Origin of the sequence: Pantoea vagans (assembly GCF_004792415.1) — a bacterium.
GTDB lineage: Bacteria > Pseudomonadota > Gammaproteobacteria > Enterobacterales > Enterobacteriaceae > Pantoea > Pantoea vagans.
The window spans coordinates 57,672-115,342 of the sequence record NZ_CP038854.1; the positions used below are offsets into that span (position 1 = coordinate 57,672).

Here is a 57,671-nt window from a genome sequence, read left to right on the forward strand (position 1 = left end):
TAAACTCGCGCCATGGGTGTTTATCTGAAAGTTCTTCTTTGGATTTATGCTCCTACACCGCGTCATATCGCCAGTAAATGGAATGTACTCGCTTCTGACCCCGGTTCTGCTCATCACTCAATGTTTAAGAGCAGAAATGTTTCATGGCAGGGTAAGCCGTTTTCAACATTTCCCACTGGCAGTGACGGTATCTGGTACTTCTGAATACAGAGATAGCTATGTCCAGTTCCTATCAGTCCGAGATCCCCAAAGCCCGCGTTAATATCCAGCTCAGCGTCCACACCGGTGGCGCGCAGAAAAAAGTCGAACTGCCGCTCAAGATGGTCGTGGCTGGTGACTACAGCAACGGCAGAGAACAGCGTCCGCTTTCCGAACGTGAAAAGATCAACGTCAATAAAAACAATTTCGACAGTGTACTTGCCGATTTTGCGCCTGCCATCAGCCTGTCGGTGGCCAACACCCTGGCGGGAGACGGCTCCGAAGAGGGTGTCAGCCTCCGTTTCCGCGAGATGAAAGATTTCGAACCGGAGCAGGTCGCCCGTCAGATCCCTCAGCTTAAAGCGATGCTGGCCATGCGCAGCCTGCTGCGCGACCTCAAGGCTAACCTGCTCGACAACATCACCTTCCGTAAAGAGCTGGAAAAAATCCTGCTCGACCCAGCGCTCAGCGCTGAGCTCAGAGCCGAACTGGCCTCTCTGACCCCTGAACAGCCGTAACGGCCGCAAAAATTTAACGGATTAACTGAGGAATGCTGATGTCTGTACAAAATCACACTGCCACGGGTGGTGAAAGCGTGGTGCTGGACCGCCCCGAAGCTGGCGGCGTTTATGCGTCGCTGTTTGAGAAAATCAATCTGAGCCCGGTTTCATCTCTGAGCGCGCTGGAGAACTGGCAGGACAGCCAGGCAATGTCCGACGCTAGCGCTGACGAGCGTCTCACCGCGGGTATGAAAGTGTTTCTGGAGTGCCTGAGCCACGCGGGCGCGAAGGTCGAAAAGCTGGATAAGACGCTGATCGACCATCATATTGCGGAGCTTGACTATCAAATCAGTCGCCAGTTGGACGCGGTGATGCACCACCAGACGTTTCAGCAGGTGGAGTCGCTGTGGCGTGGCCTGAAGTCGCTGGTCGACAAAACCGATTTTCGGCAGAACGTCAAAATCGAGTTGCTGGATCTCTCCAAGGATGACCTGCGACAGGATTTCGAGGATGCACCGGAGATCATCCAGAGTGGTCTCTACAAACATACCTACATTGATGAATATGACACTCCCGGAGGCGAGCCGGTTGCTGCGCTGATCTCTTCTTATGAGTTTGACGCCTCTGCACAGGATGTGGCGCTGCTGCGCAACATTGCAAAAGTCTCTGCGGCTGCTCATATGCCGTTTATTGGCTCAGCAGGCCCGAAATTCTTCCTTAAAGAGACCATGGAAGAGGTGGCCGCAATCAAAGACATCGGCAACTACTTTGACCGTGCTGAATACATCAAATGGAAGTCGTTCCGCGAAACCGATGACTCACGCTATATCGGTCTGGTCATGCCGCGCGTGCTGGGCCGCCTGCCGTATGGTCCTGACACCGTTCCGGTACGCAGTTTTAATTATGTTGAAGAGGTAAAAGGCCCGGATCACGATAAATACCTGTGGACCAGCGCCTCGTTTGCTTTTGCCGCCAACATGGTGCGCAGCTTTATCAATAACGGCTGGTGTGTGCAGATTCGCGGCCCGCAGGCGGGCGGTGCGGTGCAGGATTTGCCAATCCACCTCTATGACCTGGGAACCGGCAATCAGGTGAAAATCCCGAGTGAGGTGATGATCCCGGAAACCCGCGAGTTCGAATTTGCCAATCTGGGTTTCATCCCGCTCTCTTATTACAAGAATCGGGATTACGCCTGTTTCTTCTCGGCAAACTCTACCCAGAAACCGACGCTGTATGACACCGCAGATGCCACAGCAAACAGCCGCATCAATGCGCGCCTGCCATACATTTTCCTGCTGTCGCGCATTGCTCACTATCTGAAGCTTATCCAGCGCGAAAACATCGGTACCACGAAGGACCGTCGCCTGCTGGAACTGGAGCTGAACACCTGGGTGCGGAGTCTGGTCACGGAGATGACCGATCCCGGTGATGAGCTGCAGGCGTCGCACCCGCTGCGCGATGCAAAAGTCATGGTTGAGGATATTGAAGATAACCCGGGCTTCTTCCGCGTGCGGCTCTATGCGGTACCGCATTTCCAGGTAGAAGGCATGGACGTCAATCTGTCACTGGTTTCTCAGATGCCGAAGGCGAAATCGTAACTCAGGCAGGAAGCCGATGAAAACGGAACAACCGCTTTGGGGTCGGGGCGTGATGGTCTCGCCCCAGCATTTTCAACAGCAGGCTGCTTATGCAGCCTGGTCTGCTGAGTCTATTGCACAGCTAAGCCTTAATCATCCCTGGGGAGTGATTAAGGCGACGTTTGAACCTGAGATGCTCAGGCTCGGGCGTCTGCAGGCTCATCACCTGCATCTCCGGTTTCAGGATGGTGTGCTGATCGATACTGATAATGCTGACAGCTTGCCCGCTGCACTGTCACTGCAGGATCGGACGGGCATCACAGGCGTCGTTCTGGCATTGCCGCTGTTACGCGCCAACGGCGGTAATTGTCTGAGCCCCGATGAAGTCGCCGATCGTCCGGTGCGCTTTCGTCAGCGCTGGCATGACGTTCGTAACGCATTTGGTGAAGATAGCCGTCAGATAGCGGTCATGCAGCCGGAATTGTCGCTGCGCTTTGCCGATCAGGACAACAGTGACTATCTCACCTGCCCGGTTGCACGTCTGCTGCAGGACTCGCAGGGTAACTGGATGCTGGATGAAACCTTTCTGCCTCCGTTACTGAGAGTTGAAAGCAGCCGCTGGCTGTTGACGCAGCTTGAGCAGTTAATGATCCAGCTTCGCGCCCGACTTTTTCGTCTGATGGCTATGCGTCGTGAAAGCAATGAAAGAATGGCCGATTTTGCCGTGGCAGATGTCTCTCTGTTCTGGTTACTCAACGCGCTGAACAGTGCAGAACCTGTGCTCGGCCAGTTTCTGCGTTTTCCACAAAGCCCGGCAGAACGCCTTTATCCTGAACTGGCACGGCTGGCTGGCTCTCTTCTGACCTTCTCTCTGGAACATCAGGTCAGCGCCATTCCGGTTTATCAGCATGCGCAGCTGAACGCCGTTTTTCCACCGCTGTTCGATCTGCTGACCGAGCTGCTGGAAGCGAGTCTGCCGTCCCGCGTAGTGCCTGTTGAACTCACCCATGATAAGCGGCTACGCCAGTGGCAGGCCCGGCTGCAGGATCCTCGTCTGCGTGAAGGGGCGGACTATTACCTCTCTGTACGCTCGCCAATTCCTGCTGCACAGCTTCAGGAGCAGTTCCCGCTGCAGTGCAAAGTCGGCAGTCCCGAATTTGTAACCAGTCTGGTGAACACCTCACGCCAGGGTATCCCACTCCGGGCGCTTCGTCATGTTCCGGCGGCAATCCCATTGCGACTTGAAAACCAGTACTTCTCGCTCGACCTGTCCCATCCGGCGGCGCAGGAGATGCTGGAGAGCGGCAGTTGCATGTTTTATACCCCAGGCATGCTAGGCGAACCCGAGCTTGAACTTTATGCGGTACTGCGAACATGAGTAACCAAAACAAACACGGCGCTGCCGCCGCTATCGATATCGATGCTTTGCTGCAGAACACCTGGCTGCAGGTTATCAGCCTGCGCCATGGTCCACAGTTTCAGGAGGGCGAAGGGCGAGCGTTATGGGATCGCTGCGTAACGGATGTTGAACGGGTACAGCAGGCATTAAAAGCAGCCATGCTGGATGAGGAAAACTGCCGGCATATTCTCACCGCCCAATGCGCATTGCTTGATGAAGCCGTGAAAGGTCGCGGAGTACAGGATGATGCCTGTGTTCAGTGGTACGACATCCCATTGCAGGGGCATTTTCTCGGCACCATGGATGCCGGTGACACCCTGTGTGAACGGATGCAGCGCGTGCTGCACGAACCTGCACCGAACCGCGCTGTGCTGACCTGTTTTCATCGCGTCATGATGCTGGGCTTTCTCGGACATTTTCGCGCAGTAAATGATGCCGAGCGTCAGAAGCTGGTGAAGGCACTTAGCGATCAGGTTCCTCCGTTCAGTACACCGCAGGCAACGCCGATTCTGGCGGAAAGTACGGCGGGTCCTGCACTTTTTGGCTGGCTATCTTCCTGGCCCGCACGCATCGCTCTGAGTGCTATCGTGGTGGTAGCGCTGTGGTGGGGATTAAACAGCTGGCTGGATCAACTGCTGGTGACGCTGCTGCCTGGAGTAACGAAATGAGTCGTGCGCAACAGCGACTTCTGGCGTTGTGGGCAGCACTGCTGAGTGGGCTGGTCTGTCTCTGCTTTCTGTCTTTGTCGTGGCAGATATCGGGACTTATTTTGCTGGCAGTCTGGGGAATCATTGCAGCAGTATGGACTGGATACCGCGTCACTCGCCATTCGGCGCGGGAAGTTGTTCCCGATTTTGGAAATTTACCGGAAACGACGTGGCGGCAGCCAGTCGTGCTGGTCTGCGGCGATCTGTCACAGCCGTGGCCAGAACAATCACAGGTTCTGACAGTCGCTCAGGGATGCTGGATCCGGGTAGAAGATCATCAGGATCTCGATCAGGTTGCGCGACAATTGCTGCTGCTGCGCCCGGACTGGGGGCGACAGCTTTCGGTGATGATCAGCGTCTGTCCGCAGAAGCATACGGAAAATGAAGCACTGACCAGTCGTCTGATGTCTTTACGCTGGCAAATCAGCCAGCTGCGCAAACTCTCTGGTCACTCTGTTCCTGTCGTGCTGATGGGTATTGCCGGCAGCGCGATCCTGGATGATATGCTCTGGCAGGCCGCTATGCCAGGCGAGAGTATCAGCGTCTGGCGTGAGTCTGCCGCACCTGACGCTGTTGCCAGTTGGGTCACGACAGGTGGCGCGATGGCGATGCAGCAGCAGGTGCTGATGAACAGTCTGATGATCTGGTTTCATCACCACGTCAGAGCGATCTTTACAGATGACAACCCGGACATTCCCGCGGTTCTGCCTGTGGCGATGTTGTGGGGCATTGGGCCCCGGCTATCTGATGGGCTTGCCTCATCCCTCTGGACCGACTGGCTGATCCGCCACACCGGTATGCAACGTGTTGCAGGCTGGCAGCCGGTGAACATCGACACTGCGGCCATCTCACCCCTGCCTGATTTCATTCTGCCTCTGTTGCCGCAAGGTCGGGGTCTGACACCCCGGGATCGCGCGTGGTGCTGTGCACTTGGCTTGTTCACCCTGGCCGCCGTGGCGGCTCTGCTGTGTAGCGGCTGGAACAACCGACAACTGCTGCAGCGTCTGAGCTTCGATATCGATCACTATGATCGCATCTCAATGGATAACTACGCGCCGAAAGCCGATGCCCTTCAGGTTCTTCGTCAGGATGCTGCACAGCTTGATGAATGGGCGCGCAATGGTGAACCCGTCCGGATGAGTCTGGGACTTTATCACGGCCATCGTCTGCGTCTGCCGGTGCTGGAGGCTATCCGTTCTTATATTCCACCGCCTCCGCCACCTGAACCCAAAAAGGTCGTTATACCGAAAATAGTCCGCCTCGACAGCCTGTCGCTGTTTGACTCCGGCAAAGCTGAGCTTAAGGCGGGCTCTACCAAAGTGCTGGTCAATGCACTGGTGGACATTAAAGCCCGGCCCGGCTGGCTGATTGTGGTCGCTGGTCACACCGACATCACCGGTAATGCGCAGCGCAACCAGCTGCTCTCACGCGAGCGCGCCGCGGCAGTCCGGGACTGGATGCGCGACACCGGTGACGTGCCGGAGAGCTGTTTTGCAGTGCAGGGTTATGGCGATAGCCGCCCTGTAGCGTCTAACGACACGCCGGAAGGCCGGGCACAGAACCGGCGTGTCGAAATCAGTCTGGTACCGCAGGCTGATGCCTGCCGTATGCCAGGTGCAGTACCCGCGTCACAGGATGACAGTGACGTTTCAACTCAATAAAAGGAGAAGTTCAACATGGCAATTCCGGTATATCTGTGGCTGAAAGACGATGGCGGTGCGGACATCAAAGGTTCCGTTGATGTTAAAGACCGCGAAGGCAGCATCGAAGTCGTGGCACAGGAGCACAAGCTCTACATCCCGACCGACAACAACACCGGCAAGCTGACCGGTACCCGCATTCACACCCCGTTCCTGTTCACCAAAGAGATCGACTCCTCAAGTCCGTATCTCTACAAGGCGGTGACCACTGGCCAGACCCTGAAATCGGCCGAATTTAAGTGGTACAGAATCAACGACGCGGGCCAGGAAGTGGAGTACTTCAACACCAAACTGGAAAACGTGAAGCTTGTGAAGGTTGCGCCAAAGATGCACGACATCAAGGATGCCTCTTTCGAGAAGCATAATCACCTTGAGCAGATTGAGCTGCGTTACGAAAAAATCACCTGGACCTACAAAGACGGCAACATCATTCATTCCGATTCGTGGAACGAACGCACCACCGCGTAATTGCCCGTCATATTTCGCGTTGCTGGTGCGTTGGTTCAGTTCACTTTTTCCGATCACACAGATATCTGTGCTGACGGGGATCCACGAGCCTGCCAGCCTCCAGTAACCCGAATTATTCAGGGCCATCTCTCTGTGCGGACAGGGCTTCCTGTCCGCAGTTTTCCTGAGTGCCTGCCCGTCGGGTACTCAGTAAAACACCTCACAACCGAGAAATCTGACCTGATGCGCTTAGGCTCCTCTTAAGGAAAGCGAGGGGCGGTAGCGTGCCTGAAGGTCTCTGAAAGCGAGTTTTGAACATGGAAAATCCGGCCATCCTGTTACGTCGTCTCAATCCTTACTGTGCCCGCGCTCTGGAAGGCGCGGCCTCCCTGTGTCAGACCCGCGCGCATGCAGAAATCCTGCCCGAACACTGGCTGCTCAAACTGCTGGAGCAGGGCGAGGGTGATCTTACGGTGCTGGCGCGCCGCTATGAGTGGGACATGGATGCCCTGTGGCAGGCGTTGCTGAGCTGGCTGGATAATCTGCCACGTTCGGTACGCAGTCGTCCTCAGCTCTCTGAAAGTATACAGAGCCTGATGCAGGCAGCCTGGATGCGGGCATCGCTGGCCGGTGAGCAGCAGATCCGCAGCATCCATCTACTGATGGCGCTGACAGAGAAGCCTGCGCTTGCGCGCTGTGATGGTCTGTGGCCGCTGCTGACACTGGGTCAGAGCCAGCTCGAACGTCTGCGCCCGCTGCTGGATACACAGTCAGATGAACGTCCCGAAGTCCAGCAGGAAGCGGCGCTGACACAGATGCACGGCGGTGACGTCGAATTTATCGGGCGACCAGCTGAATCAGCGGTAACAGAAATAAAACCGGGCGAACTTACTCCCGCGCTGCAGAGTGCGCTGGATAAGTTCACGCTGGACGTCACGGCAAAAGCGCGTGAAGGCCGTATCGATCCGGTGTTTGGCCGCGACACGGAAATCCGCCAGATGGTGAACATCCTTTCACGTCGTCGCAAGAACAACCCGATCCTGGTAGGTGAGCCGGGTGTGGGAAAAACTGCGCTGGTGGAAGGGCTGGCGCTGCGCATCGCCGAAGGCAACGTTCCGGCATCGCTGAGAACCGTCAGCCTGCGTACTCTGGATCTTGGCCTGCTGCAGGCGGGTGCGGGTGTGAAGGGGGAATTTGAGCAGCGTCTGAAAAATGTCATTGATGCGGTGCAGCAGTCTCCTGAGCCGGTACTGCTGTTTATCGACGAGGCACACACGATCATAGGCGCAGGCAACCAGGCGGGTGGGGCAGATGCGGCTAATCTGCTGAAGCCCGCGCTGGCACGCGGTGAATTGCGCACCATTGCCGCGACAACCTGGAGTGAATACAAACAATATTTTGAACGCGATGCTGCGCTGGAGCGTCGCTTCCAGGTGGTGAAAGTAGACGAGCCTGACGACGACACGGCTTGCCTGATGCTGCGTGGCTTAAAATCCCGCTATGCCGAACACCACGGCGTGCATATTACCGACGAGGCGGTGCGTGCGGCGGTAACGCTGTCACGGCGTTACCTGACGGGTCGTCAGTTGCCTGACAAAGCGGTCGACCTGCTCGACACCGCTGGGGCGCGGGTTCGTATGAGTCTGGACACGGTGCCGGAGGTCATTACCCGGCTGAAGGCGCAACGTACATCACTTAAGCTCGAAGAACAGGCGCTGCTGGGAGATGCCGTCGCCGGGGGGGATGACCAGACTCAGCGACTCGACGCTATTGAACAGCGACTGATCGACCTTGATGCGGATATCGCCAGCCAGGAACAGCGCTTTGCCGCAGAGAAAGTGCTGGCGGAACGACTGATGGCCTGCCGCCAGAACCCAGCTACAGAGGGCCATGCGGATATTCGTGATCTGCAGCAGCAGCTGGAAAAATTGCAGCAAGGCGAGGCACTCATTCAGATCGACGTCGATGCCCGCACCGTCGCTGGCGTGATTGCTGACTGGACCGGTGTACCACTCTCTTCACTAATGAAGGATGAGCAGGCGGAACTGCTTAATCTCGATGGCGAGATTGGTCGACGCGTAGTCGGTCAGGCACTGGCACTGAACGCTATTGCGCAACGTCTGCGCGCCGCTAAAACCGGACTGACTTCTGAGAATGGCCCGCAGGGAGTATTCCTGCTCACCGGCCCAAGTGGCACCGGTAAGACTGAAACCGCTCTTACGCTGGCCGACGTGCTATACGGCGGTGAAAAGTCACTCATCACCATCAATTTCTCGGAATATCAGGAGCCGCACACGGTGTCCCAGCTTAAAGGTTCGCCACCGGGATACGTAGGCTACGGCCAGGGCGGCATCCTGACAGAGGCGGTACGTAAGCGTCCTTACAGTGTAGTATTGCTGGATGAGGTAGAGAAGGCGCACCGCGACGTGATGAACCTGTTCTATCAGGTGTTTGACCGGGGGTTTATGCGTGATGGTGAGGGACGTGAAATCGACTTCCGCAACACGGTAATTCTGATGACGTCAAACCTCGGCAGCGACCACATCATGCAACTTCTTGATGAACAGCCAGACGCCACCGAAGCCGACCTGCAGACATTACTGCGCCCGCTTCTTCGCGATCATTTCCAGCCAGCACTGCTGGCACGCTTTCAGACCATCATTTATCGCCCGCTAAGTGAACCTGCGATGCGCACTATCGTACAGATGAAGCTGGCGCAGGTAAGCCAGCGTCTGCAACGTCACTACGGACTGACCACGCACACGGAAGAGAGCCTCTATGACGCACTGACGTCCGCCTGTCTGTTGCCGGATACCGGAGCGCGCAACGTTGACAGCCTGCTGAACCAGCAGATTTTACCCGTGCTGAGCCAGCAGTTGCTGATTCACATGGCGGCGAAGCAGAAGCCGGAGTTCCTGACATTAGGCTGGAGTGATGAAGAGGGAATAACGCTTGCGTTCGGCGGCGCGACAGGAGAGCCATCATGAGTACCGAGTTTGTCAGCAGATTCACCCACAACCATCACCTGCTGGCGGTGAAAGCGTGCGCATCTGAGCTGGATGTGCTGGCCTTTGAGGGGCACGAGTCCCTGAGCGAGCCGTTCCGCTATCGGGTGGAGTTCACCAGTTCAGATCACGGTATCAGCAAAGAGATGATGCTGCTCAGACCCGCATCACTGGCGCTGCAGGCCCCGGTGGATCAGGGCTTCGGCATCAAAATTCAGCAGCCGGTAAGGGTGATTCAGGGGGTGGTGAGCGGATTCGAACGGCTGAGCACCTCGAAGGACGAGACCCGCTATGCCCTGACGCTGCAGCCGCGGCTGGCGCTGCTCAGCCGCTCGCACCAGAACGCCATCTATCAGGACATGTCGGTGCCGCAGATCGTGGAAAAAGTCCTGCGCGAGCGCCACGGCCTGCGCGGTCAGGACTTTCTGTTCTCGCTGACCCGGGAATATCCCCGCCGCGAGCAGGTCATGCAGTACGGCGAGGACGACCTGCACTTCATCACCCGACTGCTGGGCGAAGCCGGGATCTGGTTTCGCTTCACCACCGACACGCGGCTGAACATCGACGTGGCGGAGTTCTGCGATGACCGGCAGGGCTACGTGAAAGAGCTGAGCCTGCCGCCGGTGCCGCCATCCGGCCTGCAGTCAGAAGGCGTGGACGCGGTATGGGGTATGACATGCCGCCACAGCGTGGTGCCGCAACAGGTCAGCACCCGCGACTACAACTACCGGCAGGCCACGGAAGAGATGGACGCACAGGCGGACGTGACCCGCGGCGACACCACCACCTACGGCGAGGCCTATCACTACGCCGATAACTACCTGACACCGGGCAGTGCGTATGACCGCTATCCGGCCCCGGAATCCGGTGCGTTTTACGCCCGGCTGCGCCACGAGCGCTACCTGAACGGGCAGACCCGGCTTTCAGCCATTACCAGCAGCGCGGTGCTGTCGCCGGGTCAGGTACTGACGGTTACCGGTGGCGGTGCAGCGGTGGCGGAGGCATTCCGCGAAGGCGTACTGATAACGGCGATGAACAGCCATGCGCGGCGCGACTGTGAATTTGAGGTGCATTTCAGCGGCATCCCGGACAGTGCTGATTTCAGCTTCCGCCCGGAGCCGGGCCGCCGTCCTGTGATGGCCGGGACGCTGCCGGCACGGGTGACCAGCACTACCGAAAACGACACCTACGGACACATCGATAAGGACGGACGCTACCGCGTCAACATGCTGTTCGACCGCGAAAGCTGGGAAACGGGCTTCGAGAGCCTGTGGGTGCGCCAGTCCCGCCCTTATGCCGGTGATACCTACGGTCTGCACCTGCCGCTGCTGGCGGGAACCGAGGTGGCGATAGGCTTTGAGGATGGGAATCCTGACCGGCCCTACATCGCAGGGGTACTGCACGACTCGGCCCACGGCGACCACGTCACCATCCGCAACTACAGACGCAACGTGCTGCGTACCCCGGCGAACAACAAAATCCGCCTCGACGACGAACGCGGAAAAGAGCACATCAAGGTGAGCACCGAGTATGGCGGCAAGAGCCAGCTGAACCTCGGGCATCTGGTGGACAGTGAAAAGCAGAAGCGCGGTGAGGGTTTTGAGCTGCGGACGGACAGCTGGGGGGCGATACGGGCGCAGAAAGGACTGTTCATCAGTGCGGATGGGCAGGCAGGGGCGCAGGGCGAGGTGCTGGAGATGGAGCCAGCTATCAGTTTGTTAAAAGGTGCGCTTAACCAGATTACCGGGTGGGGCAGCATTACGCAGACTCACCATAACTTTGTACCGGATGTGCAACCACTTAAAGAGTTGGTATCAGGCGGCAGTGAACTTAAAGAACCGACACTGCTGATGTCCGCACCGAAAGGGATTGCTGCCGTCACGCCGGAAACTGCCTTGATGCACAGTGGGAAAGGGCTTTATCTGCAAAGCCTGGGCGAAGTGAATATCTCGACGGCACAGCGCTATTCGGTCAATGCAAGCCAGGCAATATCAATGCTGGCTCAGCAGGAAGGTATGCGTCTGGTGTCGGCTAAAGGTGAATTAGCTATCGAGTCTCATGCTGACACGCTGTCCCTGACATCATTAAAAGACGTCACAATTCAGTCGACACAGGGGCATCTGCAATTAACGGCTAAGAACGGGATTACTATTGGATGTGGCGGAGCTTATATCCGACTGACGCCCGCGGGCGAAGTAGAGATACATGGTCCGGGAGTGCTGAGCCTAAAGGGTAAGCACGATTTACAGGGTCCTGCCAGTGAGGATTTTCCGCTACCAGAACTACCCGCGTCCGTTTGTAAGGACTGCCTGAAAAAAGCGCAGGAAGAGGCGATGGGAGTCGTATTACGTGGATAATGAAAAAAGAGAATATAACACAGCCACAAAACAATGGCTGTCACAGGCAGAATTCTTAAGTCTCAATGCCGGGCTTGGCTATATTGATGTGATTATCGATCAGGCAGGTTCAGACAAGCCAGTTGTGGATGCACTAAAGCAGTTATCACCTACCGCCCGTTATGGTCTTTTATTCGAAGAAACGCCGGAAGAGGGCATGGTCAATGACAGCCCGGTACTGGTTAGGCTCTTCTGGTCGGAATGGCAGCATAGAGCATTAATAACAGAAATTATGCACTATTTTGCAAATACACCCCGTTTGATTCTTCTTATTAGCCCACTGGTTTTTGATGAGCTTAAAAATCATCTCTGCCACCTCACGCAATTTCGATGGGGCGAACAGAGTGGGATATTGCGTTTCTATGATAGTCGAATATTCCCTGTGTTGTTTAGTCATGTTTTATCTGAAGAGCAACAGTTTGCTTTTACCCGCATTGCATTTTATTGGGGCTGGCAGGATCGTGATGTTAGCCAGGTGTGGAAACAGGGGAAGTCAAGCCCTGAAAGCCAGCTTTTGCCAGCTCCGGAAGTGATTAACTTGAATGATAAACAAATCGAAATTATTGGATGCCTCAGTGATGCAGAAATGCTTTCACGTGAGCATCAGAAAACGGGGGTAACACCTGAGGCTAATTTTCAATATTTTTTTAAGGTGGCTCTTGCCGCTAGTCAGCAAGGTTTTCTGGGCGATCTGAAAGATTACATCAAAGAATATCAATGAAAGCCATTTCTACTGCAAAAAACTATGCGTTTAATATAATGAGTGTATTTCAATGAATAAAAAATCATTACTCTCTGGGTTGTTAATAGTGTCATTATTAACAGGGTGTGGGACGATTTCTCGTGGTCACAGCTTTGAAAAAACTTATCGTGGATTTGACCAGGATAAGGAGGTGATTTCAAATCCTTATATGTGGATGCTTTCTTTTGGGCTTATCCCTGTTTTCTTCATTGCATCAGCGCCAATAGATTTAGCCATAGATACTGTTTTATATCCTGTGGATTATTGGAGAGGAAAGTCGCCTCGTCACTACACAGCACCAGCAGTATACAGACCCGTTTATGCAGTAAATCTGACCGGAAAACCTGATTTTGAGTATCTTATAAAGGAAAAGAGCACCCGAGAAACTCTGGTTAAGGGTGTCACACGTAAAGTGCCTTTGTCCGGTAAGCAATCAAGTATAATTAATATCAATAAATTAATATCAGCTAGTTTTCCTCCATCATTTATAAAGTCCGTAACTGTTGAGGGAATGATAGCTCCATCGTTGATAGTGTCGGATAGAGCAATTTCAAATAAAAATGAATATTATTTCACACCGGATGATGACCTTCGTGTAGCAAAGGGTGTTCTTGTCGTGTTTATGCCCTGTAGTATGGCTTTGTTGTTTGATTATGACTCTTACTATTACAATGGTGATTTTATCCGGCAGCAGAATATCCAGGATTATTATCATTCAATGACATCCCTGGAAGAGAAAAAACAATGTGTCCGTGCTGAAGAAAATACTCTTGCTGCTGATCATATGTGGAAAAGAGTGAGGTTTGGTCAATAATGTAGCACGGTTAGTGTTATTAGTATTTACTATCCCACGATGTGAAAAATAACGCTGTGGAGTAACGGTCCATTTTCTGCCCTGCAATCAGGTTAAGGTCACCACGGTCTGCCAGGGTTATGGCACGCCAGGATATCCGATTAAAGAGCCGCTGAATATGAAAGAGCCTGCGCATTGTCCAGCATAGTCAGGAACCGGATTTAATAATCACTTCAGGAGATAAAAGATGAGATGGCTGATTCTGGCTGTGACAATAGTATTTATTTCAGGATGCTCACATGCAGGCGATGGCGATTATACCGCCGGGGATATCCGCGGATTTAACCACACGCAACACGGCATTAATCATTTTAGTGTTAACGGGTACGGAGGGCGCCTAACAGGAAATAGCTGCTGCATCATGTTACCCATGAAATGGACGCCCGGTCTGAAAGCCCGTATTGAGTGGGAAGTTGATCCTAAAACAGCATCAAAATTTCCTGGATATAGTGATCGGATTAAGTTTAATAAATGGAAGGATGAACTCGAGAGTAGTTTTCAAATTCACACTATGGTAGTTGATATTCCACAATATGGAAAAGAGCGCTGCGGAATAAGCGTCCATTTCCTGCCCTGCAATCAGGTTAAGGTCACCACGGTCTGCCAGGGTTATGGCACGCCGGGATATCCGATTAGAGAGCCGCTGAATATGAAAGAGCCTGCGCATTGTCCAGCATAGTCAGGAGCAGGATTTAATAATCACTTCAGGAGATAAAAGATGAGATGGCTGATTCTGGCTGTGGCAATACTATTTACTTCAGGATGCTCACATGCAGGCGGTGGCGGTTATACCGCCGGAGACCTTCGTGCTAAAAATCATGTTTCAGGGCAGACAATTAACTGGTTCAAGGTGAATGGTTATGGTGCTTCAGGACTAGGTGGAGGAGTCTGCTGCGTTATGTTACCCATGAAATGGACGCCCGGTCTGAAAGCCCGTATTGAGTGGGAAGTTGATCCAATGACAGCATCAAAGTTTCCTGGGTATAAAAACTGGGAAAAGTATTTATTGTGGGAAAAGGAAGTTAAAGCCAGTTATCAGATTCATACCGCTGTAGTTGCTATTCCACAATATGGAAAAGAACGCTGCGGAATAACCGTCCATTTTCTGCCCTGCAATCAGGTTAAGGTCACCACGGTCTGCCAGGGTTATGGCACGCCGGGATATCCGATTAAAGAGCCGCTGAATATGAAAGAGCCTGCGCATTGTCCAGCATAGTCAGGAACAGGATTTAATAATCACTTCAGGAGACAAAAGATGAGATGGCTGATTCTGGCTGTGACAATACTATTTACTTCAGGATGCTCCCGTGCGGGAGGTGGCGATCATACCGCCGGAGACCTTCGTGCTAAAAATCATGTTTCAGGGCAGACAATTAACTGGTTCAAGGTGAATGGTTATGGTGCTTCAGGACTAGGTGGAGGAGTCTGCTGCGTTATGTTACCCATGAAATGGACGCCCGGTCTGAAAGCCCGTATTGAGTGGGAAGTTGATCCTAATCCAGATGAAGATATACCTATGAGGAAGAGAGGCTCTGGATACGAAGAAGAGGCCTATGCGCGCCATGCCGCCAATTATCAGACGCATACCGCTGTAGTTGATATTCCACAATATGGAAAAGAGCGTTGTGGAATAAGCGTCCATTTTCTGCCCTGCAATCAGGTTAAAGTTACCACAGTCTGCCAGGGTTATGGCACGCCGGGATATCCGATTAAAGAGCCGCTGAATATGAAAGAGCCTGCCCATTGTCCAGTATAGTCAGGAACAGGATTTAACAATCACTTCAGGAGATAAAAGATGAGATGGCTGATTCTGGCTATAACAATAGTGTCTATTTCAGGATGCTCACATGCAGGCGATGGCGATTATACCGCCGGGGATATCCGCGGATTTAACCACACGCAACACGGCATTAATCATTTTAGTGTTAACGGCTACGGAGGGCGCTTAACAGGAAATAGCTGCTGCATTATGTTACCCATAAAATGGACGCCTGGGCTTAAAGCCCGTATTGAGTGGGAAGTCGATCCAAATCCTGATGAAGATATACCTATGAAGAAAAGAGGTTTTGGGTACGAAGAAGAGGCCTATGCGCGCCATGCCGCTAATTATCAGACGCATACCGCTGTAGTTGATATTCCACAATATGGAAAAGAGCGGTGCGGAATTAGCATCCATATCCTGCCCTGCAATCAGGTTAAGGTCACCACAGTCTGCCAGGGGTTTGGCTCGACTGTTTACCCCATCAAGGAACCACTGAATATGAAGGAACCGGCACAATGTCCAAAACAGGATTAGGATTACCCTGCTGGGCGCCGCCCATTTTTCCGGAAGGCGGCCGTCTGCAACTGACACCCGAACAGGTGAATGCTAATTATAAAAAGCAAATCCGGGAAGCAGATGATTTTAAAAATCAACTGAGTGAACAGGCTGGTCATCGTCTCGGGTTTACCTGCAGTCAGAGCCTGCATATCAGCTTGTTTTTTGATGGTACCGGAAATAATGAAGAAAATGATACCAACGTTGCCAGACCACCTCATCCGACAAATATTGCCAGACTTTTTCATGCAACTTATCAGGACGCCGAAGATAAAGGCTATTTCCGTTATTATATTCCCGGTGTAGGTACGCCCTTTCCAAAAATTAATGAATTTGACTACAGCCTCGATGGTCTGGCGTTTGCCGCTGGAGGAGAGGATCGCATCAACTGGGCGCTATTGCGTCTGGTCGATGCTCTGATGTATGCCATTACGCCAACGCACCAGCGTCTGGATGATAGTGTTGCCCGTGGCCTGCTGCCCGATATGCGCGCTCACTGGCCGGTGACGGGTGAAGTGAACCGGCGTAATGCAATTAAACGATTACTGACACCGCTGAAAAATCAGGTGAAGCAAGCCAGACCGCATTTACTCAATATTAAACTGTTTATCTATGGTTTTTCCCGTGGTGCTGCCGAGGCACGTACCTTTGTCAACTGGCTGACAGAGCTATTTGCCATGCCGCCAGATGGCGGTCAGCCCGACATGAGCCTGCTGGGACTGCCGGTGAGCATAGAATTTCTTGGGCTTCTGGATACTGTGCCCTCGGTGGGCATTGCTCATATTGCTCCTGGCGCAACCGGACATATGGGCTGGGCAAGCGGCACTCAGCAGTTGCCCGACGAGACCCGCTTTCCCGGATTGATTCGCTGCTGTCGCCACTTTATTGCCGCCCATGAACAGCGGCTCAGCTTCCCGCTGGATTCGGTCCGACGACCGGAAGGCAGCTATCCGGCCAATACTCTGGAAGTGGTCTATCCAGGTATGCACTCTGATGTGGGCGGCGGCTATCCGCCACTGGATCAGGGTAAATCCAGAGGTGGAACGGGAGAGCTGTTGTCGCAGATTGTCCTGCACGATCTCTATCTTGCTGCTTTTGACGCTGGAGCGCCGCTAACGGTTTCGCCAGAACTTATTACCCCTCTGATTGAAGACATTAAACCATCAAGGTATATGCCGCAGGATTCGATAAGTGAATTTGCTATTTCTCCAAAGCTAATTAGCCGCTTCAATATCTGGCGCGAGACGCTGATAAATAACGCACCAGGCCATGAATCGCCCCCAGGCGAAACCGGTTATCACCCTTGCCAGCTTCCGCAGGTGCTGGAGAGCGCGATCATCGGCCAGATGGGATGGATTACTGCCTGGCGCATTGGTCGTTATGCGCATAACAGTCTGCTAACTCGAGAGTTTTACAAGCATGCGCCGCAGCTGCCTGATGACAAAGTTGACAAAAATGAGAAAGAATACAACAGGAAAAAAGAGGCTCTCATCCGTAGTCGCAAGGAGGTCGATCGCCGACAGCCCAACTGGCAGGATCAGATGATGCCAGGCATGCCCGATTATGAACCTGAAAACAGTCAGTATCAGTTACGCGAAGCGGCGCGCGAGTTTGAGCATGATTACCGTAACTGGTATCGCGATATCAATGGCGACTTTATAGACAAATCCCTGCAGATTTTGCTGGATGTGATCCCCAAAGCTCCTGTCTATCTGCTCAATGGTGACGACGAAAAAGCAGAATATGAACAGATGCGAGACAGTGGCGATTATCGCTACATCCGCCTCTTCACTAATCGTCTGGGTGCGGGGATCCGTACGCTTCCGGGTGCGGAACTGCTGGCATTTTACGATGACCATATCCACGACTCACGAGCCTGGTTTATGCAAAAAGCGTTAGGTGGCAGAGAGCTATGGGCCGGCTATTTTCGCTACCGTATGATCTATTTTGGTGATTTTGCCAATAAAAAACTTCAGCTTATTTCTGTGAACGGCAAAGTTGTGGGTGCGACATCCACGTCAGACCGTGTTGAGTACAGAGTCGAAACCCGAAGAGAGGGCGAAACATTCTCTGACGTACACAGTGTCAGAGATCTGGCGAATGGTCAGGTACAGACCCTCTCGCCGTCAGCGATGTTACCTGCAGACAATGCACCACTGCAAATGGCCGCCAGGCAGCAGTCGCAAATCATTGCCACTGAACATCAGGAAATGCTCACTGCAGCCCATACCCATCTAAAGGCGTCGGGTGCCCGAATTATCTGAGCCAGGAATGCTCATTGAGTAAAGGAAGCATGATGAAATATGTCATACGTCAGGGGGACACGTTACAGGAGTATGGAGGTCTGGTGCTGGGCGGGCATTACCTCTGCTTCGGTAAAGGGATTGCCACCAAAGGTGATGCAGTTCGATGCAACAGACACGGTATTACTACCATTGCTGAAGGCAGCTCACTATCAAAGGTTGATGGGCAGCCGGTTGCGTTACATGGTCATCACTGTGCCTGCGGCTGTACGCTGGTGAGTTCATTTCCAGACTGTGGTATTGCGCAGTGAGAAGTGCACCTGATTTCCCTCTTTATAAGACGGCAAAACCCCCTGCCAGCAAGCGATGGCTGGGGATGACTTCACTGTTGATGTTGATTTCCGCAGGTGGAACAGTGCTATTCAGGCAGGCTGATTCGGGTGGCGGCGAAATTATCGCAGCGATGTTTATCACCGCGTCAATCCTCGGGATGTTATGGCTGTGCCGCCTTCTTTATTACCGCTTTTCCGCTCATAACGCATTAAAGTGGCAGGCGTTAATTAATCATCAGCATAGCCTGTGGTGGCAAGAACATCAGAGAACCTTTGCTCTGAAGGACGTTGTTCTGATTGGCCCGGCGGGTTCTGAACACGATGACTGGATCCGCCTGCTTAAATGTGAACAACCTGTACCTGCAAAGCGACAGGAAGCATCGGGAAAAGCATTACGTATTGCGCGAAACTTTTCCGATGATGTCGTTATCCGTGAACAGCAACTGGCTTGTTCTCTGGTCCTGCAATGGAAAAACCAGCGACAAAACCCGGCTGTCGCCTCACCGCAGCGCTGTTACTGGCTGGGGACTAAAAATGCCTGGCAGGCGTTTCTGACGCAGGCAAAAATTCAGCTACCTGAGATCGTTCTTCCTGACACGCCTGAGCCATGGAAGGGTGAAAAGAGCCTGTCTGAAATTGCAGCCCTTTTACATTCAGATGATAACGGGAGCCGCTTTCTGGTTGCCGGATGTCACTCAGAGCCTTTGTCGGCGGACGGCATAAAGCCAGCCGGTGAAGCGGCTGTATTATGGTTTGCAGGCTCTGATGGAGAAGCGTTGGTTTCGCGTGGAGAGTTTTATGATTCAGACGCGCCGGAATCACTGGCGCAGGTGTGTGAACGGGCGCAAAGACAAAGTGGAATTAAGGGGGCACCGGAAGCCGCAATTTTATTTTCTCATTCTGAACTTTCTGAACTTTCTGAACTTACAGGCAGTGGCTGGAATATAACTCAACATCTTCAGGATGAATATTGGGGGGAATTAGACATTATTGAGCCGCTCGTAGTTATTTCCCTCGCGGCTATTCATGCTCAATATCTGGAAAAATCCTGCGGCTGGATAGCGACGGATCCCCAACATACTCTTACATCTGGAATTGTAATGCCTTATGGAAAAGGATAAAGCCAAAAAAACCAGCGAAAGTATTTCTGTCGCTTTTACTGCTGTTCTTGCCATCGTGTCTATCACCCTGATTGTATTATTAGGTGGTCTGGGATACTGGTTTTTTGTTGAAGGTAATTCAACTGAATGGCCGGTTATCCAGACGATATTAATTGGCGCTGGCATTATATGGATCGCGTTGGTCTGCATTACCCTTCTGGGCTTTTTAGCCATTCAGCTGTGGTTGATGAATAGCGTAAAGCAAGCCTCGAACGCTGGCGATCAGACCAGGGGAAACGGGAAAAGACAGCAACAGACAGAGCCAGAAAATATCAGGCATTATTTGCGCAAGCATTATACCTTTTTCTGGCCTTACAAAATCCGACTCCTGCTGGTCACCGGCGACGACACCGCAATCGAACACCTCGTCCCCGGCCTCAAACAAAATCAGTGGCTCGAAGGCAACCGCACCGTTCTGATTTACGGCAGCAGCCTCACCGACATCGACACCGAAAAATACACCGCGCTGCGTAAACTGCGTCGTGGCCGCCCGCTGGATGGCATCATCCGCGTGCTGGATGAAGCGCAGAGCCTCACGCCGCAGCTCAGCGATAACGATCTGCGCGGGCTGGAGAAAATCGGCGAAGCATTGCGCTATTCTGCGCCGGTCTGGATATGGCAGTTATGCGGCAGTGACTGGTCACAGGCCGGGCGTCAGTCGCAGTCTGTCGGTATCACCCTGCCGGTACGGGCGATGCCAGAGGATGTTTCAGCCCGGCTGGATAAGCTGCTGCTCCAACTGCGTGAACAGGGACTTTCGCAGATTGCAGAGCAGCGACAGCATGATTTTCTGTTACGCCTTGCTCAGCAACTTGAACAGGGCGAGAGCAAACACTGGGCGTCACGCCTGACACCCTGGCTCCATGGCGCGCAGAAGCGCGTGCCGCTACGCGGTCTGATGTTCAGCCCGATCGCTCAGGGCGGTCCGGACACTGACCATTCAGTTGACCGCTTCGCAAAAAATCCTGTTATGCCTTCACACCCTCACGCGCTAACGTTTCCCGCCTTCTGGCAGGGCGTGATCAACGACTGCGGTCGCCTGCGAGGTCGCCGTGTCGGTATGGCCTGGGAGCAATCGCTGTCATGGGCCATCATGATACTTATCAGTGTGTGGGGTGTGGGATTGCTGCTCTCCTTTGCGCTGAACTACGGGCAGATCTCATCCGTAGCAGCTAAAGCGCATGCGCTGGCTGAACATCCCGCGGTGTCCGATGACCAGCTCACCGCCCTGCATGACTTACGCAACGATGCCGGTCGTCTGCAGCATCATACTCAGAACGGCTCGCCCTGGTATCAGCGTTTTGGCCTTGACCATAATCAGCCGCTGCTGAGCGCTATGCTCCCCTGGTATGGTGTCGCGAATAACCGTCTGATGCGCGATCCTGCCAGTGAAGCGCTGACAGAAAAACTCGCTGCGCTGGCGAATTCAGTACCGGAGAGCGACCAGCGTGCGCAACTGGCTAAACCCGGCTACGACCAGCTGAAGGCCTGGCTGATGATGGCGCGGCCGGATAAAACCGATGGCGCATTCTATGCGCAAACCATGAAAACAGTTCAGCCGACGCGAAGCGGTATCTCAACCGCATTATGGCAAAGCCTGTCGCCCGATTTGTGGGCATTTTATATGTCTCAGTTGCCCCATCAGCCGCAGTGGAAGATCACCCCCGATGTTCATCTGGTCGCCCAAAGCCGTCAGGTGCTGTTGCAGCAGATTGGACGTCGCAATGCGGAAAGCACCCTCTATCAGAACATGCTCAGGTCAGTGCGCCGCAATTTTGCCGATGTCTCGCTGGACGATATGACCAGCGGAACCGAGGCCCGCCGTCTCTTCACCACTGAGAATGTCGTACCCGGCATATTTACCCGTCAGGCGTGGGAAGGGGGTATTCAGCAGGCGATTGAGAAAGCGGCGAACTCAAGGCGGGATGAAATTGACTGGGTGCTGAGTGACAGCCGGAAAACGGTCTCTGCCGATCTGTCGCCTGACGCGCTCAAAGCCCGTCTGACAGAACGTTACTTCACCGATTTTGCCGGCAGCTGGCTGGGCTTTCTCAATAGCCTGCGCTGGAACCCGGCGAACAGCATTGCAGATGTGACTGATCAGCTGACGCTGATGAGTGATGTCCGTCAGTCACCGCTGATCGCGCTGATGAACACGCTGGCCTGGCAGGGGCAGACCGGGCAGAAAAGTGCCGGACTGTCAGATTCCATTATTAAGTCAGCGAAAGATCTGATGGGCAATAAAGACAAACCGGCGATCGATCAAAGTGCTGTCGGGCCACAGGGGCCGCTTGATGACACCTTCGGACCACTACTGACGCTGATGGGAAAAAACCGAGCCAGCAACGTGATGTCAGCGGACAGCACACTGAGTCTGCAGACTTATCTCACCCGTATCACACGCGTTCGCCTGCGCCTGCAACAGGTCGCGGGTGCTTCCGATCCGCAGGAGATGATGCAGACGCTGGCGCAGACCGTATTCCAGGGCAAGAGTGTGGATCTGACCGATACCCAGCAGTATGGAAGCCTCGTGGCAGCCAGTCTCGGTGAAGAGTGGAGCGGCTTTGGCAACACGCTGTTTGTACAGCCGCTGACGCAGGCGTGGGAGACGGTACTGCAACCCTCGGCAGCCAGCCTCAATGACCGCTGGAGCCGCTCAGTGGTGGCGAACTGGCACACCGCTTTTGATGGTCGTTTCCCGTTTGCAGCCGCTAAAAGCGATGCATCATTACCCATGCTGGCTGAATTTATCCGTAAGGACACCGGTCGCATTGACAGATTCCTCACCACGGAACTGAATGGCGTACTGCACAAAGAGGGCAGTCAGTGGGTGCCGGATACCGCACACAGCCAGGGGCTGACCTTTAATCCGGCCTTCCTGCGGGCTGTGAATCAGCTGAGTCAGCTGTCGGACATTCTGTTTACTGACGGCAGTCAGGGGATCAGCTTTGAACTGCAGGCGCGTCCGGCCGCGCAGGTCGTCGAGACGCAGTTAACGATTGACGGACAGCAACTTCACTATTTTAACCAGATGGCCGACTGGCACTCCTTTCGCTGGCCGGGCGATACCTTTAAGCTGGGCACTATGCTGACCTGGACCTCAGCCAGTGCAGGTGCGCGTCTGTTCGGCGACTACGGCGGTACGTGGGGCTTTATCCGCTGGCTGGCAGAGGGCAAGCGTCAGCAGATTGATCGCAGCCAGTGGATGATGAGCTTCACCGCACCCGATGGACTCACCTTACAGTGGGTGCTGCGCTCCCAGCTGGGGAAAGGACCGCTGGCACTGCTGGCGTTGCGGGACTTCACTTTACCGGAACAAATCTTCAGCGTGGATGCCTCTGCGGCTGCTCAGGCACTTACCAGCACCGATAACTTTGCCATGGATGGAACGGAATAATGGCCACATTACAGAACATTCTTCACGCCTGTGGCGCAGATGAAAAGCGCGCACTGGCTGAAGCACGCATGCGCAGTGCAGAGTGGGACAGCTGGCTGATTCCTCTCGACAGTAATCAGGGAGCCGGAGAGGATCCGGGCTATGACGATGATTTTCAGCATATCCGCGAAGAGGTCAACAAGCTGTCAGGGATCGATACGACACTCATCTGCCAGCTGGCCGAAAAACTGCTGAAAACGACCTGCAAAGACCTGCGCGTACTGACTTTCTACGCCTGGGCACGTCTGCATCAGGAGGGTGAAACTGGATTTGCTCAGGGACTTGAGCTACTGGCAGCGATGCTGGACAGATATGGTGCCGCTTTGCATCCACAACGCGAGCGCAGCCGGAAATCTGCTCTGGATTGGCTGAGCAGCAGTCGCGTGACGGATAGCCTCTCGCTCTATCCTGAAGTGGACATGGCTGTGATGCAGCGAATAACAGTAGCGCTGGTGCTCGCTGAGCAGACATTCCTGACGTTTGACGAGGCGGCAAGACCCGAATTAGCCGGTTTGTATCAGGCGCTGGATAACCGGCTGGTGCAGAGTGGCGGAGCCAACAGTCTGGTGCCGCAGACCAGCCGTGAAGAAAGTGGTGTTGTGGCCTCAGCCACTGCTGAAGCCCCGGTGATGAACACCGTTACTTCCGGGCGTGACCTGCTCGATCAGGCGAAAGTGCTGGCTAAATATTTGCGGGATCAACCCGGTGGGTGGCTGGCGGGGCATCATCTGTTGAAAAGTGTTCGCTGGGACACCTTAACTGAACTTCCTCCGCTTGATGCCGCCGAACGTACCCGACTGACCCCGCCAAAACCTGACAATAAAGCACATCTCAAACGGCTCTGGCTGCAGAAAAGCTGGTCTGAGCTGCTGGAGCATACCGACACATTGCTGGAACAGGGAGTCAATCACTTGTGGCTGGATGTGCAGTGGTACGCCTGGCAGGCGCTGACAAAACTGGATGCGGATACGGTTCGCGCAGACATCCTCTGCCGTGACCTGAAAGGTTTACTGACACGCTTACCCGGACTGGAAGCCCTGACGTTCAATGATGGCACACCCTTTGCGGACGACGTGACGCTGCAATGGATTAACGAAAACGTGCTGGAAGATCTTCATGGATGGAAAGATGAGCCGGTTAACGCCACCGTGATCAGCGCGGATGATGTGCTGACGCTGGAGCCTGAAATGCTCTCCAGAGCGGACAGCGAAGGGATGGAAGCTGCCCTTAGCTGGTTGCAGATGCAGCCAGGATACACCTCATCACGCGATCAGTGGCTGAAGCGCCTGCTGATGGCGCGCGTCAGCGAGCAGTGCGGTAAAAACGAGATGGCGCTTCACCTGCTGGGTGAACTGGATAGCAGTGCCGGAAAACTCACGCTCGGACAGTGGGTGCCGGAACTGATGTTTGAAGTCAAAGCGCGCAGATTAAAACTGCTACGTGGCAAAGCCGGGCGAAGTGAGGCGGACAGGTCCCGTCTGCAGCCAGAAATGGAGGCGCTGCTTTCCGGGCTTATTGCTCTTGACCCGGCGCGTGCTGCGGTGCTGTGCAGCTGATACACCAACCTGAAAGATGAAAATTTATGGATGATTTAACCCTGCGTTATTATGACGCCGAAATGCGTTACCTGCTGGAAGCGGGTGAAGAGTTCGCCCGAGCTCATCCTGAGCAGGCGGCGATGCTCAACCTTGATAAAGCGGGCGCACGTGACCCTTATGTGGAACGTCTGTTTGAAGGTTTCGCCTTCCTGATGGGGCGGCTGCGTGAAAAGCTGGATGATGATTTACCGGAGCTGACCGAAGGTCTGGTCAGTCTGTTGTGGCCGCACTATCTGCGCACCATTCCATCAATGTCGGTGGTCGAATTCACCCCGGACTGGCGCGAAATGAAAGAGCCGATGCGCATCGCGAAAGGTTTTGAGGTAAATTCGCGACCCATTGGCGAGAAGGGAACGCGCTGCCGTTATACCACTACCAAAGAGATCAATCTTCAGCCGCTGTCGCTGGAGAAAGCCCGTCTTACCACGGATTCTGAGGGTCGCTCGGTTGTCACGCTGCGTTTTAACTGCAGCGATCTTGCCGACTGGAGCAGTATCGACCTCCACTCTGTTTCACTGTACTTCAATGCCGACGCGCCACTGGCCTGTGCCATGCATGAAGCCTTTACCATGAATGTGGCGCGGATGTGGCTGAGACTGCCTGGCGATACAGACGCAAAACCCCTGGCAGGACATTTCACCGCCCAGGGATTTGGCGAAGATGACACGCTGTGGCCGACAGGCAGCAGCAGTTTCAGCGGTTATCAGTTGCTGCTGGAGTACTTTACCTTTCGCGAAAAATTCATGTTCACCGGCCTGCGCGGTCTGGAGACCGTGAGCTTTCCGGCCGGACTACGCTGGTTTGAAATCGACGTGGTGCTTGCTGAGCGCTGGGATCATGACTTCAGCTTTACGGAAAAGCATCTGCGTCTGAACTGCGTCCCGGTGATTAACCTCTTTCCGCTGGAGTCCGATCCCCTCACGCTCAACTCACTGCAGACTGAATATATGCTCCGTCCGATGCGCGTGCAGGATGGCCATACCGAGATCTACGCGGTGGACTCGGTAATCTCATCCAGTCAGCACACCTATGTGCCGTTCTCCAGCTTTCGTCATAAAGGCGGCATGATGCGTCACCAGGCGCCGGAGTATTACTACCATACCCGCGTTCGCCGTGGCCCTTCCGGGCTGCATAACACCTGGTTGATCCTCGGTGGAGAAGCTTTTGACAATCACACGGTGCCGGCAGATGAAAGCCTGTCGCTGACGCTCACCGGCACGAATGGTCAGTTACCCCGGCGGGCGCTGCAGAGCACTGTGCTGGATACGGTGATGAAGACCACCTCGGCCAGCATCGCGGTGCGGAATCTCTGCGCGCCAACGCTGCCATGCTATCCACCGGCCCAGGACCGTTTTCACTGGCGGGTACTGAGCCATCTTGGCAGCAGTTTTCTTTCGATGATGGATAACGCTGAAGTGCTGCGCGGCACGCTGGCGCTCTATGAATGGACGCACAGCGAGATGAATCGCCGCCGTCTGGAAGCGATCACCGAGGTAAAGCACAGTGAGACAGAACGTTTTAAACAGGGCTACCTGGTGCGCGGCGTTCAGATTGAAGTCACGCTGGATAGCCACGGTTTTGCCGGGCGGGGAGACATCTGCCTGTTTGGTGAAATGCTGAGCCGGTTTTTTGCGCTCTACACCGATATCTACCTGTTTAACCGTCTCATTATCATCCTGCAACCCACCGGAGAACGCCTGGAATGGCAAGAGAAGCACAACCGACGCATTCCCGGCTGACGTCACGTCTGGAAGCCGATCTTCACCGAATGAATTTTTACCGCTTCTGCCAGCTGCTTGAGAAGCGCCAGCCGGATAAGCCGCTTATAGGATCGACCAGCCACCCTTCAGATGATCCGGTTCGGTTTTGTCCGCATCCGGGGATGGGTTTTCCATCCACCGAGCTGAAAAGCGTTGAATATGATGAGGAAGATGAAAGCAAACCGCCGTTGATACGCACCACCTTCATGGGTCTGTATGGCGTCGATTCTCCGCTGCCCACAACTTACCTGGATGACATTACGCAACGCCGCGAAGGCCACGAGGCGTTACAGGGCTTTCTGGATATCTTCAGCCATCGCATCCTGACGCAGTTTTATCGTATCTGGCGCAAATACTCTTATCCCGCCACCTTTGAGCCAGGCGGCACAGACACTATTTCGCAATCACTGTTAGGGCTGGTGGGGCTGGGAATTCCCGGCACGGCGAACCACATTGCCACCCCGGTTTCACGCTTTATGGCGCTGCTCGGCGTTTTACGTCAGCCAGGGAAAACGCAGGAGGGCATCCAGGCGCTGGTGACACTGCTGGCACCAGAAACGCGCGTCAGTGTCAGTCCCTATTGTCTGAGACCGATTGAAATCAGTCAGCCATTAGGTTTTTACGGCGAGGATGATTTCCTGCTCGACGGTAATTCATCGCTGGGTGAGGAAGCCATGGATGCGAACAGTCAATTGTTGATTGCGCTGATAACAGAGAATGAGCAGGAAGCACAGGGCTGGAAGCCGGACGGTTTGCTCTGGCAGGATTTTCTGATCATGCTGCGGGTCTATCTTGGCTGGCGTTTTAAAGCCCGAATAACCCTGACGCTCAGCACGCGTCTGCTGATTGCGCCGCCATTGGGCGAAGGATCTTTCTGGCTGGGCATGAACGGTGTGCTGGGCGCTGACAGTGAGGAGAGCCTGCACGACATCCCCTCTTTTTACACCACGGAACTGGGTTATTACACCGGTCTGCAGCCGGCTATACCACAACAAGGGAATAGACGTGTTACGTACAAGTTCGATTAAAAACAGACGCTGGCTGCTGCCGTTACTGGCGATCAGCCTGACGGGATGTGGCCTGACGCAGACCGTCACCGATGGCACCAAATCAGCATTCACCGCTGTGTTTTACAAAAAAATTAAAACTCTGCATCTGGATTTCACTGCCCGTGAAGCGCTGAACACTGATGCACGCGAAAATAATTCGCTGTCAGAATCGGTGGTGGTAAGAATTTATCAACTGAAGGATCGTAAAGCCTTTGATAAATCCGTTTATCAGCAGTTACTGAAAGAGGGCGATACCCTTCTTAAAGCCGATCTGCTGGCCAGCCGGGATGTGGTGCTGAAACCCGGCGGCGCAGCGAGTCTGGATATGCCAATGGAGCCTGAGGCAAATTTCGTTGCCGTCGTCGGGCTTTTCCGTCATCCGGACATGGTAAATAACCACTGGAAATGGGTGCTTGAGCGTGAGGAGCTGGATCCCGACAAACCGCGCATTATCGAAGCCGGTGACAATCAGCTGATGCTGCAACCCGTCAAGGAGAAGTGATGCCACAGGGACACAATAGCGCCTCGTTATACGAGATTCTCTACGGTAACTTTACCGGCGGGCTCGATCTGCAACAGGTCAGTGAAGAGAATCAGGTGATTCTGTCGGTGCTGGACAATATGCAACGCATCCTCAACTGCCGGGCGGGTACACTTGCGCATCTGCCCGACTACGGTCTGCCGGATATGACCAAAATTCTGCAGGGGATGCCGGGTACCGCTCACCAGCTGATGAATACGCTTTCAGAGGTGCTGCTTAAATATGAGCCACGCCTGAAGGCGATTAAGGTCGTAATGCTTGAGCAGACCCAGCCGGGAGAGTTGCGCTACGCGATTGATGCCGAACTGAAGGGTCTGGGACTGGTGCGCTACGGCACAGAGTTTATGCCAGAGGGACGTGTTTTATTGCGTCATCTGAGGCAGCAGCATTTCCTGGATAATAAAATGTGAATGTTCACAATTGTTGCATTCAGGAATAATTACGAAATGAAAGCATGTGAGTTATTTCAGACTGAAAATTAACACTCATTTTTAGCAGTTTAAGGAAATAGCTTCTGGCTTATGCTGAATAACATTTAATACCGTGTCAATATATCATCAGGTAAAACAGTTGATATAACGGAAATTGATTATGGCAAAACTGATGACCTCTCTGGCGCTTTGTGCTGAGAGAATGACTAATGGCGAAAAAAGAGTAGCTCAACGGCTGGAAACTAATCTGAGTGAAGATTGCCTGATCTGGTATGATCTCCCGGTAGGAAAAAAATACCGGCATCCGGATTTTGTCATCATTGATCCTTCTCTTGGACTAATTTTTCTGGAAGTCAAAGACTGGCGACTAAGTACCATAAGTCATGCAGATCCGCAGACAGTGACGATAAATACCAGTCAGGGAGAAAAACAGGTCAGCAATCCGCTGGCTCAGGTCAGGGAATATGCCTATGCCACCACAGACATGTTGTCACGTGATCCGCTTCTACAGCAGAAGGGACGATATCAGGGGAAACTAAATATTGCGTGGGCTTATGGCGTGGTATTTACCAATATTACGCGCCAGCAACTCAACTCATTATCCTCTGATGATGCGGTTGAGGCGATATTCCCGCAATCATTAACTATTTGTCAGGACGAAATGACTGAGTCGATCAAAGCATCAGTATTTCGGAACAAAATTTCCGCTCTTTTTACTACAAGATTCAGGCCTGCTATTACGCCTGCGATAAGAGATATTCTGAGGCGCCATCTCTTCCCGGAAATCACGATACCGATAAAAAAAAAGAACATCGGTGTGCAACACGTTATGGATATCCAGCAGGAGTTATTAGCACGAAATCTGGGCGAAGGACATCGTGTTATCCATGGCGTAGCGGGTTCCGGCAAAACGCTCATCTTAATTTATCGTTGTCTCTATCTGGCTGAGACAACAATGCGCCCAGTCCTAGTTCTCTGTTTTAATATCACGCTGGCCAGTTATATCCGTGAATGCATTGCAGATCGAGGACTGGCACATAAAGTAGATGTCTTTCACTTTCATGAATGGTGCAGAAGCACGACGAATAAGTTCCATATATCCGTTCCTGCGAATGGTCAGTTCTTCGAAAATAGTTTTCTGGCTTTGAGCAAAGCCATGGAGAACGGTGCGATAACTGATGCAGGTTACGATGCAGTCATCATCGACGAAGGCCACGATTTTGATCCTGCATGGTTATCGCTGATTGCCCGACTATTTGATAATACCAGCCGCTCGCTGCTATTAATGTACGATGATGCTCAGACACTTTATCGTCGTGAAAAAGCGCTCAACTTCTCGCTAGCGAGTGTAGGTATTCAGGCGCAAGGTCGTACATCGATTCTTCGTGCTAATTATCGTAACCCTCGCTCTATTCTTAATTTTGCTTACGCTTTTGCACGCGACTACTTCGACAGAAATCATAATCAGGAAATTCCCCTCGTATTACCGGAAGCCTGGGGGGATGAGGGAGAGGTGCCTGTTATTGAGCAGTGCCAGTCAGAAGCAGATGAGGCCCGATATGTTATTAACTGGTTAAAAAGGAATTATGAGAATACCGGCTACTGGGGAGAAATGGCTATTCTTTGCCCTACACACTTCTCTGCTGCCTCACTTTTAGAACTGATGATGAAGCATCAAATTCCTGCCTCAACAAGCTTCACTGCACATGAAAAGCGATGTTATTCACATCGGGAAAATGCTGTACATCTGCTGACATTCCAGAGCAGTAAGGGACTGGAATTTCCATTTGTGGCGGTTGTTAATGCGTCATTCGTACCCAAAGCTATTGAGAATGAATCACAGGCTATCCCGGCGCTATATGTTGCTTTCACTCGGGCAACCAGGGGCTTGTTAGTGACTTTCTACAAACAAAATAGCATCAGCCAACACCTTAAACATTTCTCAGAAACGGATCTTCAGGAGCTTTCCTTTGGTGAACCCCGCAAAAACCTTTAAAACCGGCGGCGACCCGCGTGGCTTAGCGGATTATGCTGCGCTGCGCGATGAACTGGCGAAGCTGTCTCATCCGGCGCGTCCTGATGTTGACTGGACACGCGTTGAGCAATTGAGTCTTTCGCTGTTTCACAACAACGGCCTGGAACTGCAGACTCTGTGCTGGTACACGCTGGCGCGAACCCGACTCGCGGGCATGGCGGGCCTGAACCAGGGGCTGGCACTTTTGGACAGGCTGATGACTCAGCAGTGGGGAACGCTCTGGCCCCGGCCTGTCCATGCCCGGATGGAAATCCTTGCCGGACTCAGTCAACGGCTGCAGGCTGTATTGCGCACACTGACGCTCGAATATGCGCAACTGCCCCTGATTTATGAGGCAGAGAAATACCTGAACAATGTGCGTGATCTTCTGCAGCGTCTGGAATTAAAAAATATCAGTCAGACAGCCGAGCTGGCTCTGTTTATGCAAAAGGCAGCCACCCGGCTTGAAAATCAGTACGCCAGTCAGGGTGACCCCTCTGCCAGCGTTATCCCTGTGGCAGACCACGAAGCTGAAATGCCAGCAGAGTCTGCTTCGGTTACGGTTGAACCCGATGAGCGTCTGCCCGAAATCATCGACAACGTTAACATTTTGAATATCCCAGCAAAACCAGCACCGCAGCCTAATTATTCCGCCAGAATCGAGCCAGCGACCATCAGCCGTAATGAAGCCACTGAACCCTTCATAAAACCTGCTTCTATTGCGGCTGATGCGGATCAGGTGCCAGTGAACCCGGAGATACCACAGGTATCAGCCCCCCGGCAGACATGGCGGCCTTTTACTGCGGGTATGCTGACCATGCTGGTTCTGGGCGCGATCGCTCTGTGGAGCTGGCAAAAAATCGCTCCGCAGCCGGTCAGTCCCGTACCGGCCATCGCCGATGCGCACGCACTGACAACGCTGGCGCAGTTGCCGCCATTGTGGCGACAGGAATATGGCTTTGTGCTCGCCACCAGAGCTGAACCTGGCGAAACAGAGACGTTAAAAGCGCAGTGGCAGCAGTACCTTATGGGAAATGCACTACCCACAGAATCATTATCCGGCTGGCATCAGGGGATGGAAGGATTGCAGGCACTGACACACCGCCTGAATATGCTTGATGAGCGCAAAGGCAGGTATCTCACCGGCTCGGAGCTGAAGTCGATGGTGTTCGCGATAACGCAGAACTTCAGCCGCTCAGTTCCCCTTGAAGAGCAGCTTTATCAGCTGGGGCAGTCAGAAAGTGCCGCATCAGGTAGAGCCGCACAGCTGGCGCAGGTTGATATGCAGTTTACTCAGCTGCTGAATCGCTATGCGCTGATCAAAAATCAGCCAGAGTGATGGTGTACAGCGATAAGCACTGAGAGGATCAAATGTCTGCCGGGTCGCTTATGGCAAAATCGATAATCTGCGCCATAGTCAATATTCATCGATTGATTGCGCTTTAGCTTTTATTAAATCCATCGGCGCATAGGTTACGCGCTATTTAACAGAGGTTAAAATGTCTACAGAATCTCCGGAAGATATCTCCAGCGACCTGTCTCAGTTCGTTGGCACACATTTTGTCTATACCTATGATAATGGCTGGAAATACGAGTGGTACGCCCGCAATGAAACGACCTGTGACTACCGTATTCATCAGGGGCTGGTGGGCGGTCGTTGGGTGACTAATCAGAAAATGCACGCAGTGCAGTTTGCGCCCGGCATCTACAAAGTTGACTGGCATGAACCCACCGGCACCTGCGTCAGCCTGCTGTTTGATCTGAATCGCACCCTGCTTCACGGGACAATTTTCTTCCCGCAGTGGATTGCCGGAGAAGGTCAGCATCCGGAAAAAACCATCTGCTACCAGAATGACTTCATTGAAGATATGCACCGCTTCCGCGACGAAGGCCCGGCCTATCCTTATGTGATCATTCCTGAGTTTGCGAAAGTGACTTACATGAAAAACGAAGGGCCGGATAACGATGAAGTCATCAATCAGGCACCGGGGCAGATGCCTGCTGACTATTTTGATGGTAAGTAACTGATAGTACGACCCGCCGCTATGGGCGGGTCGCTTCAGCCTGGCGTGCCAGCGTGCGGGCCAGTATGGATGAGTAGAGTGGTTTTCCCCCCAGAAACTGCGCCAGCAGCGTTGCCCCCAGACAGGTAATAATCATCGGCAATATCAGCTGATAGTTATCGGTCATCTCCAGCACCAGCACGATCCCGGTGAGCGGTGCCCTTACCGAAGCGGCAAACAGTGCGCCCATCCCGGCAATCGCAAAGGTTCCCGCGTCCAGATGATACAACGGGAACAGATCCGTCATCGCTACCCCAAAAGCTGTCCCGAGCAGCGTTCCCAATGCCAGCATCGGCGCAAAAATACCGCCCGGCGCACCTGAGCCAAAACAGAGCAGAGTAGTGACCAGCCTGACCATGAAGATGAGCAGCAGCAGGGTGAACGGGAACACGCCATGAACCGCCTGCGGAATCAGTTCTGAGCCGCCGCCTGCGCCAGGTGCGAACAGCAGCGCCAGAATACCGCAGCCGCCGCCGAGCAATGCACCCGCCAGCACCACGCGAGCCGTTTTGCCGGCATAAAAACGGGCAAAGAGATCCTGCGTTATGAATATCAGGCGGTTGAACAGTACGCCGACCATGCCGATGATCATACCCAGCACCAGATACATCCACAGCGTCTGGACTGGCGCATCAGCCAGTTTGCCAACGGAGATCACCGCCTGTTCGCCGTTGAAACAGCGAAATACGATGCTCGCCATAATCACACCGGTAAACACCGCTTTAATCGAAATCAGGTTATAGCGAAACTGCGGACGCATCTCCTCGATAATGAACAGTATGCCGGCCAGCGGCGCGTTAAACGCGGCGGCCAGGCCCGCAGCCGCGCCCGTTGCCAGCAGCGTATGACGCGCTTCGTTGCTGCGCATCCCCAGAACATCAATCACCATGCGGCCAATGTTGCCGCCCAACTGCACCGTCGGGCCTTCACGGCCCAGCACCATTCCGGCACCCAGCGTGCCCATGCCGCCAAAAAATTTCACCGGAATCACCCGCCACCAGCGCACAGGTCTCAGCTCTTCCAGCGCCCCTTCAATTTCGGGAATGCCGGAACCACCTGCTTCGGGCGCAAAGCGTCTGACGAGAAAATAGCCGACCATCGCCAGCAACGCCGAAATGGCAAAAGCGGCGGCGTAAAGCATCCAGCCCTGAAACTGCGCGGGGATAAGCGTATCGGCGCGCCACTGCTGTATTGCTTCAACGGCCCGGGCAAACGCTACGCCCGCCAGACCGACCAGCGTACCGACCAGCGCGGCACAAAACAGCATCGCCAGCGGCGTTTTATCACGATAGAGCAGGGCGCGAAACATCCGGCTGCGCGCCGCGAGGGAACGGGGAACATAAACCGGCTGCGGTGATTCTTCATTCATTGAGAGGCATTCTTGTTCAACCAGACCAGCGTGCCAGTTTACTGAGTGATAAGGTGAAAACAAACGTCAGGATCAATTTCAGCCGGGAAAAGAGTTAATCGGTCTGCGGTGGACAAACCACTTGCGCCATGCGTTCGCGGTAGGCTGGGCTGTCCTGGTTTTTCAGCGCCTGAGCCGCGGCGGTCAGCGTGAGCTGATTCTGTTGCAGGTTCTGCCTGTCATTGAGAAACGTCTGGCGCAGTTTTTCATCGGAGAAGGCTGGCGGTAACTGACACTTCTGGCGCAGATCGTCGGTTATCTGCTGCTGACGCAGTGTAAACTGCAGCGTTTCATAGGGCCCGGCGGTCACAAGCATGGGACATACTGACAGCAGCATAAACAGCGTATTGCGGATCACGTTCATGATGATCTCCTGACTGCTGAGGACAGCAAAGGCTCTTCGGCAGTTTCAGTTGAGTTTAATCGCATTGAGTGATTAGCCTGAGCACAGCACCATCGACCGTGTGCAGCAATGTCGCCACGGTTGACGCAATAATCATAGCAATACTGGCGCGACAGGGAGCTGACATGCAGCCACATTCCACTGAAATTCTTACCGCTGACTGCTGTATCGTCGGCGGTGGCCCGGCCGGCTTAATGCTGGGTTATCTGTTTGCCCGCGCAGGCCTGCGCGTAGTCGTCATCGAAAAACATGCTGACTTTCTTCACGACTTTCGCGGAGACACTATCCACCCTTCGACGCTGGAAATAATGCATCAGCTCGGACTGCTGGAATCTTTCCTGACGCTGCCGCATCAGCGAGCCGAAAAGCTTGAGGCAGAAATTGCAGGACAAAGCATTACGATGGCCGACTTCTCGCGTCTGCCGGTTCAGTGTCGTTTTATTGCCTTCATGCCGCAGTGGGATTTCCTGAACTATATGGCAGAGCAGAGTGCCCGCTATCCGGGCTTCAGCCTGCTGCTGTCGACTGCCTTCGAGTCGTTGATCGAAGAAAATGGCACGGTCAGCGGCGTGACGGCCTCACGCGGCAATCAGCAGCTGCATATTCGCTGCAAACTGGTGGTCGGTGCGGACGGTCGCCATTCGCGCGTGCGCGAAGCTGCCGGGCTGATCGGACAGGAATTTGGCGCCGCGCGCGATGTCATCTGGTTCCGCTTAAGTAAGCAGCCGCAGGATCCCGAGCTGGGCATGGGGCATAAAGGGCCGAAGCAGAACTTCATCGTTATCGATCGTGGCGACTACTGGCAGTGCGGTTTGACCATTCCGAAAGGGGAGTTTGAGGCGAAACAGGCCGCCGGTCTCGACGCGTTTAAAGCAGACGTGGCGGCAGTGTCGCCTTTTGAGGCGACGCGCCTGTCGGAAATCGAAAGCTGGGAAGCGTTTAAGCTGCTGTCGATACGTATCGACCGGCTGGATAAGTGGGCGAAACCTGGCGTGCTCTGCATTGGTGATGCTGCGCATGCGATGTCGCCAATAGGCGGTGTTGGCGTTAATCTGGCGATTCAGGATGCGGTGGCGACGGCGAATCTCCTTACCGCCCCACTGAAACGGGGAGAACTGCAGCTGCGCGATCTGGAAAAAGTGCAGAAGCGTCGTCAGTTCCCCACTGTCGCCACGCAGTTTCTGCAGATTAAAATGAGCCGCAACAAAGCCAGAAGAAAATCCACTGGCAGCAGTAAGGTTCCGGCGATTATCCATCGCCTGCCGTTTCTGCGTTTTGTGCTGGGTCGCCTGATCGGTCTGGGCTTCAGAACGGAGTCGCCACAAGTTGCGCGTATGAAGTCAGCGCGTTAAATGATTTCGACAGCGATCAGATATCGTGCGACACTGTTTCACTGTGAAAGTACTGTCAGATTGAGCCGCTATTTATCTGATAATTGGGCGCTAATTGAGCATTCTTAAGCTAAATTATTTTCGATTTTTGCGCCTGCAAAGGAGAGGTTTCAGTGCATAACGAGCAAAATGGCAGCGACGTAAAACGTCTGAGTGCGATCAAGGCACTTTTGTCGCCGGATGAAACACGGGATAAAGTGCTGGAGAGATTCGTGAATCTCGCCAGTCAGGTGCTGGGTATTTCAGGCAGCTTCATTTCGATTATTGACGATCATAATCAATACATAAGAGCGGCACGGAACTTCGATCTTAAACAATCGACCCGTGATGAGTCTCTCTGCCGCCACGTTATAGATGGTGAAGGGCATCTGGTGGTGGTTGACACCCTGCTGGATGAACGCTTTGTGACGCACCCCTTTGTGGAAGGCGACCCGCATATTCGTTTCTATGCCGGTGTGGCGCTGCAGAACCTTGACGGCGCGATGCTGGGAACGCTCTGCGTAACCGATACACAGCCCCATCCCTTTGCGGATGAGAAACTCGCTACGCTGCGCTCACTGGCCACACTGGTGACCTCTTTTCTGGATGCCTGGAACAATGCGGGTTTTGCCGACGTTATAACGCATCTGCCGAACCGGCCACGGCTGATTCGTGATCTGCAGCAACTGACTGTTACCGCGCCCCACAGCCGTTTTCGCCTGATTCTTATCGACTGTCTCGACATTATTCGCATGTATGAGCTTTCCCGCGCGGTCGGCATTGCACCGATGGAGAAATTGCTGAGGCAGATGGCACAGGATGCCGCACAGCGGCTCAATCTGCCGGAGAACGAGACGCTTTACACATTTGCCCCTGGCCGTTTTGCCATTGTGCAGCCCTACTCAGGCCGTTATTCAGCGCATAACATAATCGATCTGTTCAACGGCATGCGGGCCGATCTGGCGGAAAATATCACGCTCGATCTGGATGTCTTTACCGGCGAAACAGAGTTTGTACCGGGACAGATGGATGCCAACGAAACGGTGCGTCAGGCCGTCAGTGCGCTACATGAAGCGATTGATGAGAACATCAGTGCGATGTCGTTTGATGAGAGTTACGACTCGCGGCGCACCGATGACTTTATGATCATGAACGATCTGGCTCAGGCGCTGAAGAAAGATGAAGAGCTGTATCTCGCCTGGCAGCCCAAAGTGTGTCTCAAAACCGGTAAAACGGTAGGGCTGGAGGCGCTGATTCGCTGGAATCATCCTGAGCGGGGTGAGCTCTTCCCATCAGAGTTCATTCCGCTAGCGGGTAAAACCAACCTGATCTCCGATCTGACCAACTGGGTGATTGATCATGCGGTTGAGCAACTGGCGCGCTGGAATCGCGATTACAACCTGATTCCGGTCTCGATTAACGTCAGTGAACGCGACTTCGCCAGGCCTGATTTTGCCGACCAGCTGGTGGCGAAATTAGCGGCAGCACAGTTACCAAATTCGATTATGGGTATTGAGTGTCTGGAGAATGAACTGATCACCAAAAGCGATGTGGCGATTAAAGGGCTGGAAGCGCTGAAATCGCATGGCTTTGTGATCTCGCTGGATGATTTCGGCGTTGGCTACAGCAATATCAGCTACCTGCAGGATATCCCGCTGGATGTGATTAAGATCGACCGATCGCTGATCTCGCGTATGGGCGAGGACGACGCATCCAAAATCATCGTCAGATGCATCATCGGGATGCTGAAAGAGCTGAATTACACCGTGCTGGCCGAAGGTGTGGAAGCAGAAGCCACGCTGGGACTGCTGAAAACCTACGGCTGCGATCAGATTCAGGGCTACTTCTTTTCAAAACCGCTGCCAGCCAGCGACATTGAACACTGGCTTTATCCGAAGTCACGCTAGTCAACCCGCCCGCAGCACCGACTGCGGGCGCGCTGATCACTCACTGCCGATGGCGTAACGCTCAACCGGAGTGATGTGCTTAATCAGCTTGTTATCAAACAAAAACTGCTCATAAGCCTGATAGCGTGCGCGATCCAGTCTGGCCGGATCGGCGGCGAACAGCGGCAGCGTAGCCTGCCATGCCTGATGGTTTAGCGGTGTATTCAGCTCCGGATGCGCCTGTGCAAATGCCTGCCAGCTCTCTTCAGGATGTGCCTGCAACTGGGCATTTCCCTTCTTCAGTGCCCGCAGAAACTTTTTAATTTTTTCTGAGTGCGCCTCATCGCGGTTAGCAACGATAATCAGCTCGTCATAGGCCGGCACGCCATAATCCTCGACGTTAAGCACTACCGGATCTTTGCCAGCAAGCTTCATCTCCAGGGCTTCGATATTGCGATAGCCGCCAATCACCGCATCAACCTGTCCGGTCATCAGGGCGCTGGTGAGCTGAAAATTGACGTTAACCAGCTTTACCTGCTCGGCCCTGATACCGTCATGGCTCAGCATGGTCGCCAGCGTCGCCTCTTCAATGCCGCTGACGGAATAGCCGATGCGTTTTCCTTTTAAGTCCGCTGGTTTTCTCACCGTTTTGTCCAGCGTCATCAGCGTATTCAGCGGCGTATTAATCAGCGTGCCCACCCGCATCAGCGGCAGGCCCTGGTCGGCGAAAAAATGCAGCTGCGGCTGGTACGTTATCGCTAAGTCCGCCTGCTTAGCGGCCACCAGACGCGGCGGCAGCGCGGGGTCGGAAGGCGGCACAATGTTAACCTCCAGACCCTCTGCCGCAAACGCTCCGGTTTGCTGCGCCACCATAATGGGTGCATGGTCGGGATTGATATACCAGTCGAGCACCAGCGTCAGTTTTTCCATTGCCTGAGCCTGCGAGGCTAAGGTGGCGCTGAACAGCAGGGCAAACAGGGGCGTTTTAGTCATAGGTTTTCTCATCAGTAGGGTCGTCAGTGTGGTTCGGGAGTCCAGGTAATCAGGCGGCGAAGCAGAAGATCGATGATCAGCCAGAGTGTCAGTGTCATCAGCACCAGAATAAACAGGGCGGCGAAACAGAGATCGCTCTGCATCCGGGCGTTGGCATTCAGCATCACGTAGCCCAGCCCTTCAGCCGAACCGACCCATTCACCTATGATGGCGCCAATGGGCGCGACGGCGGCTGCCATCCGCAAGCCCGAACCCAGGGCGGGCAGTGCGGCTAACAGCCGGACATGGCGCAGTTGCGCTGCGCGTGACGCGCCCATCGTGCGAGCCAGATCGAGATAGCCGGGCGTGACGCGACGCAGGCCATCAAAAAAGGCGGAGGTAACAGGGAAGAAGATCACCAGTACAGCCATCGCGACTTTGGCGCTCATGCCAAAGCCAAACCAGAGCACCAATAGCGGTGCCAGGGCAAATACCGGAATCGCCTGACTGGTGATCACCAGCGGCATCATCCAGCGCTGTAGCCACGGTGAAAATGTCATGCCCAGTGCCAGTACCGCGCCCAGCAGCACGCCGAGCGCCATACCGCTGAGGATTTCAGTCAGGGTGATCAGGCTGTGATGGCCGAGATAGCCAGCGTTGTCCCACAGTGCAGTAGCAACCGCAGCAGGCGAGGGCAGCAGAAAGGCCGGAACGGATGTGAGCGTGGCGAGCCACCACAGCGCAATTAATCCGGCTGAGAGCATGACTCCACGGTGGAGCGCGGCGAAACGTAATCTCATCCGGCCAGCCTGCTTAGCTGTTTCAGCAAGGTGGCCTGACTCTGAATCACGCTGATGTCATCTGCTGTCCGCGGTGGCTGGCCCTGCAGTGGCGGGCAGGTTTCGATGCCTGCGGAACCCATTACCAGCAGGTGATGACCGAGGCGACAGGCTTCCGCGGCATCATGAGTGATCAGCAGCACGGTATGCCCGGCCAGCACCTCTGCCGCCAGGGTCTGGATCTGCGTGCGGGTCAGTGCATCCAGCGCCGAGAAAGGCTCATCCATCAGCACAATCGGCTGACGGGTGTAGAGTGTTCGCGCCAGCGCTACCCGCTGACGCATGCCGCCCGAAAGTGTCGCAGGTCGCGCACGGGCACAGTGGCTCAGGCCCACCCGCGCCAGCAGATGCTGCGCCAGGTCGCGATCGGCTTTCTCACCTTTCAGACGACTGGCGAGGCAGACGTTCTGTTCCACCGTCAGCCACGGATAGAGCAAATCCTGCTGCCCCATCCAGGCAATGCGCCCGGCCAGCGGCAGACCATCGCTGCCGTTAATCTGTCCCGAAGTGGGCGGCGTCAGACCGGCAATCACCCGCATCAGGCTGCTTTTACCCACGCCGCTGGCCCCCAGCAAAGCGGTAAATGCACCGCCCGCGATTTCCAGATTAAGCTCGCTGAACAGTTGCTGCTGATCCAGCGTCAGGCAGAGCTGGCGAACGGAAATACCCGGCGGCACGGCAGCGTTCAGCCGCGTCATGAGCTGACCCGCAGATTGTCAGCATAATTAAGCCCCATCTGCCAGAATGCCGCTTCCAGCCGGGTTGCAGTGGTGAAAATTTCCGACAGAGAGTTAATACGCTGTTCACCGGCGCGCTGCTGAGCCAGAGTTTCAAACAGCATCAGTGAAGAACCGACGCCCGCCAGGTAGGCTTCATCGCCATAATTCTCAATCCATGCGGCGTAGGGATTTCCCTCGAAGCGGGTCGCGGGATCCTCCAGCAGCCTCAGGCCGATTTCCGCATAACCGGCGACGCATGGCATCAGTGCCGTCATCAGCTCCAGCGCATCTCCGGTGTGACCCACGTCCAGCACGTAGCGGGTGTAATTAAGCGTTTCCATTGCCTCCGGTTCGTTCGCCACTGCCTTTTCGCTGATGCCCCACTGCTGGCAGTAAGCCAGATGCAGCGGTAGTTCGCTGATAATGGCGTTCAGCGATGCCGTGGCGCTGCGTAACGCAGCAGGTTCAGAGAGTTTGCTGATCAAAAGCCCCCACGCACGGGCGAAGTGCAGCAGGAACAGATAATCCTGGGTGAGATAGTGGCGGAAAGCGGCGGGTGGCAGCGTGCCCTGTCCGAGCTGCTGCACAAAATTGTGCCTGACATAATCGTGCCATTGCGTGCCCGCCTGCTGGCGCAGACGACCATAAAAGCCGGTTTCGAAAAGCGGATGTGTCATAGGATCTCCAGTAGCAGGGAGATCCGGGCATACGGTCTGGAACAGGGGATAGTGCAGGAGATAGGGCAGAAAATCTGCCGACCCGTCCCTTCGCTGGCATGACCCAGATCAGGTTCAAAGGGTTCGGCTTGCGCCATCTCAGCCCGTTACAGGACACCCCTCGGAGACATTGGTTATACGATAATTATTGCCGGAGCACAACGCATGCGTGAGCGTTCCACTCTGGTCCGGCTGATATGGAGCAGAGCGCTCAGAGAATACTTTTAAGTGACAGTGTCACTCAAGATCTGCCCCGTTACTGGCAATTACTTTCTTATACCACCAGAACGATTTCTTTCGCGTGCGCGCCAGCGTGCCGTTCCCCAGATCGTCGCGGTCAACGTAGACAAAACCGTAGCGCTTACTCATTTCACCGGTCGAGGCAGCAACCAGATCGATACAGCCCCAGCTGGTGTAGCCGATCACCGGGACACCATCCTCTATGGCATCGCCCATGGCGCGGATATGCTCGCGCAGATAGCTGATGCGGTAGTCGTCATTGATCTCGCCATTCGCATCGATTTCATCGCGCGCGCCCAGACCATTTTCCACCAGGAAAAGCGGCTTCTGATAGCGGTCGTACATCATATTCATGGTGATGCGTAAGCCCAGCGGATCGATGCCCCAGCCCCACTCGCTACGTGGCACATGGGGGTTGGTCAGGGATTTCACCACATTGGCCGCGCTGCTGTTCTGTTCGTTCATCTCCGCCGAGGCGCAGCGAGAGGCGTAATAACTGAACGACACAAAATCGACGCTGTTCTTCAGGATATCGGCATCGCCGTCAGCGATCTCAAGCGTGACGCCTTTTTCACGGAACACGCGCGCGGCGTAAGCCGGATAGGCACCGCGTGCCTGTACATCAATAAAGAACAGGTTCTCACGATCTTTTTCCAGCGCTGCCCAGACGTCTTCCGGTTTGCTGGACCACGGATAGAAGTTGCCGCCTGCCAGCATGCAGCCGACCTGATTCGCCAGATTGACTTCATGCGCGATTCGCGTGACCAGCGCGCTGGCGACCAGTTCGTGATGTGCCGCCTGATATTTTACCTGCTCCCTGTTTTCACCCGGTTCGAACACCAGACCCGCACCGGAAAACGGGCTGTGCAGCAGGATGTTGATCTCGTTGAAGGTCAGCCAGTATTTCACCAGGCCATCAAACGCCTCGAAACAGCTGCGGGCATAGCGGGCAAAGAAGTCGACCATTTTACGATTGCGCCATGAGCCATATTCGGTCACCAGATGCATCGGCACATCGAAATGACAGAGCGTCACCAGCGGTTCGATATTATATTTCCGGCACTCCTCGAAGACGGCACGGTAAAAAGCGATGCCTTCCGGATTGGGCGTCAGTTCATCACCATTGGGATAGAGGCGGCTCCAGGCAATTGACGTGCGGAACACGCTAAACCCCATTTCCGCCATCAGCGCGATATCTTCCGGATAGCGGTGATAGAAATCGATGGCATCATGGCTGGGATAAAATTCATCATCCCGCAGCGTAAAGCGCTTTTCCAGACCCAGTTTGACCGCCAGTCGGTGTGGGCCATGCGGGATCATATCGACGGTGGTTAAGCCCTTTCCGCCCTCACGATAGCCGCCTTCACTCTGATTGGCGGCTAACGCGCCGCCCCATAAAAACCCTTGCGGGAACCTTGAATCAGACATGCAATCCTCTTTTCCGGGTCAGCGTGACCCTTTCCTTTAGTGGCTATTAATCGCGTTAGTGCGTTCGGTAACGGGCGCAGATTGCGCGGCGGGACTGGATTCGGATTTGGTTTCAGTTTCCGCTTCAGGAATATCTTCGAACCCTAACAGCAGCGTCAGCACAAACGACAGCACGACTGACAACACCATGACCGCACCGACCCAGACGATACTCATGGGGTTAGCCGGGTCAAAAAACTGAACGCTGGTAAACAGGCCAGGCGAGGCCATCGAGTGGCTGGCCAGTCCGCCAATGCCCGCGACCGCGCCGCAGATAAATCCGCTGATCAGACAGGCGATCAGCGGACGTTTCAGACGAACCGCCACGCCATACAGCGCCGGTTCAGAAATGCCGGCAATGATGGCAGACGCTGCTGCTGCCAGTGCCGTCTGGCGAAGTTCACGGTTTTTAGTGCGAAACGCCACTGCCAGCGACGACCCGCCCAGCGACAGGTTGGCACCAATTTCTGATGGCATCACCATGCCTTCTTTGCCGGTTTCGGCAATGGTCTGGATGATGGTCGGCGTGAACACACGATGCATCCCGGTCATCACCAGCAGCGGCCAGATGGCACCCATAATCGCGACGGAAAGCCAGCCAAGATAGCCATGGATGGTGTAGACCAGCGCCGAAATACCGCTGCCGATCCAGATGCCAATCGGGCCAATCAGCACAATCGCGATGGGGGCAGCAATCAGCACAATCAGCATCGGTTTCAGGAAGTTTTTGGTGACGGCGGGTGTAATGCGATCCACGCCGCGCTCAATGTGGGACAGGATCCAGGTCATCACCAGTGCCGGGATCACCGTGTAGGTATATTTCACCGCAGTGACCGGGATGAAAGCGAACTCGACCGGCTGACCCTGCACCGCTTTTGCCATCAGCTCAACAAAATTGGGATGCACCAGGACACCGGCGATGGCGATTGCCAGCGACATATTGGTTTTGAATTTCAGCGCCGCAGAGGCGGCCACCATAATCGGCAGGAAGAAGAATGCGCCGTCGCCAATCACGTTGAGGATCACCAGCGTTGACGAGCCTTTTTCAAACACGCCCGCCATATCCAGAATCATCGCCAGCAGCTTAACCATCGACCCGCCAATAATTGCCGGGATCAGCGGTGACATGGTACCCACCAGCGCATCCAGAATGCCTGCGCCGATGCCTCGCAGGGTAATTTTGCGTTTCAACGGTTCAGTCGTTACCGCGCCGGGCGATCCCAGTGCCAGTACAGCCTGGTACGCCTGCGAAACGTTATTCCCGATGATCACCTGGCACTGTGTGTCGTTGTGCACCACCCCCATAACGCCCTTGATCGCTTTGAGGCGGGGATAGTCGACCTGCGTTTCATCTTTCACCACAAACCGCAGGCGGGTCATGCAGTGGGTTACGGCTTCGATATTGGTGAGGCCGCCTAGCGCATCGACAATGGCGCGTGACACCTCGGCATAGTTCATGGGCATGATCGCTCTTCTCTGTAGGGTAAATCGGTTAACGTTTTTATGTTTTTATCGGCTGCTGACAGGCAAATAGGAAACCGGTTTCACAAAATCATGAAGTGCTTTCAGTGAGCCGACAAGAGGATAAATTAGCCAGTTTTCTTTTTTGTGAACTTCATCACCTCCGGCGGGCCGGGTATCTGCGCCAGCGGGCAGGGTAAATATTTCCAACATTGAGAGGCTTAGGTAGACTGCAGAGCGACGCAGCAAAGGAACATCACCATGGCAACGATTCAGGAAGTGGCAAACAGGGCGGGCGTCTCAAAAGCGACGGTGTCACGTGTATTGTCCGGCAATGGCTATGTCGGGCAGGAGAAGCGTGAAAGGGTGTTAAAGGCGATTGCGGAAACCGGCTACCGGCCCAATCTGCTGGCGCGCAACCTGGCGACTAAAACGTCTCAGACTATCGGACTGGTGATCACCAATACGCTCTACAGCGGCAGCTACTTCACTGAGTTGATGGCGCACTCCGCGCGCATGATGGAGCAGCAGGGCCGCCAGCTGATTCTGGCGGACGGCAAACACACCGCTGAGCAGGAAGAAGCGGCGATTCAATTTTTGCTCGACCTGCGCTGTGACGGCATCATTATTTACCCGCGCTTTCTGAGTATCGACGCGCTGGATGCGATTATATCCCGCCATAAACAGCCGATACTGGTCATTAACCGACGGCTGCGCGTTAACCAGAGCTACTGCATTTACAGCGATCAGCACGCAAGCAGCGCCACAGCGGTAACCCATCTGCTGAATCAGGGGCATCGCGACATCGCCTTTATCACCGGTTCTCTGGATTCCCCGACCGGCGTGGAACGTCTGTCAGGTTATCACGCTGCGCTGGCCGCTAAGGGGCTGGAAGCGGACGACCGCCGCGTCGTGGCGGGTAAATGGACTGCGCAGAGCGGTATGGCCGCCGTGGACACGCTGCTGGAACGCAACGCCTCATTCACGGCGCTGGTGGCGAGTAATGATGAGATGGCGATTGGTGCCATCAAGCGGCTGACCGAATGCGGCATCGCGGTGCCCGATCGGGTATCTGTGATAGGCTTCGATGATATCCCGCTGGCACCCTATATCACGCCGTCGTTATCCAGTATGAAACTGCCGGTGACGGAGATGATCGATGAGACGATTAACCGCCTGCTGACCATGCTGGATGGCGGTGACTGGCACAGTCAGGCGCCTTTTACGGCCAGCCTGATGCTGCGCGATTCCGTTACTCAAGGCCCGTGGTCGGCTTAATTCGCCGCAATCTGTATCACCTTAATGGCCTGTTCCCTGAGCTGCGTGACGGTCCCCGCATCCAGTGTTTCATCAGTAATCACATGGCCGACCTGGTAACCGGATGAGAGCGGATAAGGGTGAATCTGCCCGAATTTAGAGGCATCAGTCAGGGCATAGCTTTCAGCGCCTTTCGCCAGCACCGCATCCACCACATCACAGCGCAGCATATTGCGGCCGGTGAAGCCGGTCTCCGGGTGCCAGCCATCCACACCGACAAACGCTCTGTGAAAATGAACCTGCTGAATGGAGTAACGCGTCAGTGGGCCGACCACCGACTCACTGCTTTTCTGCAGCAATCCACCTAGCACAATCACTTCACAGGTGGCGTCCCGCAGAAGCTGGGCAATATAGTGGCTGACGGTGATCAGTGTCAGATCGTCACGGTCAGCCAGCGCACGCGCCAGCAGCGCATTGGTACTGCCCCCTTCGATGAATACCGATTCCCCCGTCTGCACCAGGCTGGCGGCGTGCTGCGCCAGCGCCTGCTTTGTGGAATAGCGGGTGTTCATGCGGGTGCCGACATTGTCACTGTCCAGCGCCAGCGCGGAGCCATGCACCCGGCGCAGCAGCCGGTCGCGTTCCAGCAGCGTGAGATCCTGACGCACCGTCACTTCAGAAACACCGGTCAGCTGCGCCAGTTCACTGACCGTTACGCTGCCCCGGCTATTAACCAGTTGAATAATCTGATGATGTCGCGGATTCATAATTGGGTTTCGTCAGGAATAAAAGGTGCAGTGTATCAGGGAATCCCCCGCGCTGGTGCACAACGCGGGGTCAGAGTCAGGCTAAATCCAGTGAACGACGTCCGTTAATATTAAGATCTTCCGGCTTAAAACGCTGATCCCACCCGGCTTCATAATCTTCCGGCGGAAAATCGCCTGGTGAACGTCCCTGCTCCAGCGCCTGCGCAACCTGGCGGGCGTAGACGCGGTTTTTATCACACATCGGCGCAGCAGGGATATACATGACGTTGCCCCAGCCCTGCTGATCGTCCACCGGTGCAACGGAATGGATCACATCACAGTGCCACCACACTGAATCGCCCGCCTCCAGAGCCGGGATTGAACAGAGTCCGGCGATCAGGTGCGGATGCCACTGCTCATTAACAGGTAATACCCGACCCGGCGCGACACCGCAGAGTTCATCTTCAGGCACATCGGAAAGCAGCGGGCGCAGCAGGATATACGCCATCGCCTGCGGCACCGGCACCACATGCAGCAGCCCCTGGCCGGGGATCATATCGGAGAGTGCAGTCCAGCCCTGAAATGTGCGGAACACTGAACACTTGGTCGTGCCAGGCAGATCGTACTCATCAACTTCAGTGCGGTGTGCCGCATCCCAGGGATCGTAAGCGGCAAAATCACCGTGAAATAGCTTACTGAAAACCTGCTGATAAGCGGGCAGTAACCAGCGTTCCAGCGCGCCGGAGTCGGTATGGGCACCTAATCCTTTCGACGTGGTGCCCGGCAAACGGCGACGAATGCGATCGGGATAGATCACGCTGACATCGGGATCAAACCATTGTTTGCCCTGAGAGTTAAACGTCCATAACCGGTTCAGAAAAGATTGCGCATCAGCCATCGCCGCACTCTGCCGCGCTTCCATCTGCGCCTGCGACCAGTAAATCGGGTAGATTTCGGGGCGTGAGGCCGCAAGTGAGCCAAAGAAGTCATCACCGGGACCGCGGTACTGCTCATCAAAACGGTTATGATCCAGGTAGTCGAGCATCGACTTATCCCACGCCATCGCCTGATCGCGCGCGAAGTGCTGCTTAATCACGACACAGCCGCGACGTTTAATCAGCGCTCGGGTTTCATCCGAAACCTTCCCTTCTGTTATGTCCTGCATCGGCACGATCGGCCAGGCACTGCCTGTTCGGGCTTCGTCCGCTTTTGCCTCAGCAATCGCGGCAGTAATGTTGTCGCACACCTGCCGAAACAGGGCATCTACGTCGCCAATTTGCTGGCGTAGCTGCTGTTTCATTTCGCGGATAGCACTTTTAACGTCATCAGGCAAAGGTGTCGCTCGGGATTCATCACGCATTTCACACTCCTCAAAGTTCGGGGTTGAGTTACGAATGCAATTAAAATAACCTTCATTCGTAATGTGCGGCTTAGGTTAACATTCTTTTAACGATAAAAAACGTGCGTTGTAACACAACTTCTGAACCGGAACGCTCTGAAAGCCGTTAGCAAAGTCACTATTTGCATTCTCATTAATCCACACAGCGAGTAAGCTTTATGAATCAAATCAATTAGCCGGCAGGACAGAACGGCGAACGTATAGGGGCAGGCGAGATGGCGGTTAAGATGATTGCGGTGGATATGGACGGCACCTTTCTGGACGATAATAAGCAGTACAACGTTCAGCGGTTTTCACGTCAGTATGCGCTGCTGAAGCAGAAGGGCATCCGTTTTGTGGTGGCCAGTGGTAATCAGTATTACCAGTTGCAGCGCTATTTTCCCGACATCAAAGATGAGATCGCTTTCGTGGCAGAAAATGGTGCCTGGGTCTCTGACTGCAATGAAGAGATTTTCTGCGGCGAGTTAGCGCAGGAGAAGGTGCATAAGATCCTCGATATTCTGGCGCATGAACCCGACATCGCGGTGGTGGTGTGCGGACGAAATGGTGCTTATATGCATTCTTCTGCCTCTGACGAGGTGATGGACCAGCTGGCAAACCACTATCACCGTCTGGAAAAGCGCGATGACCTGTATGCCATTGATGACACCATCTTCAAGTTCTCGCTGAAGCTGGAACATGAAGGGGTGGAAGCACTGCTGCAACGCCTGCATGCCCGTCTGGGCGAGCTGGAAAACATCATGCATCCGGTTTCCAGCGGCTTTGGTTTTATTGACCTCATCATTCCCGGCTGCCATAAAGCCCATGGCATCGCGCTGTTGCAGGAAAAATGGGGCATCAGTGATTGTGAGGTGCTGGCGATTGGCGACAGCGCGAATGATATCGAGATGCTGCGTCAGGCCTGCTTCAGTTTCTCAATGGCCAATGCGGCCGACGCTGTCGCCGCCGTGGCGCGCTACCAGACGCAGAGCAATAATGATGAAGGCGCGCTGAATGTGATTGCGCGCGTGCTGGCGCGCGAATTCCCGTTCGACTAAGACGCGGTAACCTGCATAACGGGCGGCACTTATCCGCCACTTTCCTGATGGCTGCGCACATGATTTTCCATTTCATCCAGCGCAGCCTGATTCTCCAGCCCCCACTGATACATCTGCTCAATCGGCTGTGCGAAGGTATGGCCCAGCGCCGTGAGGCTGTATTCCACTTTTGGCGGCACCACCTGCCACACCTGACGTGACACCAGTCCGCGTTGTTCCAGCTCACGCAGCGTCTGGATCAGCATCTTCTTCGAGATGTCCTGCAGGCTGCGCTCCAGTTCGCCCGTGCGTGCCCGATTGTCCGGCCAGTGAAAAAGCGCATGCAGCACCATTGTGCTCCATTTCACCGAAAACAGTTCCAGCAGGCGGCGCGGCGGTGAGTCCGCATAAAAACACAGTTTTCCGTCAACCCAGACCGGCATAATGACTTTCCCAATTCATGGTAACCAAAAGGTAACTACTACCAAAAGTGGTTCCGTGTGTCTATAGTGTGCCGCTTTCTTTACGACCAACAGGTAAGAAGAGGCAACAGATGAAAATTAACGCGCTGGTAGCAACTCAGGCAGGTCAACCGCTCAAGGCAGGTGAGGTTGAGTTACGCGATCTGCAGGCAGATGATGTAAAAATTGAGATCCTCTACTGCGGCGTCTGCCACTCTGACCTGCATATGGCGCGCAATGAATGGGGCGTCAGCCGTTATCCGCTGGTGCCCGGTCACGAGATTGTTGGTCGCGTAATTGCAACAGGTGACAACGTCACTAAATTCTCTGTTGGAGAGACGGTTGGTGTTGGCGTGATGGTCGATTCCTGCCGTGAGTGTCACTTCTGCCAGCAGCAAGAAGAGCAGTACTGTGAGGCGGGTTTCACGCCGACCTATAACGGTACCGATAAATATACCGGCAACACGACGTTTGGCGGCTATGCACAGCACGTTATCGCCGACCAGCATTTTGTGGTCACGGTGCCGGATAATCTGGCGCTGAACGCGGTGGCTCCACTGCTGTGCGCTGGCGTGACCGTCTGGTCACCCTTGCAGCACTTCAACGTCAAAGCAGGCGATCGTGTGGGTGTGGTCGGTCTTGGCGGCCTGGGCCATATGGCGGTTAAGCTGGCCAGCGCGCTGGGTGCTGAAGTCACCCTGTTTACGACCTCTCCGGCGAAAGGGGCGGATGCGCGTCGGCTGGGTGCAAAACATGTAGTGGTCTCGCGAGACGCGGCACAAATGGCCGGGTGTCAGGCGTCGCTGGATATCATCCTGGACTGTGTTGCCGCTCCGCACGACCTCGATCCGTATCTGAACGCGCTGAAAACCAACGGTCAGCTGGTGCTGGTGGGGATCCCCGATCAACCGCATCCGTCACCGAATGTCACGCCAATGGTGTTCCGCCGCCTGAGTATCACGGGCACCTCAATCGGCAGCATTCAGGAGACGCAGCAGATGCTCGACTTCTGTGGTGAGCACAACATCACGGCTGACGTAGAGATGATTACCGGTGAAGAGGTGGAGACTGCCTTTGAACGGATGCTGACCAGCGATGTGAAATATCGTTTCGTCATCGATATGCAGAAAACCCGCTGGTAACACGCCTGGCCCGCTGTGAAAGCGGGCCTTCAGGCAGCGTTCTGTAAGTCACAGCGTGAAAAGAAGAGGCTGCCTGTAGTTACAACATGCATTTTAATATTAATTCGCCGTTCCATCCATCTCAGTGCAACAAAAGCTATTTAGCGAAGGGATCTTTTAGCAGCCAAAAAAATACCCGACTCACTGGCCGGGTTCTGCTTTAACGTCAGGGAAGGTCGTTAATCCTGCTCTTTATCCGCGTTACTCTTTTCAGATTCGTCTTTTTCAACAGCATGAATAAAGGGTTTAAGCAGCTGGATATCCAGAATGACATAAACCATGGTGCTGATGAAAAGCGAGATGACACTGCCAAACACGCCGCTGGTGGTAAACGTCAGATAGTTATAAATCACCAGCCAGGTCACACAGATAAACAGCGCGAGCGAAATAGAAAGATTGGGCACAGAGTAATTGCTGGTGCCACCGCCCTGAGTATGGGTGGCTTTAAACAGGTTACCGATGGCGTACTTCTCCAGCACCAGAATACTCTTTTCCCAGTTATGCTGCTTACGCGCACTGGCACGGGTCAGGAAGAGATAAAGAATGGAGATGAAGAAACCGGAGAAGGCGATGAGCACCGGAATCGCTTCCAGCGCATATTCGATACTCTTATGCGTTGCGCTCGTGGTGCTGAGATCCAGCGTTAGCGAGGCCCCCAGCGCAGCATATAAAAAGAGAAACAGCAGCAGAAAAGTCAGGCTGCGCTTCCAGTCGCTGTCTGCCTCTGCACTTTTCTGCTGAATGGCCAGCTGAAGCGATTGCTGAATATGTTGTGCCTGAAGTGAGTCTATATCGAAGGTGTCGCAGGGTGCAGCAAAGAAGTTGTGCATAAACAGCTCATCTTCTTTGTGAATAGTGATTTTCATCAGAAACCTGTGTGCGGGAAATTTTCTCTATTTTAATCAGCACAGCATGAATTAACAGTAACTTCGCCCGTAAACTCGCAGCCCCATGCTGGGTTAGCGGGATAACAGACCCAGAAGAGAGCTGAAAAGCGAATCCGTTGCAAAGTTCTGCGCAGCGTTACCCTCATCGTGACGCAACTGCTGATAGCGCAAAAGCGCCGCATCAGCGTTATCGGCATTAACTACGTCCCACACCACTTTGTAGCCTTCAGCTGCTAACAGGTCCTGCTGATCCTGGCTTACATGATTCACGGCCCTGACTGTCTGGTCCTTCTGAAACAGGCGATAATCTGGCATGCTTATTTCTCCGCAGGGTTGTCCAGCGCTTTAAACTGCTTAATCGCTTCATTGATATTATTTGTTTCAACGGTCGCGATACAGCGATCGCCGTTGAAAACGTCATAACGGGCATTATGCAGCTGAAACAATAAATCGCGGCCACGAAAGTGTATACGTTTCTGCTTAACGCCAATCCCATGCCGCCGTAATAGCGCCTGTGACAGGCGATCGGTCTCTTTAATCATTCCCTCAGCTCCTCGGCAGTACGTGGTCACTACCAGTAAACCTGATGAACATTAGTTTTATATTAAGAGATAACCTTATTTTTAACAGGGCTAAGGCGCACCTTTCAGAGAAATTACCTGATAGCAGGGACGTAGGGGAGCATGAGCCTGCAGAACGTCTGCCATTCGCTGCGTTAATGGGCCCTGAATGCGGTACACTTGACCGGACAACTTGCCACAGGACACGCCGCTATGAGCGATAAGAAGATGATTTCCATTGATCAGTTCAGTGCTGATGAACGTCTGGCCGTCGAACAAACCTATAAAGGGCTGGCTGAAAAGTACCGTCAGCGAACCGGTAAAGAGCCGGATAGTAAAAAAGAGAAAGAATTCAACAGTGAAGCACGGCAGATGGTGATGGCCAGTAAGCTGGAGAAGGAGAAAGCAAAGGCTGAAAAGGAGAAGAAAAAACCGCTGCGTAAAAAGAAACCTGAATCACTCACCGCCAGTGAAGTCAGCGATTTCAACTGGTCGGCCTCAGTTGTGAAAGGCCGCCGATAGTCTCCCTGTGCGCGCTGTCATGGCGCGCACACCCTTTCTCGGCCCGCATCGGTTGCCTGTGTTGCATATGGCGCCGAGTAGAAACATTAGTTACGCAATAAGAATATTCTGTAAATAATTAACCCTGTTTCAGCATTTGCCGATAAACTGCCGTAACCCGTGGCTGCTTCAGTGTGCATATGAATTATTACACTCCCGATGATGTTCAACTGAAGCGCCGTTCGACGCGATTTGTGCGACGAATGTTTATGATGCGCCAGCTCGGTACCTTTCTCTGTTTTCTGCCCATTCTGTCGGTTCTGATGGAGATGGGAAAAAGCGCGGCACTATGCGCTCTTCTCTTCACCAATGCGTTTATCTGGCCTTATGCCGCCTATCGAATGGCATTGCGGTCGCGCGATCCGACCGGTTTTGAGCGTAAGAATCTGACGCTGGATGCCGCGTTTGGTGGCGTCTGGGTTGCTGCGATGGCACTAAGTCCGTTGCCTTCAATAATTATCATGGCGGTGCTGATCTCCGATCGCTACTCGGCAGGCGGCTGGGTCCAGCTAAAGTCCGCGCTGCTGGCCTTTCTGTTTGCCTTTGTGCTGGTCTGGTCAGCGGAAAGGGCACCGCTGGTGCTGACGTTCAGTACCCGAACCGTCTGGCTGACACTGCCGCTGGCCAGCCTGTATCTGCTGGCACTCAGTGTGGTGTCACACAATCTGACCCTGAGTCTGCGCCAGAAGAACCGCGAGCTGGAACGCATCGCGCTGATGGACCCCGGCCTGAAAATCCCTAATCGCCGTCTGTTTGAACGGCGGCTGGAAAGTGAGTTTTTGCGCACGCAGCGAGGCGAGGGCAAAGCCTGGTTAATGCTGCTGGATGTCGACCACTTCAAACAGGTTAACGATACCTATGGACATGAAGCGGGTGACTTTCTGCTGACAGAGATTTCGGCACTGCTGCGTGACAGCGTCGGCCTGAAAGATGTGCCCGCCCGCTTTGGCGGCGATGAATTGTGTGTGATCGTACGGGATGCGGATGAAACCAGCATCCTGCTGCTGGCAGAGCAAATCAGGCAGGGAATTGCCCTGTTGCGGCTGCCAGCGTCATCCACCTTTCAGTGTTCGGTGAGTATTGGGATTGCGGCAGCACGTGATGCGGCATCGATTCATGAGTGGCTGAGATGTGCTGATGAGGCGCTTTATCAGGTGAAGCGCGCGGGCCGCAACAATGTGCAGATATGGCATTCAGATTCGCTGAACACACTCAGTGCGGTCAGGAGCAAATGAAGAAGGCAGCCTGAGATCGCGTCTCAGGCTGAGTAATCAAATCGCCGGGTAGTCGCCAGTGCCTTCAGGCCAGGGAGTCAGCAGATCGAAACCCTCTTCAGTGACGGCGACAGTATGTTCCCACTGCGCCGAGAGCGAGCGATCTTTAGTCACGACCGTCCAGCCATCTGACAGCACGCTGGTTCCGGCTTTACCGGCATTAATCATCGGTTCGATGGTGAAGATCATACCGGCCTTCAGCGGCATCCCTTCGCCCGGTGTGCCGTAATGCAGCACCTGCGGATCGGTGTGATAAATCTCACCCACGCCGTGCCCGCAATATTCCCGTACGACAGAAAAACCGGCAGCTTCTGCAACACGCTGAATTGCCGCGCCCACATCGCCCAGCGTCGCGCCAGGACGGACAGTTTTGATCCCCGCAACCATCGACTGATAGGTGATATCGACCAGACGTTTTGCACGTACTGACGGCGTGCCGACAAAATACATCCGGCTGGTATCGCCATACCAGCCATCTTTGATAACCGCCACATCGATATTAACGATATCGCCATCCTTGAGCTTTTTGCTGGCTGGTATACCGTGGCACACCACGTGATTGACCGACGTGCAGGTCGTGCGGGTATAGCCGTGATAGCCGATGTTCGCGGGCGTCACCCTGAGTTCATTCACAATGAAGTCGTGGCAGATATCATCCAGCTCTTCGGTGGAAATGCCTGGGCGAACGTGCGGTGTAATCATCGCCAGTACCTGCGCCGCAGCCTGCCCGGCTGCGCGCGCCATCTCAATCTCCGCTGCGGTATGAATTTTAACGGTGTTCATGACACGTCTCCTTGTGTGGTGAGGCTCTCTTTATGGAGCATACTGCGGATATCAGCGCTGCCGTCCAGTTCAAGCCGGATCAGCATCTGCGCCAGTTGATGTTGGGTCTGCTGCGGATAGAGTTCAGCCAGCATGCCGAGTTTCAGCCAGTGTTCAGCCTGTGCATTAATCGAGCGACTCATCGCCTGACTGGCGATGCGCAGATTTTCATGCATCAGGTCGGAGATTTTTACGATACCCATATGAGCCTTATATGAAACGTATATGTTTCGTATAGAGTAACGCGTGCGGGCGGATTTGCAAAGCGACGAAAGGTTTACCTGCCTGAATCGCCTCAGGAGCCACAAAATGCCTCCGCCAGCAGGGACGCCTTAACTAAAAACCGGGAAAGTTATTTATCACTAAAGAGACTATCTAGCGGGTTTAAGTCCTGTAAAACTGCCCATAACTGGCCTCATCAGGTCCTGCATCCGCCTTTTTTAACATTCATGGGTCTGGCTGCCCATTCGAAGTCAGTGGATGACGCCATTTAAGGTCTCATCATCCGTGCGCAGGCCTGACAACAAATTAAAGCCTTCTTTTACATATTTCCGGACATCCTTCTTTTCGTTTTGCTGACATACATTTTATTGCTGATTAATTAAACTGCACGCTGAGAATGAACGTTCATTACAGGATTTTTATGAGAAACTTTCAGCGCAGTATCATCGCCGGACTTGTGATGATTGTGGCGGCCTGCGATCAAAACAGTCAGCAGCCAGATGGAAACATGACCACAGAAGTCGGTGTGAAAACATTGCAAACCGAATCTGTGACGCTGGATAGTCAACTGGCCGGACGCGTAACGGGCAGTATGACGTCAGATGTCAGGCCCCAGGTGGATGGCATCATCCAGAAACGCCTGTTTAGAGAGGGTGATGAAGTTAAAGCCGGGCAGATTCTTTACCAGATCGATCCCGCCAGCTATCAGGCCAGTTACGATCAGGCCCTGGCACAGCTGAAAAATGCTCAGGCGCTGGTGAAAAGCAGTAAATTAAAAGCCGAACGCTATGCTGCGCTGGTTAAAGAGAATGGCGTGTCACGGCAGGATGCTGATGATGCCCAGGCAACGTATCAGCAGAACGTCGCTTCTGTCGACCAGTACCGCGCTGCCGTGGAAAGTGCCCGTATCAATCTCAACTACACCCAAATCAAAGCGCCGATCAGTGGTCGTATTGGTATCTCATCGGTGACGCCTGGTGCACTGGTCACCGCCAGCCAGACTTCTGCACTGGCAACGATACGCGCGCTCGATCCCATCTACGTCGCTCTCACCCAATCCAGTGTGCAACTACTGAAACTGAAGCGCCAGCAGGCGTCGCTGCAGCAGAGTGCCGATGCTGTCCCCGTGACGGTAAATCTGGAAGATGGTACTGCCTATGAGCATCCCGGAAAGCTGGAGCTGACCGAAGTCTCAGTGGATGAAGCCACAGGTACAGTAACGCTGCGCGCGATCTTCCCGAATCCGCAACATGAACTTCTGCCTGGCATGTACGTTCGCGCCAGCGTCACCAATGGCGTACAGAGCGATGCGATTATGGCACCGCAGCAGGGAATTACCCGGGATGCGAAGGGCAACGCCACTGCGCTGGTGGTGGATAACCAGAGCAAAGTAGAAAGCCGGGACGTCGTAGCCGACCGCGTGATTGGCAACAAATGGCTGATTACCTCGGGACTGAACCGCGGTGACAAGCTGATTGTGGAAGGCACCGCTAAAGTTCAGCCGGGCATGCGCGTCAAGGCTGTCGAAGTGACGCCAGATGCGAAAGCCGTAACCGGCGAGGGCAAATGATATGCTGGCTCAGTTCTTTATTCGTCGTCCGGTTTTCGCTTGGGTAATCGCCCTGTGCATCATGATGTTCGGCATCCTGAGCATTAACAGCCTGCCGGTGGCGCAATATCCGGATGTGGCACCGCCGCAAATCAGTATTCAGGCAACCTATACCGGTGCTTCTGCTGAAACGCTGGAGAGCAGCGTGACTCAGGTCATTGAGCAGCAGCTTACCGGGCTGGATGGGTTGCTCTATTTCGATGCCACCAGCACTGCCTCAACCGGCCAGGTCAAAATCAACGTCACTTTCCAGCAGGGAACCGACCCGGATATTGCGCAGGTTCAGGTGCAGAACAAGGTTCAGCAGGCCGAGAGCCGCCTGCCGACCGCAGTCACGTCACAGGGTGTGACCGTGCAGAAAGCGCAGAGTGACTTTTTGCTGATCCTGGCGCTGTACGATAAAACCAATAAAAGCAGCTCATCAGATGTCGCCGACTATATGGTGAGTAACATGGAAGACAGCCTGGCGCGTGTGCCGGGAGTAGGCAGCGTTCAGGTATTCGGTGCTGAATATGCGATGCGTATCTGGCTCGATCCCGCCAGGCTGACTTCCTTTTCTCTGATGCCTTCCGACGTCACAACGGCACTTGAGAGTCAGAACACGCAGGTCTCCTCGGGGCAGTTAGGGGCACAACCCGCCAGCAAAGAGCAACAGCTGGTGGCGACGGTCCGTTCACGATCCCGACTGCAAACCCCCGAGCAGTTCCGCAATATCGTCCTGAAAAGCCAGGCGGATGGGTCAGTGGTACGACTGAGTGATGTCGCACGCGTTGAGATGGGTAATGAAGATTACAGTTCCAATGTTCTGGCCAACGGTCATCCTGCATCCGGTATTGCCGTGCAACTGGCGTCAGGTGCCAATGCACTCTCAACCGCCGAGCAGGTGAAAGCGAAAATTAATGAGTTTCGCAGCACTATGCCTGCGGGCTATGAGATCGCTTATCCGCTCGACAGCACCGATTTCGTTAAAATCTCCATTGAAGAAGTGGTGAAAACGCTCATCGAAGCGGTGATTTTAGTGGTCATCGTGATGTTTGTTTTCCTGCAAAACATCCGTACTACGCTCATCCCGGCGATTGCTGTTCCGGTCGTGCTGCTGGGCACCTTTGGTGTGTTGTCCCTCTTTGGCTACTCAATTAATACCCTCACCATGTTCGGGATGGTGCTTGCCATCGGCTTACTGGTTGATGACGCGATCGTCGTGGTTGAAAACGTCGAACGTGTGATGCGTGAGGAGGGCTTAGCCCCGCGTCAGGCGACGGAAAAATCGATGAAGGAGATTACCGGTGCGTTGATTGGTATCGCGATGGTGCTCTCAGCCGTGTTCCTGCCTATGACCTTTTTCAGCGGCTCAACGGGTGTGATCTATCGTCAGTTTTCAATCACCATTGTTTCATCGATGGTGCTGTCGGTGATTGTGGCGCTGACGCTGACGCCCGCACTCTGTGCCACCCTGCTTAAACCGCATAATCACGAAAGCGGCAGCACGGGCTTCTTCGGCTGGTTTAATCGCAGCTATGAAAAAGTCCAGGCACGCTATCAGAATGGTGTTGGTCATGTTGTGAACAGTTCGGTGCGTTATCTGCTTCTGTATGGCGTGCTGTTGATCGGCTGTGCGGTGCTTTATATGCGCCTGCCCACGGGCTTCCTGCCGACTGAAGACCAGGGTTACATCATGGTGCAGTATCAGCTTGCTCCCGGCGCCACGGAAAACCGGACAAGTGACG

At 54.2% G+C, this 57,671-nt stretch carries 51 protein-coding genes, 1 pseudogene and 1 riboswitch (1 of these 53 only partly in view); of the genes and pseudogenes, 36 read left to right on the plus strand and 16 right to left on the minus strand.

What is annotated here, in order from left to right:
* The first annotated feature begins 218 nt into the window (after window positions 1–218).
* The 27 genes and pseudogenes from tssB to EGO56_RS19295 all read left to right on the plus strand — a co-directional run bounded on the left by tssB (window position 219) and on the right by EGO56_RS19295 (window position 32,429).
* A complete protein-coding gene (tssB, locus tag EGO56_RS19170) occupies window positions 219–716 on the plus strand; it encodes a type VI secretion system contractile sheath small subunit (protein ID WP_033735267.1) in 498 nt (165 codons plus the stop codon).
* Between the two features lie 32 nt (window positions 717–748).
* Window positions 749–2,296: a type VI secretion system contractile sheath large subunit gene (gene tssC / locus EGO56_RS19175; RefSeq protein WP_135910658.1), complete on the plus strand. Its 1,548-nt coding sequence runs from the start codon at window positions 749–751 to the stop codon at window positions 2,294–2,296.
* 16 nt (window positions 2,297–2,312) lie between these two features.
* The gene (gene tssK, locus EGO56_RS19180; RefSeq protein ID WP_033735265.1) at window positions 2,313–3,653 is read left to right on the plus strand and encodes a type VI secretion system baseplate subunit TssK; all 1,341 of its coding nucleotides are present in this window, start codon (window positions 2,313–2,315) and stop codon (window positions 3,651–3,653) included.
* A complete protein-coding gene (gene tssL / locus EGO56_RS19185; protein WP_135910659.1) occupies window positions 3,650–4,342 on the plus strand; it encodes a type VI secretion system protein TssL, short form in 693 nt (230 codons plus the stop codon). Before tssK ends, tssL begins: the two co-directional genes overlap by 4 nt.
* Window positions 4,339–6,042, plus strand: coding sequence for an OmpA family protein (locus EGO56_RS19190; protein ID WP_135910660.1), 1,704 nt, complete (start codon window positions 4,339–4,341; stop codon window positions 6,040–6,042). Before tssL ends, EGO56_RS19190 begins: the two co-directional genes overlap by 4 nt.
* A gap of 15 nt (window positions 6,043–6,057) precedes the next feature.
* Window positions 6,058–6,549, plus strand: coding sequence for an Hcp family type VI secretion system effector (locus tag EGO56_RS19195; protein WP_033735262.1), 492 nt, complete (start codon window positions 6,058–6,060; stop codon window positions 6,547–6,549).
* Window positions 6,550–6,845: 296 nt separating this feature from the next.
* Window positions 6,846–9,515 (plus strand): type VI secretion system ATPase TssH, encoded by a 2,670-nt coding sequence (tssH, locus tag EGO56_RS19200; RefSeq protein WP_135910661.1) that lies wholly within the window; start codon window positions 6,846–6,848, stop codon window positions 9,513–9,515.
* A complete protein-coding gene (locus EGO56_RS19205; protein WP_135910662.1) occupies window positions 9,512–11,890 on the plus strand; it encodes a type VI secretion system Vgr family protein in 2,379 nt (792 codons plus the stop codon). The genes tssH and EGO56_RS19205 overlap by 4 nt, the downstream gene beginning before the upstream one ends.
* Window positions 11,883–12,650 carry a toxin Tle1 chaperone Tla1 gene (locus EGO56_RS19210; protein ID WP_135910663.1) on the plus strand — a complete coding sequence of 256 codons (768 nt, stop codon included), beginning with the start codon at window positions 11,883–11,885 and terminating at the stop codon, window positions 12,648–12,650. The genes EGO56_RS19205 and EGO56_RS19210 overlap by 8 nt, the downstream gene beginning before the upstream one ends.
* 52 nt (window positions 12,651–12,702) lie before the next feature.
* Entirely contained in the window at window positions 12,703–13,485 is a 783-nt protein-coding gene (locus EGO56_RS19215; protein WP_135910664.1) for a YceK/YidQ family lipoprotein, read from the plus strand.
* A 55-nt stretch (window positions 13,486–13,540) separates the two neighbouring features.
* Window positions 13,541–13,672 (plus strand): annotated as a pseudogene (locus EGO56_RS22745) (DUF3304 domain-containing protein); the annotation flags it as partial.
* A 39-nt stretch (window positions 13,673–13,711) separates the two neighbouring features.
* Window positions 13,712–14,203: a Tli1a family immunity protein gene (locus tag EGO56_RS19220; protein WP_135910665.1), complete on the plus strand. Its 492-nt coding sequence runs from the start codon at window positions 13,712–13,714 to the stop codon at window positions 14,201–14,203.
* 39 nt (window positions 14,204–14,242) lie between these two features.
* Window positions 14,243–14,740, plus strand: coding sequence for a Tli1a family immunity protein (locus EGO56_RS19225; RefSeq protein WP_135910666.1), 498 nt, complete (start codon window positions 14,243–14,245; stop codon window positions 14,738–14,740).
* Window positions 14,741–14,779: 39 nt separating this feature from the next.
* Window positions 14,780–15,280 (plus strand): Tli1a family immunity protein, encoded by a 501-nt coding sequence (locus tag EGO56_RS19230; protein WP_135910667.1) that lies wholly within the window; start codon window positions 14,780–14,782, stop codon window positions 15,278–15,280.
* Between the two features lie 39 nt (window positions 15,281–15,319).
* The gene (locus EGO56_RS19235) at window positions 15,320–15,820 is read left to right on the plus strand and encodes a Tli1a family immunity protein (protein ID WP_135910668.1); all 501 of its coding nucleotides are present in this window, start codon (window positions 15,320–15,322) and stop codon (window positions 15,818–15,820) included.
* Window positions 15,802–18,105 carry a T6SS phospholipase effector Tle1-like catalytic domain-containing protein gene (locus EGO56_RS19240; protein WP_135910669.1) on the plus strand — a complete coding sequence of 768 codons (2,304 nt, stop codon included), beginning with the start codon at window positions 15,802–15,804 and terminating at the stop codon, window positions 18,103–18,105. The genes EGO56_RS19235 and EGO56_RS19240 overlap by 19 nt, the downstream gene beginning before the upstream one ends.
* Before the next feature lie 32 nt (window positions 18,106–18,137).
* Window positions 18,138–18,395, plus strand: a complete 258-nt coding sequence (locus EGO56_RS19245; RefSeq protein WP_135911027.1) for a PAAR domain-containing protein — start codon at window positions 18,138–18,140, stop codon at window positions 18,393–18,395.
* 65 nt (window positions 18,396–18,460) lie between these two features.
* Complete coding sequence (locus tag EGO56_RS19250) at window positions 18,461–19,537, plus strand: hypothetical protein (protein ID WP_238349036.1); 1,077 nt, start codon at window positions 18,461–18,463, stop codon at window positions 19,535–19,537.
* Entirely contained in the window at window positions 19,524–22,973 is a 3,450-nt protein-coding gene (locus EGO56_RS19255; protein ID WP_135910670.1) for an ImcF-related family protein, read from the plus strand. The genes EGO56_RS19250 and EGO56_RS19255 overlap by 14 nt, the downstream gene beginning before the upstream one ends.
* Window positions 22,973–24,568: a type VI secretion system protein TssA gene (tssA, locus tag EGO56_RS19260; RefSeq protein WP_135910671.1), complete on the plus strand. Its 1,596-nt coding sequence runs from the start codon at window positions 22,973–22,975 to the stop codon at window positions 24,566–24,568. Before EGO56_RS19255 ends, tssA begins: the two co-directional genes overlap by 1 nt.
* A gap of 26 nt (window positions 24,569–24,594) precedes the next feature.
* Window positions 24,595–26,349: a type VI secretion system baseplate subunit TssF gene (gene tssF / locus EGO56_RS19265; protein ID WP_135910672.1), complete on the plus strand. Its 1,755-nt coding sequence runs from the start codon at window positions 24,595–24,597 to the stop codon at window positions 26,347–26,349.
* A complete protein-coding gene (tssG, locus tag EGO56_RS19270; protein WP_135910673.1) occupies window positions 26,313–27,398 on the plus strand; it encodes a type VI secretion system baseplate subunit TssG in 1,086 nt (361 codons plus the stop codon). Before tssF ends, tssG begins: the two co-directional genes overlap by 37 nt.
* The gene (tssJ, locus tag EGO56_RS19275; RefSeq protein WP_135910674.1) at window positions 27,376–27,921 is read left to right on the plus strand and encodes a type VI secretion system lipoprotein TssJ; all 546 of its coding nucleotides are present in this window, start codon (window positions 27,376–27,378) and stop codon (window positions 27,919–27,921) included. Before tssG ends, tssJ begins: the two co-directional genes overlap by 23 nt.
* Entirely contained in the window at window positions 27,921–28,370 is a 450-nt protein-coding gene (gene tssE, locus EGO56_RS19280; protein WP_135910675.1) for a type VI secretion system baseplate subunit TssE, read from the plus strand. The genes tssJ and tssE overlap by 1 nt, the downstream gene beginning before the upstream one ends.
* Window positions 28,371–28,593: 223 nt before the next feature.
* Window positions 28,594–30,387 carry a DEAD/DEAH box helicase gene (locus EGO56_RS19285; protein ID WP_238349050.1) on the plus strand — a complete coding sequence of 598 codons (1,794 nt, stop codon included), beginning with the start codon at window positions 28,594–28,596 and terminating at the stop codon, window positions 30,385–30,387.
* Window positions 30,362–31,744 (plus strand): VasL domain-containing protein, encoded by a 1,383-nt coding sequence (locus tag EGO56_RS19290; RefSeq protein WP_135910677.1) that lies wholly within the window; start codon window positions 30,362–30,364, stop codon window positions 31,742–31,744. The genes EGO56_RS19285 and EGO56_RS19290 overlap by 26 nt, the downstream gene beginning before the upstream one ends.
* 160 nt (window positions 31,745–31,904) lie before the next feature.
* On the plus strand, window positions 31,905–32,429 hold the full coding sequence (locus tag EGO56_RS19295; protein WP_013196415.1) for a phenolic acid decarboxylase: 525 nt from the start codon (window positions 31,905–31,907) through the stop codon (window positions 32,427–32,429).
* A gap of 19 nt (window positions 32,430–32,448) precedes the next feature.
* On the opposite strand, the gene clcA is transcribed toward EGO56_RS19295, so the two are convergent.
* On the minus strand, window positions 32,449–33,777 hold the full coding sequence (clcA, locus tag EGO56_RS19300) for a H(+)/Cl(-) exchange transporter ClcA (protein WP_238349052.1): 1,329 nt from the start codon (window positions 33,775–33,777) through the stop codon (window positions 32,449–32,451).
* Window positions 33,778–33,931: 154 nt separating this feature from the next.
* Window positions 33,932–34,240 carry a YicS family protein gene (locus EGO56_RS19305; protein ID WP_135910679.1) on the minus strand — a complete coding sequence of 103 codons (309 nt, stop codon included), beginning with the start codon at window positions 34,238–34,240 and terminating at the stop codon, window positions 33,932–33,934.
* Window positions 34,241–34,404: 164 nt separating this feature from the next.
* On the opposite strand from EGO56_RS19305, the gene EGO56_RS19310 reads away from it, so the two are divergent.
* Window positions 34,405–35,631, plus strand: coding sequence for an FAD-dependent oxidoreductase (locus EGO56_RS19310; RefSeq protein WP_135910680.1), 1,227 nt, complete (start codon window positions 34,405–34,407; stop codon window positions 35,629–35,631).
* A 152-nt stretch (window positions 35,632–35,783) separates the two neighbouring features.
* Window positions 35,784–37,556 (plus strand): sensor domain-containing phosphodiesterase, encoded by a 1,773-nt coding sequence (locus EGO56_RS19315; protein ID WP_135910681.1) that lies wholly within the window; start codon window positions 35,784–35,786, stop codon window positions 37,554–37,556.
* 36 nt (window positions 37,557–37,592) lie between these two features.
* On the opposite strand, the gene EGO56_RS19320 is transcribed toward EGO56_RS19315, so the two are convergent.
* The 6 genes from EGO56_RS19320 to ascF all read right to left on the minus strand — a co-directional run bounded on the left by EGO56_RS19320 (window position 37,593) and on the right by ascF (window position 43,952).
* Complete coding sequence (locus EGO56_RS19320; protein ID WP_135910682.1) at window positions 37,593–38,528, minus strand: ABC transporter substrate-binding protein; 936 nt, start codon at window positions 38,526–38,528, stop codon at window positions 37,593–37,595.
* Window positions 38,529–38,551: 23 nt separating this feature from the next.
* The gene (locus tag EGO56_RS19325) at window positions 38,552–39,307 is read right to left on the minus strand and encodes an ABC transporter permease (RefSeq protein WP_135910683.1); all 756 of its coding nucleotides are present in this window, start codon (window positions 39,305–39,307) and stop codon (window positions 38,552–38,554) included.
* Window positions 39,304–40,044, minus strand: a complete 741-nt coding sequence (locus tag EGO56_RS19330; RefSeq protein ID WP_135910684.1) for an ABC transporter ATP-binding protein — start codon at window positions 40,042–40,044, stop codon at window positions 39,304–39,306. The genes EGO56_RS19325 and EGO56_RS19330 overlap by 4 nt, the downstream gene beginning before the upstream one ends.
* Window positions 40,041–40,742, minus strand: coding sequence for a thiaminase II (tenA, locus tag EGO56_RS19335; protein ID WP_135910685.1), 702 nt, complete (start codon window positions 40,740–40,742; stop codon window positions 40,041–40,043). The genes EGO56_RS19330 and tenA overlap by 4 nt, the downstream gene beginning before the upstream one ends.
* A gap of 68 nt (window positions 40,743–40,810) precedes the next feature.
* Window positions 40,811–40,913, minus strand: a riboswitch (TPP riboswitch).
* 105 nt (window positions 40,914–41,018) lie between these two features.
* Window positions 41,019–42,449, minus strand: a complete 1,431-nt coding sequence (locus tag EGO56_RS19340) for a 6-phospho-beta-glucosidase (protein WP_135910686.1) — start codon at window positions 42,447–42,449, stop codon at window positions 41,019–41,021.
* Window positions 42,450–42,485: 36 nt separating this feature from the next.
* Window positions 42,486–43,952, minus strand: coding sequence for a PTS cellobiose/arbutin/salicin transporter subunit IIBC (ascF, locus tag EGO56_RS19345; RefSeq protein WP_135910687.1), 1,467 nt, complete (start codon window positions 43,950–43,952; stop codon window positions 42,486–42,488).
* A gap of 258 nt (window positions 43,953–44,210) precedes the next feature.
* Between ascF and EGO56_RS19350 the strand changes: the two genes are divergently transcribed.
* Entirely contained in the window at window positions 44,211–45,227 is a 1,017-nt protein-coding gene (locus EGO56_RS19350; protein ID WP_135910688.1) for a LacI family DNA-binding transcriptional regulator, read from the plus strand.
* Here the strand turns inward: EGO56_RS19350 and EGO56_RS19355 are convergent.
* Window positions 45,224–45,973 (minus strand): DeoR/GlpR family DNA-binding transcription regulator, encoded by a 750-nt coding sequence (locus EGO56_RS19355; RefSeq protein ID WP_135910689.1) that lies wholly within the window; start codon window positions 45,971–45,973, stop codon window positions 45,224–45,226. The genes EGO56_RS19350 and EGO56_RS19355 overlap by 4 nt on opposite strands.
* A gap of 76 nt (window positions 45,974–46,049) precedes the next feature.
* On the minus strand, window positions 46,050–47,312 hold the full coding sequence (locus EGO56_RS19360) for a DUF1479 domain-containing protein (protein ID WP_135910690.1): 1,263 nt from the start codon (window positions 47,310–47,312) through the stop codon (window positions 46,050–46,052).
* 254 nt (window positions 47,313–47,566) lie between these two features.
* On the opposite strand from EGO56_RS19360, the gene EGO56_RS19365 reads away from it, so the two are divergent.
* Complete coding sequence (locus tag EGO56_RS19365) at window positions 47,567–48,388, plus strand: Cof-type HAD-IIB family hydrolase (RefSeq protein WP_135910691.1); 822 nt, start codon at window positions 47,567–47,569, stop codon at window positions 48,386–48,388.
* 29 nt (window positions 48,389–48,417) lie between these two features.
* Here EGO56_RS19365 and EGO56_RS19370 read toward each other — a convergent pair whose 3' ends face one another.
* Entirely contained in the window at window positions 48,418–48,810 is a 393-nt protein-coding gene (locus EGO56_RS19370) for a winged helix-turn-helix transcriptional regulator (protein WP_135910692.1), read from the minus strand.
* Between the two features lie 110 nt (window positions 48,811–48,920).
* Here EGO56_RS19370 and EGO56_RS19375 point away from each other — a divergent pair, with 110 nt between their 5' ends.
* Window positions 48,921–49,970 carry an NAD(P)-dependent alcohol dehydrogenase gene (locus EGO56_RS19375; RefSeq protein ID WP_135910693.1) on the plus strand — a complete coding sequence of 350 codons (1,050 nt, stop codon included), beginning with the start codon at window positions 48,921–48,923 and terminating at the stop codon, window positions 49,968–49,970.
* A gap of 218 nt (window positions 49,971–50,188) precedes the next feature.
* Here the strand turns inward: EGO56_RS19375 and EGO56_RS19380 are convergent, their stop codons facing one another.
* The 3 genes from EGO56_RS19380 to EGO56_RS19390 all read right to left on the minus strand — a co-directional run bounded on the left by EGO56_RS19380 (window position 50,189) and on the right by EGO56_RS19390 (window position 51,438).
* Entirely contained in the window at window positions 50,189–50,875 is a 687-nt protein-coding gene (locus EGO56_RS19380; protein ID WP_135910694.1) for a RipA family octameric membrane protein, read from the minus strand.
* A gap of 93 nt (window positions 50,876–50,968) precedes the next feature.
* Window positions 50,969–51,211 (minus strand): hypothetical protein, encoded by a 243-nt coding sequence (locus EGO56_RS19385; RefSeq protein WP_135910695.1) that lies wholly within the window; start codon window positions 51,209–51,211, stop codon window positions 50,969–50,971.
* A gap of 2 nt (window positions 51,212–51,213) precedes the next feature.
* Complete coding sequence (locus EGO56_RS19390) at window positions 51,214–51,438, minus strand: hypothetical protein (protein WP_135910696.1); 225 nt, start codon at window positions 51,436–51,438, stop codon at window positions 51,214–51,216.
* 231 nt (window positions 51,439–51,669) lie between these two features.
* Here EGO56_RS19390 and EGO56_RS19395 point away from each other — a divergent pair, with 231 nt between their 5' ends.
* The gene (locus EGO56_RS19395; protein WP_135910697.1) at window positions 51,670–51,978 is read left to right on the plus strand and encodes a hypothetical protein; all 309 of its coding nucleotides are present in this window, start codon (window positions 51,670–51,672) and stop codon (window positions 51,976–51,978) included.
* A 179-nt stretch (window positions 51,979–52,157) separates the two neighbouring features.
* The gene (locus tag EGO56_RS19400) at window positions 52,158–53,252 is read left to right on the plus strand and encodes a sensor domain-containing diguanylate cyclase (RefSeq protein WP_135910698.1); all 1,095 of its coding nucleotides are present in this window, start codon (window positions 52,158–52,160) and stop codon (window positions 53,250–53,252) included.
* Between the two features lie 36 nt (window positions 53,253–53,288).
* Here EGO56_RS19400 and map read toward each other — a convergent pair whose 3' ends face one another.
* Together map and EGO56_RS19410 are read right to left on the minus strand one after the other, a co-directional pair.
* Window positions 53,289–54,074: a type I methionyl aminopeptidase gene (gene map, locus EGO56_RS19405; RefSeq protein WP_135910699.1), complete on the minus strand. Its 786-nt coding sequence runs from the start codon at window positions 54,072–54,074 to the stop codon at window positions 53,289–53,291.
* Window positions 54,071–54,316, minus strand: a complete 246-nt coding sequence (locus EGO56_RS19410; protein ID WP_135910700.1) for a ParD-like family protein — start codon at window positions 54,314–54,316, stop codon at window positions 54,071–54,073. The genes map and EGO56_RS19410 overlap by 4 nt, the downstream gene beginning before the upstream one ends.
* 440 nt (window positions 54,317–54,756) lie before the next feature.
* Between EGO56_RS19410 and EGO56_RS19415 the strand changes: the two genes are divergently transcribed.
* Both EGO56_RS19415 and EGO56_RS19420 read left to right on the plus strand, forming a co-directional pair.
* Complete coding sequence (locus tag EGO56_RS19415; RefSeq protein WP_135910701.1) at window positions 54,757–55,905, plus strand: efflux RND transporter periplasmic adaptor subunit; 1,149 nt, start codon at window positions 54,757–54,759, stop codon at window positions 55,903–55,905.
* A 1-nt stretch (window position 55,906) separates the two neighbouring features.
* Window positions 55,907–57,671, plus strand: partial view of an efflux RND transporter permease subunit gene (locus tag EGO56_RS19420; RefSeq protein WP_135910702.1) — the 5' portion only. The gene runs 1,397 nt beyond the window's last position; 1,765 of the gene's 3,162 nt are visible here — the first part of the coding sequence; it begins with the start codon at window positions 55,907–55,909; its stop codon lies off the right edge, out of view.

Coding starts and splice junctions, on each gene's coding strand:
- tssB (WP_033735267.1), top strand. CDS start 219: ATGTCCAGTTCCTATCAGTCCGAGATCCCCAAAGCCCGCGTTAATATC.
- tssC (WP_135910658.1), top strand. CDS start 749: ATGCTGATGTCTGTACAAAATCACACTGCCACGGGTGGTGAAAGCGTG.
- tssK (WP_033735265.1), top strand. CDS start 2,313: ATGAAAACGGAACAACCGCTTTGGGGTCGGGGCGTGATGGTCTCGCCC.
- tssL (WP_135910659.1), top strand. CDS start 3,650: ATGAGTAACCAAAACAAACACGGCGCTGCCGCCGCTATCGATATCGAT.
- EGO56_RS19190 (WP_135910660.1), top strand. CDS start 4,339: ATGAGTCGTGCGCAACAGCGACTTCTGGCGTTGTGGGCAGCACTGCTG.
- EGO56_RS19195 (WP_033735262.1), top strand. CDS start 6,058: ATGGCAATTCCGGTATATCTGTGGCTGAAAGACGATGGCGGTGCGGAC.
- tssH (WP_135910661.1), top strand. CDS start 6,846: ATGGAAAATCCGGCCATCCTGTTACGTCGTCTCAATCCTTACTGTGCC.
- EGO56_RS19205 (WP_135910662.1), top strand. CDS start 9,512: ATGAGTACCGAGTTTGTCAGCAGATTCACCCACAACCATCACCTGCTG.
- EGO56_RS19215 (WP_135910664.1), top strand. CDS start 12,703: ATGAATAAAAAATCATTACTCTCTGGGTTGTTAATAGTGTCATTATTA.
- EGO56_RS19220 (WP_135910665.1), top strand. CDS start 13,712: ATGAGATGGCTGATTCTGGCTGTGACAATAGTATTTATTTCAGGATGC.
- EGO56_RS19225 (WP_135910666.1), top strand. CDS start 14,243: ATGAGATGGCTGATTCTGGCTGTGGCAATACTATTTACTTCAGGATGC.
- EGO56_RS19230 (WP_135910667.1), top strand. CDS start 14,780: ATGAGATGGCTGATTCTGGCTGTGACAATACTATTTACTTCAGGATGC.
- EGO56_RS19235 (WP_135910668.1), top strand. CDS start 15,320: ATGAGATGGCTGATTCTGGCTATAACAATAGTGTCTATTTCAGGATGC.
- EGO56_RS19240 (WP_135910669.1), top strand. CDS start 15,802: ATGTCCAAAACAGGATTAGGATTACCCTGCTGGGCGCCGCCCATTTTT.
- EGO56_RS19245 (WP_135911027.1), top strand. CDS start 18,138: ATGAAATATGTCATACGTCAGGGGGACACGTTACAGGAGTATGGAGGT.
- EGO56_RS19250 (WP_238349036.1), top strand. CDS start 18,461: ATGACTTCACTGTTGATGTTGATTTCCGCAGGTGGAACAGTGCTATTC.
- EGO56_RS19255 (WP_135910670.1), top strand. CDS start 19,524: ATGGAAAAGGATAAAGCCAAAAAAACCAGCGAAAGTATTTCTGTCGCT.
- tssA (WP_135910671.1), top strand. CDS start 22,973: ATGGCCACATTACAGAACATTCTTCACGCCTGTGGCGCAGATGAAAAG.
- tssF (WP_135910672.1), top strand. CDS start 24,595: ATGGATGATTTAACCCTGCGTTATTATGACGCCGAAATGCGTTACCTG.
- tssG (WP_135910673.1), top strand. CDS start 26,313: ATGGCAAGAGAAGCACAACCGACGCATTCCCGGCTGACGTCACGTCTG.
- tssE (WP_135910675.1), top strand. CDS start 27,921: ATGCCACAGGGACACAATAGCGCCTCGTTATACGAGATTCTCTACGGT.
- EGO56_RS19285 (WP_238349050.1), top strand. CDS start 28,594: ATGACTAATGGCGAAAAAAGAGTAGCTCAACGGCTGGAAACTAATCTG.
- EGO56_RS19295 (WP_013196415.1), top strand. CDS start 31,905: ATGTCTACAGAATCTCCGGAAGATATCTCCAGCGACCTGTCTCAGTTC.
- clcA (WP_238349052.1), bottom strand. CDS start 33,777: ATGTTTCGCGCCCTGCTCTATCGTGATAAAACGCCGCTGGCGATGCTG.
- EGO56_RS19305 (WP_135910679.1), bottom strand. CDS start 34,240: ATGAACGTGATCCGCAATACGCTGTTTATGCTGCTGTCAGTATGTCCC.
- EGO56_RS19310 (WP_135910680.1), top strand. CDS start 34,405: ATGCAGCCACATTCCACTGAAATTCTTACCGCTGACTGCTGTATCGTC.
- EGO56_RS19320 (WP_135910682.1), bottom strand. CDS start 38,528: ATGACTAAAACGCCCCTGTTTGCCCTGCTGTTCAGCGCCACCTTAGCC.
- EGO56_RS19325 (WP_135910683.1), bottom strand. CDS start 39,307: ATGAGATTACGTTTCGCCGCGCTCCACCGTGGAGTCATGCTCTCAGCC.
- EGO56_RS19330 (WP_135910684.1), bottom strand. CDS start 40,044: ATGACGCGGCTGAACGCTGCCGTGCCGCCGGGTATTTCCGTTCGCCAG.
- tenA (WP_135910685.1), bottom strand. CDS start 40,742: ATGACACATCCGCTTTTCGAAACCGGCTTTTATGGTCGTCTGCGCCAG.
- EGO56_RS19340 (WP_135910686.1), bottom strand. CDS start 42,449: ATGTCTGATTCAAGGTTCCCGCAAGGGTTTTTATGGGGCGGCGCGTTA.
- ascF (WP_135910687.1), bottom strand. CDS start 43,952: ATGCCCATGAACTATGCCGAGGTGTCACGCGCCATTGTCGATGCGCTA.
- EGO56_RS19350 (WP_135910688.1), top strand. CDS start 44,211: ATGGCAACGATTCAGGAAGTGGCAAACAGGGCGGGCGTCTCAAAAGCG.
- EGO56_RS19355 (WP_135910689.1), bottom strand. CDS start 45,973: ATGAATCCGCGACATCATCAGATTATTCAACTGGTTAATAGCCGGGGC.
- EGO56_RS19360 (WP_135910690.1), bottom strand. CDS start 47,312: ATGCGTGATGAATCCCGAGCGACACCTTTGCCTGATGACGTTAAAAGT.
- EGO56_RS19365 (WP_135910691.1), top strand. CDS start 47,567: ATGGCGGTTAAGATGATTGCGGTGGATATGGACGGCACCTTTCTGGAC.
- EGO56_RS19370 (WP_135910692.1), bottom strand. CDS start 48,810: ATGCCGGTCTGGGTTGACGGAAAACTGTGTTTTTATGCGGACTCACCG.
- EGO56_RS19375 (WP_135910693.1), top strand. CDS start 48,921: ATGAAAATTAACGCGCTGGTAGCAACTCAGGCAGGTCAACCGCTCAAG.
- EGO56_RS19380 (WP_135910694.1), bottom strand. CDS start 50,875: ATGAAAATCACTATTCACAAAGAAGATGAGCTGTTTATGCACAACTTC.
- EGO56_RS19385 (WP_135910695.1), bottom strand. CDS start 51,211: ATGCCAGATTATCGCCTGTTTCAGAAGGACCAGACAGTCAGGGCCGTG.
- EGO56_RS19390 (WP_135910696.1), bottom strand. CDS start 51,438: ATGATTAAAGAGACCGATCGCCTGTCACAGGCGCTATTACGGCGGCAT.
- EGO56_RS19395 (WP_135910697.1), top strand. CDS start 51,670: ATGAGCGATAAGAAGATGATTTCCATTGATCAGTTCAGTGCTGATGAA.
- EGO56_RS19400 (WP_135910698.1), top strand. CDS start 52,158: ATGAATTATTACACTCCCGATGATGTTCAACTGAAGCGCCGTTCGACG.
- map (WP_135910699.1), bottom strand. CDS start 54,074: ATGAACACCGTTAAAATTCATACCGCAGCGGAGATTGAGATGGCGCGC.
- EGO56_RS19410 (WP_135910700.1), bottom strand. CDS start 54,316: ATGGGTATCGTAAAAATCTCCGACCTGATGCATGAAAATCTGCGCATC.
- EGO56_RS19415 (WP_135910701.1), top strand. CDS start 54,757: ATGAGAAACTTTCAGCGCAGTATCATCGCCGGACTTGTGATGATTGTG.